Origin of the sequence: Vibrio sp. sp1, assembly GCF_016920955.1 — a bacterium.
GTDB lineage: Bacteria > Pseudomonadota > Gammaproteobacteria > Enterobacterales > Vibrionaceae > Vibrio > Vibrio alginolyticus.
This window is the reverse complement of the sequence record NZ_CP060590.1, coordinates 459,887-517,557: the sequence shown is the minus strand read 5'-3', so window position 1 is coordinate 517,557 and position 57,671 is coordinate 459,887. Positions and strand designations below refer to the sequence as shown.

The following is a 57,671-nucleotide window of genomic DNA, read 5'->3' as shown; positions in this document are numbered from 1 at the left end:
GTTACAGAACTTCAACCAGCGACGTGGCGTAATACCGTTCGTTACGTTGTGTAGACGTGTCGGGTACATTTCGTGGAACTCTGGGAATAGGTCTTTCTTAACCAATTCAGAGTGAAGTGCTGCTACACCGTTTACTGCGTAAGAGCCGATTACACATAGGTTTGCCATGCGAACCATGCGGTGGAAACCTTCTTCGATGATAGAAAGCTTCTGTTGCTTCGCGACATCACCCGGCCACATTGCACGTACGTCTTGTAGGAAGCGGTGGTTGATCTCGTAAATGATCTCCATGTGACGTGGTAGCAGGTGCTGGATTAGCGACTCTGGCCATGTCTCTAGTGCTTCTGGAAGTAGCGTGTGGTTGGTGTACGCAAATGTCTTAGAGCTGATTTCCCAAGCCGCTTCCCAAGTTAAACCTTTTTCATCCATCAGGATGCGCATTAGTTCAGGAATCGCAATCGTTGGGTGTGTATCGTTAAGCTGGATAGTCTCTTGCTTAGGTAGATCCGCTAGCGAGTAGCCCGCAGCTTCGTGGCGACGTAGGATGTCACGTACAGACGCTGCTGAGTGGAAGTACTGCTGCATTAGACGCAGTGTTTTACCTTTCTCGTGGTTGTCGTTCGGGTAAAGCACTTTAGTGATGTTACCTGCGTCGATCAGTGCGTGCTGAGCTTCGAAGTAATCACCATTGTTAAAGCTTGCTAGTGAGAATGGTGCAATCGCCTGACATTCCCAAAGACGTAGCGGGTAAACCGTGTCTGATTCGTAACCCACAATTGGAAGATCCCAAGGCATTGCTCTTACTGTCATGCCTGGTACCCATTTGCGAACTTCTTTACCGTTCTCGTTAATCACTTCAACGTGACCGTAGAAACCGATCTCTTGCGCAAGTTCTGGACGCGCAATTTCCCAAGGGTAGCCTTCTACACCGCGCCAAGCGTCAGGTGCTTCTTGCTGGCGACCATCTTTGAATGACTGTTTAAATAGACCGTATTCGTAATGTAAACCATAGCCGACAGTTGGGAATTCTTGTGCCGCACATGAATCCATGAAACACGCAGCCAGACGACCAAGGCCACCGTTACCCAATGATGGGTCGCGCTCTTCTTCTAGCAGATCAGTTAGGTTGTAACCCAGTTCAGCCATTGCTTCTGTTACTTGTTCATACAGACCCATGCTGATTAGGTTGTTACCCGTCAAACGACCGATAAGGAATTCTAGCGAAAGGTAGTTAACGCTCTTCGCACTTTTAATGCGTGGATCTTCTTCTGTCGCAAGCAAATCTAGAGTAGTAAATTCAGCCAGAGCATGCCCCATTGCTAGGTACCATGCGCGGCTGTCTGCGTTTTCAATCGTATGAGCGTAAGTTACAGATAGGTGTTTCTTTACGCTTTCTTGGAACGACTTCTTGTCAAATTGTTTTTGTTGAGTAGGTTTCATTACGAAATTCTCACGTCTTTTGGTAATTCATCTGCCATACATCGTGCATTTACCTCTGTGAATAAACATCCTCCTAATTCTCATCCTTTGAAGGAGGAGAGCTGAGGGCGTAGAGGGGGTACCATTGCTAGGTTAGTGATCCAAATCTCAACAAAGTGAACTTTGCGCCAGTTCTTAGTGATTTTGATCACAATGGAATGTGAGAAAGGTTAAAACCCGTTCATGACGCTTTTTATAGTCCACTCATCTGATGATGTGAAAATTGTAATATCGGTCACATTAACTCGGTCAGCGTAGAAGAACTTTTCGTAATCTATGTGCAACGCGATCTTAACGCTAACGAAACAAACGATATTTAAGTGACGACAATCACAAATAAAGGGCGTAGTTGATGGTAAATCCATCAACCCTTGAGAATTAGGAAGTGGATCAAAGTAACGAACATTTCTGATGTCGTAACATCCCACTCAGCTCACAGGATTGTACGCTTTTTATACAAACTAGAATTAGGCGATGTGAGTTATTTCTAGTTTTCGCTAGCTTTTATATCTAAGTGACCGTATGGAATGGTTTTTCAGACGGACGCAAGCCCCAACAGTAGCGACATTATCCGGCATTCAAACAGTGTTTTTGATGCTGATGACATCATTCAGTAAGACGGCTTTCAAGGGGGCTTTACTAGAATGATCACGTTGCTGTCATTTGGGTATACATAAATAAGGACATAACTACTAATGTGGATTCCATCTAAGCTTACTCGACCAGGACGCCTGCACAATGCCATCGTGCGCCCACGAGTGTTGGACTTACTACAGCAAGCGCCTTACTACAAATTGGTTTTATTCCGATCCCCAGCAGGTTACGGAAAAACAACAATGGCAGCGCAGTGGCTATCCGATAAGCCAAACGTCGGTTGGTACAGCATTGATGACAGCGATAACGACGGCTTTCGCTTTGTAAACTATCTGCTTCAAGCATTAAACAAAGCCACCAACTTCAGTTGCGCTAACGCACAAAAACTGGCGGAAAAACGTCAGATCTCGTCTTTACGCTCCCTATTTAGCGAAGTATTCGCAGAAATGGCTGACTTTCATCAAGAATGCTACGTGGTGCTTGATGACTACCATTTAATCACGAATGATGAAATCCATGAATCCATGCGTTTCTTTTTAAAGCACATGCCAGACAACCTCACCGTTGTGGTAACCAGTCGTGCAGCGCCGCCTCTAGGCACTGCAAACTTACGTGTTCGTGATTTAATGATCGAAATTGGCAACGAGATGTTGGCGTTTGATACCGAAGAAACCACTCGCTTCTTTAACCAGCGTATCGCCGATGGTATTGATGAAGACATGGCGAACAGCCTAAGAACCTATGTTGAAGGTTGGCCATCGGCGATGCAGTTGATCGCATTACAAGCCCAACATCAAAACCGCACATTGGCGCAAACTGTAGAGTCGGTATCGCAGTTCAATCACGCGCATTTGTGGGATTACTTGGTCGAAGAAGTGTTTGACTTACTCGATCACGAAACTCGTCACTTTTTAATGCAAGTATCCGTGCTTGACCACTTCAATGATGAGCTAGTGTTTGCCCTTACCCAACGCGAAGATGCACTGGGAATGATTGAATCGCTTAACCGTTACGGCTTATTCATTTATCCGCTCGAAGGGGAACAGAACTGGTTCCGGTTCCATAACTTATTTGGCGAGTTTTTATCGCATGAGCGCCAAGCTCGTATTCCTCAGCAAGAAAAAGATCTCCACCGCAATGCTGCTATCGCTTGGTTACAACAAAAAGCACCACACCAAGCGATTCATCATGCACAAAAATCGAATGATAAGGACTTAGTGGTAGAGATCCTAAACGAATTCGGCTGGAAGATGTTTAACCAAGGCGAACTCAGCACACTGGAAAGCTCAATTAACAAGTTGGACGATGATCTGTTGTTCAGCCACCCAAAACTTACGATGCTCCGAGCATGGTTGGCTCAAAGTCAGCATCGTTATAACCAAGTGGGCCACCTGCTTGAAGAAGCGGAAGAGGAACACAAAAAGCGTAACATTGCGTTAGATATTCATTATCAAGGTCAAGCAAACGCGTTGCTTGCTCAAGTGGCTATCAACAGTAACCAACCAGAAAAAGCTCTCGAATTAGCGGAGCTAGCGCTTAGCCAACTTGATAACACAATTTACCGTAGCCGAATTGTGGCGACTTCGGTTGTTGGTGAAGTTAACCACGTGCTAGGTAAACTAGACCGTGCTTTGCCGATGATGCAACAAACTGAAAAGCTAGCTCGTCAGTATCAGGTATATCACCAAGCGTTATGGGCAATATTGCAGCAAAGCGAGATTTTAATTGCACAAGGTTACGTGCAAGCTGCCTTTGAACTACAAGATTCCGCATTTCGTCTGATTGAAGATCAGCAGCTTCAGCATGTTCCTCTTCATGAATTTTTGCTGCGTATTCGCGCGCAAGTACTTTGGTGCTGGAACCGACTTGATGAAGCGGAAGAATGCGCGTACAAAGGTCTGCAAATTCTCGAAAACCATTCACCAAGCAAGCACTTACATAGCTATTCGATGTTGGCGCGTATTGCGATTGGACGCGGTGAATTAGACAAAGCAGGTAAATTCATTGAGCATATACAGCACTTGATGAAACAGTCGACTTATCACGTAGATTGGACTGCAAACGCTTCACTATCGTTGATTCTATTTTGGCAAGCGCGCGGGAATACCGATGCAATGCAAGAATGGCTCAACACTGCGGTTCGTCCTGAATCGGCATGCAACCACTTTTCTCAATTGCAATGGCGTAACATTGCTCGCGCCCACATTAATTTAGGCCAATATACCGACGCTCGTGCTGCGTTAGATTTTCTCCAAGGTGAAGCTCGTCGCACTAACCTAATCACAGATACTAATCGCAACTTAGTGGTTGAAGCGGTCCTTTCTGCTCGCCAAAAAGATGAGGAGCAAGCCAAGGCTCTGTTAAAAGAAGCATTAGTAATGACGAACCAAACTGGCATGGTCGGAAACTTCCTGATTGATGGTGCAACCATTGGCGGTCTGCTGGAGAAGTTGAGCCTCCGCCATGAACTGGGCGATCTTGAGCGTCACCGTGCTCAACAGTTAATGAAGGACATTTCATCGAATCAACGTAGCCGGTCGATTCACTTTGATGAAGACTTTATTGAAAAGTTGGTGAATCACCCTAATGTGCCAGAGCTAGTACGTACCAGCCCATTAACACAACGCGAATGGCAGGTTCTGGGACTGATTTATTCAGGCTTTAGTAACGAGCAAATCGCACAAGAGCTGGATGTGGCAGGTACGACAATTAAAACCCACATTCGCAACCTGTACCAAAAGCTTAATATTGCTAATCGTAAAGAAGCCATTGTGACAGCTGAAAATTTGCTACAGTTAATGGGATACTGAACTGCTAGATAAACGGGTTAAAACGTAAAGTAAAACACAAGGGTTGGCGTAACACGTCAGCCCTTTTTTATGACTGACAGTAAGAGAGGTGCAATTTGCAAAGCACGTAAGTAACGTTGTTCATATAAAAAAATAGCCAACCGCAATAATCGCGATTGGCTTATATTTAGTGTGAACAAATTGTATTCACTAACAACGTCAGTTGGCTAGGTGACCCTCGGCTTAAGAAGGGTCGAGCAGTATTATGCATTAATCATGCCAAAATGCAAAGACTTATTTTTGGGCACAAGATCTCATATAAGCTGGATTTATTCACGCGCGAATTATCAAAATGCAACTTTGCAATGCAAATTGCAATTGCATAATGCAACCAAGACTGATAATTGATAGTAGAGTTAATCATCTCAAAAATGTAAACCAAGCATTAAAAGCTCGTTACGGCGACATTGTCTCTTGGCGGGTAATAAAGATAGGCAATAGATTGGATATAAAACCAAGTAGTTACAGCACTATTTCATACTTTTTTCATCGCAATGTTTGTATACTCTCTGCCATCGAAACGACTTAGCATTAGAGCAATGAACTACTTAATTACTTTCTTCAAGGGAATCGCCATGGGTGCAGCAGATGTTGTACCTGGTGTATCTGGCGGCACCATCGCGTTTATCACTGGTATTTACGATACGCTGCTTGAAAGCATTCGACGCATTAACCCCTCACTTTTCTCTATCTGGCGAAAAGAAGGGGTTAAAGCCGCGTTTAATCACATCAACGGATTCTTCCTTATCGCTCTGTTTGCCGGCATTTTCACCAGTATTGCAACGCTAGCAAAGTTGATTACTTGGCTTCTTGACACACACCCGATCCCACTTTGGTCATTTTTCTTTGGTCTGATTTTGGTCTCTGTGTATCACATTATTCGTCAGGTTGAGCAACGCGATCTTGTCCGCTTTGTCATTCTGCTCGTTGGTGTCGGGTTTGCTTATAGTATTACTGTGCTCAAACCTTTACACATGGAACCAACGGCCATTAATACCTTATTCGCTGGAGCTATCGCGATTTGTGCGATGATCTTGCCGGGTATCTCTGGCAGTTTTATTTTGCTGCTGATTGGCATGTATGCTCCTGTATTAGCCGCAGTGAAAGGTTTTCAAGTCGATACATTAGCGCTATTTTTGTCTGGCTGCGTGATCGGTTTACTGTCCTTCTCTCACTTATTGTCGTGGTTACTACGCAAGTTCCGTGATTTCACCCTGATGTTTTTGACTGGATTAATGATTGGTACGTTGCCAAAGATTTGGCCATGGAAAGAAACCATCACTTGGCGCACCAATTCGAAGGGCGAACAAGTGCCATTGCTACAGCACAACCTATCACCATTTGAATTTGAACACGTGACATCACAACCTTCTCAGTTAGTACTTGCTGTCGTGATGATGCTTGCAGCCATTGCTCTGGTTTTAGGTCTAGAGAAATTCGCAGACTCAGATAAATGACTTTGGTATCAAACACATACTGAACCAAATAAAAACGGAGCCAATTGGCTCCGTTTTTATTTATTGGCTAAGGGCAAAACATCTCAATTGAAAACTCTGCTGTATTTGATGCAATAAAGTCCGTCGCGTTATAAGGAAGCTGGTCACCGAGGTATAACGCACAATTTACCGAGGTCACGAGTTGGCGAGCGGCGCATCTGTGCTACGATGCTCGTAATGTTAAGTGATAAATGCTGAACCTTAATGAAACTGTTACAAATCGCCGCTGTTTCAGCCGCATTAGTTGCGGGATTTTATGCCCCGACTCTAATAAAAAGCTTTTCTTCTTCCACTCAAAGCAAGTCAATAGATGAATACTGCTTTCTCTCTACAACCTCTTGCGTCCAAGAAAATGTTACGATGACGCTAAACTCAGAAACTGCTCAACCCTTGGTTCCTACCACTCTAAATGTTGAGTGGCATACAAGCGATGCTAAGCAACTCATCCTAAGTCTTTCAGGAAGAGAAATGGAGATGGGTGAGCCTAAGTTTTTGCTGAAGCAAATCGCTCCTGGCCAATATCAAGGTGACATCATTCTCCCGGTTTGCACGGAGGATGCAATGACTTGGGTTGGTGAACTCAGTGATGGAGAGAATACCGTTTACCCTGCTATAAAAATGCAAAGATAAGGAATCGTTATGAGCCACAATTGGTCCCTATTTCTCGTAGCTGCTTTCGCACTCGGGTTTGGCGTAAAGAGCTATTTAGATAATCAGAAAACGAAGCCAGAGCAAGTGGACAGTTCCACCTCTCAACAAACGGTATTGTTTGGGGAAAATAACCAAGCCGTCAATATCTTCGATGTGAATGACCCTCGCATCCGAGTCGTCTATTTTGGCTTTACTCGCTGCCCAGACGTTTGCCCAACTTCTCTTGCAATGCTGGCAGGAGCACTGAATCAAATTGACGACGCGCAAAAAGCACAACTACGCCCGATGTTCATTTCTTTAGACCCAGAGCGTGATGAGGCCGATGCATCAGCAAAATATGCCCATTACTTCCATCCAATGATTGAAGGCCTATCGGCACCACTTGATGTAACGACACCTTTGGCACACAACTATGGTGTCATTTTCCGCAAGACAGAATTGGAAGGCTCGGAACTAAAATACACGCTGGATCATAGCTCTTACTTTTACTTCTTGAAGCCGGATGGCACGTTAATCACTAAAGTACCGCATACGCTCTCACCGGCACCGATTGTTGAAGCCATTTCAAAACTAACGACCGAAGACTCTTCAAATGACGGTTAAGTCAGTGCTGAAGCAATTTTTCAATTTCCTAACTCATACCAACCCCAATGTCGAACAAGACGTCGATACGATCATTGACGCCATTGGGGGCATAGAGAACCTGCTAGAAACTGGTGCATGTGCGACTCGGCTGCGTCTTACCCTCAGAGCGACGTCCGTCATCGATAAGAACGCACTCAAAAATCATGGCGCGCATGGCGTCGTGATATTGGATGATCGTCATGTCCAAATCATATACGGCTTAAAAGCCAACACGTATTCGCAGATTATGGAAGAGCGCATCACAAAACAAAGTTAATATTTTTGCAGTATAGCTACCCTCTTTAAAAAAGGGCGGCTATACTCCTTTGGCTTAATTAACTCACTTATTTATTAACCAACGAAGAGGACACAAGATGATTGTATTGAATAACACTAACTGGGCATCGCAAGGGTAACCCTAACAGCACCAACTCTGTGGCATAGCCACAACTCCCCTTCTCTGCCCGGTCTTCACCGGGGTCAACTCTATCCGAATTAGACCCTAATGCGATTTGTATTAAGGCGCTTTGTTGCGTCTGGGATAATTCAATAATGAATCAAACACATACTTTTTGTGACACATTAGTTTCAACTTCAAACCCTCTAAAACAATTGGGTTGGAAACCATTTTTTCAGCAACAACTGACATTAGACGATTACGACAACACTATCTTTGCTCGTGTAATTGCGCATCACCGAAGTGGTTATTTATTGGCAACAGAAACTGGGCAAGTTCATCTTAATGCCCACCATTCTTTACCCAATATGACCGTCGGAGACTGGGTAATCTTAAATGAAGATCAGCAATTTGTTCGCTTACTGGATCGCTTGAGCCTCTTTAGCCGCAAAGCCGCTGGCAGCAAAGTGGTAGAGCAACTTATCGCAGCCAATGTGGATACAGTGTTTATCGTCTGTTCCCTTAACGACGACTTCAATTTAAGTCGTATTGAACGCTATCTTGCCTTGGCTCATGAAGCCGAAGTCGAACCCGTCATCGTGCTTTCCAAAGCCGATTTGTGTGACAATACTGATGAACTAAAAAGCCAAGTACAGAAGCTCGACCCTCTATTAGCTATAGAGACAGTCAACGGCTTAGAAATAGAGAGTGCTTCTAAACTCATGACCTGGTGCAAAGAAGGACAAACCCTCGCTTTTATCGGTTCTTCAGGCGTTGGCAAATCAACTCTTGTTAATGCATTACTCGGGCAACAAGAACAGGCAACTGGGCATATTCGTGAAGACGATAGCAAAGGGCGACATACAACTACATCGCGCTCTATCCATCTATTACCTGATGGCGGCATCTTGATTGATACTCCGGGAATGCGCGAGCTTCAACTAGCAGATTGTGAATCGGGGGTCAGTGAGGCATTTTCTGACATTGAGGCGCTCGCTCAGCGTTGTCGCTTTGGCAATTGTAAGCACCAAACTGAGCCAGGCTGCGCAGTTCAAACTGCGATTGCAAATGGCAAACTGGAGGTTCGTCGTTTCAATAACTATCAAAAACTATTGCGAGAACAAGCCTTTAACGGCGCGACTTTGGCAGAGCAACGAGCACAAAGTCGACGATTCGGTAAACTTGCTCGCAATGCCATGAGTGATAAGCGCAGGCGCCAACAAAGTTATTAATTTGTTGCGTTTGAGTTGTCAATAAAATCAAAGGAGACGAAAGTCTCCTTTTTAACAACTTTATTAAAAACCATTACTCATAACTAATGATAATTTTCAACATAAAAATCTTATTTAAATAACATTGAGCAAACATTTAATCCAAAAACAAACTAAAACTAGACACAAAATATTACCAAGCTAAGATATGTGATATTCAGCAAGAAAATGGCTGAATTTATAAAAACAGGATAATTGATAATCATGTGTCTTAGTGACCAGAAGCAATGCTCACCCCTTGTAATATAAGGGCATTATCGCCGTGTAATGATGGACTATTGCCCTGCCACTCTGGCATAAAATTGCAGGAATGATGTATGCAACACAACAGCCTCGTTGCCCGATATGCTCGTGGTAACCTCGTCGTCCAGATCCTTGTCGGTATCGTCTTTGGTATTTTGCTCGCGACAATTTCTCCAAGCCATGCCGAAAGCGCGGGATTAATTGGTAGCCTTTTTGTCGGCGCGCTTAAAGCGATCGCGCCAATTCTTGTGTTTATTTTGGTTGCCGCTTCAATTGCAAACCAAAAGAAAAACCAACACACTTACATGCGCCCAATCGTTGTACTGTACCTGATGGGTACATTCTTCGCGGCGCTATCAGCAGTGGTTCTAAGCTTCCTTTTCCCGACCAATTTAACGCTTGTCACCGGTGCTGAAGGTGCAACGCCTCCTCAAGGTATTGCTGAAATTCTACGCACATTGTTGTTTAAACTGGTCGACAACCCAGTAAATGCACTAGTAGAAGCAAACTACATCGGCATTCTTGCTTGGGGTGTGGGTCTGGGTCTTGCACTACACCACGCATCGGCAACAACGAAGGCCGTATTTGAAGATCTAAGCCACAGCGTGTCTCACATTGTGCGCTTTATCATTCGTCTTGCACCATTTGGTATCTTTGGCTTGGTTGCTTCAACGTTTGCGACAACGGGCTTTAGCGCGCTAGCAAGCTACGCACACCTTCTGGCGGTTCTTCTTGGCGCAATGATGATCATCGCACTCGTTGTAAACCCGGCGATCGTGTTCGTTAAAACCAAACAAAACCCTTACCCACTTGTATTCCGTTGTCTACGTGAAAGTGGTGTAACAGCGTTCTTCACTCGTTCAAGTGCAGCGAATATTCCAGTAAACATGGCACTATGTGAGAAGCTAAAACTGGACGAGGATACATACTCAGTATCTATTCCTCTAGGTGCGACCATCAACATGGCTGGTGCTGCAATCACTATCACAACACTAACGCTTGCAGCTGTGCACACTATGGGTATCGAAGTTGATCTACTGACTGCGCTACTTCTAAGTATTGTAGCTGCGGTTTCTGCATGCGGCGCATCAGGTGTTGCAGGTGGCTCTCTACTACTTATCCCTCTAGCGTGTGGCCTGTTTGGTATCTCAAACGACGTAGCCATGCAGGTTGTAGCGGTTGGCTTCATTATCGGTGTGATTCAAGACTCTGCAGAAACTGCGCTAAACAGCTCAACAGACGTTGTCTTTACGGCAGCAGTTTGTAAATCAGAGCAGCAAAAAGCTCAGTAAGACCGACAGAACAAAGAGAAAGGGGAGCCGATGATGGCTCCCCTTTTTTGTTTAATTGCGCTCAATTACGCGGTGACCAAAGCCACCTCTTCAATTGAGAAATGCTTACTTGGCTCAACAAACTCTTGCTGCGCAGCAATAGTTTGCAGCTCCCATTCGCCTGCATGGTACGTTGCACTTAACACCCCGTAGCATGCGTCATGACAATGTTGGAAAGCTTGCTTGGGAGACCAGCCTTTTAAGAGTCCCGCGGTAAAGATAGCTGAAATAAGATCGCCCACGCCAACAGGTTGTTTAGCAAACTCAAATTGAGGACGCTTCGTAAGGTAAATGCCTTCTTGCGTAGCCAATAGCATGTTGAAGCTGCCATTTTCTAGGCAGTAAAGGTGCTTAACTAGCACCACTTTTGGACCTTTTTCTAGCGCACGTTGGCATGCGGTGATCGCATCGTCTAGTGAGTGGATTTCCATCTCAGAAAATTGACTTAGCTCGAATTGGTTCGGAACGATCACGTCCGCCATTGGCATCAAACGCGTTAGAAGATTTTCAGCAATGCCCGGAGCCACAATGCAGCCTTTGTCTGGCGCGCCCATCACAGGGTCGCAAACATAAAGTGCGTTCGGGTTCGCTTGCTTCACTTTCGTCACGGTATCTTCAACAGCAAGGCACTGCTCTGCGCTACCTTGGTAGCCCGTCAATATCGCTTGGCACTTTTCCAGTGCGCCGATGTTACCAAGGCCACGAACTAACTCGCTGATGTCTTCAGCCGCAAACGCTCGCCCAGTCCAGCCTTCTTGATACTGCGTGTGGTTAGAAAATTGAACGGTATGAATCGGCCATACTTCGAAACCCATGCGTTGCATTGGGAAAACGGCACTGCTGTTACCAGCATGACCAAAAGAAACATGAGATTGTATAGAGAGGATACCTTGCATAGTACCTTACCTCTTATTGTAGTTATCGATAGTTCAAAGACAGCGGCAAGCGCCAGTTTTGCGAAACCAGTAGTGTATCCGACAAACCAAGATTCTCTAACTCAATTCTCCTCAATATCTTCAGAGTAAGTTGGAGCGCTGGTTTTCAACACCATCTTCTTAATTTCCATTTTGTCTTTATTCAGTGCGATTTCTAGGGTATCTCCTTCCCTTATCCCGAGCTGAGCCAGGATTACGCTTGGAATGACTACGGCGGTGTCGTCACCGATTTTAACAGGTTGACTTATCATCTTTCGTCCTCCAAATGTCGAAAATGAGTTTTCACGTCATTGGATGTCTAGCCTCAAATACATTAAGCTGACTTGGATTTGGCGTAAATGCCTAAAAGCAAAGAGCCTTCCACACCGCGTTTGGGAAGGCTCTTTCTGTATTATTTTTTAATTTTCTAAAGGCTCATGCTTCGCAGCAATCAGACCGTAAGCACTCCAGCCTAGGAAGGTTACGATAGAGCCCCACATCATCGCTTCGTAGCCGGAGCCGTAAAGCGCATAGAAGCTGTACAGAGAGCCAATCAGAGCGATAACGTTGGTGGTTTTCATCTCGCGCTCTGGCACGTGCGCCACTTGCTGCATAATAAAGATTGCGCCCATACATAAGATGTAAGGAATAACGTTTGTTACTACCGCTAGGTTAACCAGTGCTTCGAACTGCTCGTTCAGCGTTGGAGAAATCGTCATTAGAGACAATACTGATTGGATGATAGTAATCGCGATCATACCTTTGATCGGTGTGCCGCGTTTGTCCACTTGAGAGAACAATTTAGGGAAGAAGCCCGCGTCAGAAGACGATTTGAACACTGACGCGATAGTGAATTGCCAACCCAATAGAGAGCCCGCACAAGCCAATACCGCCAGACCCGCAACCACTTTACCAGCAGCAGAACCTAGCATCACTGTCCATACGGTTGAGAATGGCGCTGTAGAAGCGGCAAGCTCAGAGTTTGCAACGATACCAGAACAGATGTTTGTCGATACAATGTAAACCACAGCCGCGATTAGCGTACCGCCTAGCACTGCGATTGGTACGTTCTTCTCTGGGTTTTCTACCGCTTCAGAGTTCGCACAAGCTGATTCAAGACCAAGGAATGCCCATAGAGTCATCGCAATAGAAGCACTCACCGCTTCACCAAATGGCAAGCTGTGTGGGTTCCAAGCTTCAATGTACATGGTTGGGTTAAACCAGAACCAACCAACAATACCCAATGAACACACTGGTAGGATTACGCCCCACACGGTGAATGTACCAATTTGACCTGTGATTTTCGCACCACCGAAGTTAGCGAAAGTACAAATCCAAAGAATGGCGATGGTGTACAAACAGGTTTCGACCGGAGATAGGGTCACTTCAAAGAATGCGGAGCCGTAACCCACACAGGTAATCGCGATCGCAATATTCGCAATAAGGAGCGACAAACCGTAAGTCCAGCCCGCCATAAACGCACCCGATTTACCGAATGCGTAAGACGCGTAACCGTTCATACCGCCGTCTCGTTTACTAAAGCGACCACATTTTGCAAACACATAAGCCAACGCCAAAGAGCCCGCAGCCGTGATCAGCCAAGACAACACTGAAATGGTACCCACTTGCGCCAGTTTACTTGGCAGCATGATAATACCGGAGCCAGCCATATTGATGAACGTCAGAATGGTTAACTGCACCACCGACATTTTTTTAGTTTCAGTACTCATAAATTATTCTCCACGAATAAGCGGTTCGCACCGAGGCCGGAGCGTGGTGCGAACGGGTAGATTAATCTTTTAGGACATAACAATGTGCGGTAGTGCGACCGTTAACATCTTCAAGGTACACACCTTGAATTTCTGGCGCGAAGCCTGGGAAGCGGTTAATGCCTTCTTCTAGAGATAGGAAGTAATCCACCACCTGTTGAGTCCAGACTTCACCAGTGATCACACAGATAATGCCTGGAGGGTAAGGAAGTGCACCTTCAGCGGCTACGCGGCCCACGGCCTCTTTAAGTGGTAGGTAATTGCATTCACCACGGAAGTATTTGCGTGTTGCTACGTCAGGTTTGTGAACCATTTGTGGGAAGTACTCGCTGCGGAACATCGCTTTTTGTAACTGTTTCACGTTCAGCTCTTTGTACATGTCATGCATTTCCTGACATAGCTGACGGATGGTGTAGCCACGGTAGCGTTCTTTATTCGCTTCGTAGACGCTTGGAAGTACGATACTTAAAGGGGCATCATCACGGATGAATTTTTCGAATCGGTTAATTTGAGCCACAAGGTGACGGATCTTACCCATATCTTCCGCAGGAGTGAGTAGGAACAAGATAGAGTTCAAGTCGCACTTTTCAGGGATGATGCCATTTTCACGAAGGAAGTTCGCTAAAAGCGTTGCAGGAATACCAAAGTCTGCGTAGCTGCCATCTTCAGCAATACCTGCTGTGGTTAGTAGCAATTTACATGGGTCAACGAAGTATTGACCTTCACCGTACCCCTCGAATTTGTGCCAGCTTGCGTTTGGCTCAAACATGAAGAATTTCTTGTTCGTTGCGATCACGTCAGTGTCGTAGCTGCCCCAAGGTTGGCCTTCGACTTCATCTGGAATGAACGGACGAATCAATTCACAACTCTTAAGGATTTCTTTACGCGCTTCGATACCTGTCTTAACCGCATCGCGCCATAAACGCAGACCTGCTTCGCCGTCGTGGATCTTCGCGTTCACATCAAGCGCAGAGAACAGTGCGTAGAATGGTGAAGTCGATGCGTGCATCATAAACGCGTTGTTAAAGCGTTTGTGGTTACAGTAACGAGCTTGACCTTTGATATGGCGGTCTTTTTTGTGGATTTGCGATGTTTGAGAGAAGCCAGCTTGTTGTTTGTGAACAGACTGAGTCACGATCACACCTGCGTCTTCTGGTTTCAAATCCAGCAGCAGTGGTGAACAGTCTTTCATCATCGGGATGAACTGCTCGTAACCAACCCATGCAGAGTCAAACAGGATGTAGTCACAAAGGTGACCTATCTTATCCATTACGTAGCGAGCGTTGTAGATAGTACCGTCATAAGTACCAAGTTGGATAATAGCAAGACGGAAAGGACGTTCATCGCGTGCACGTTCTGGATCCACTTTCGCGATTTGAGCACGAATGTACTCTTCATCGAAACAGTGCTCATCCATACCACCGATGAAGCCCCAAGGGTTACGCGCCGTTTCTAGGTAAACTGGCATACCACCCGCTTGGATTAACGCACCGTGGTGGTTCGATTTGTGGTTGTTACGGTCGAACAGTACCAAATCACCTTCAGTTACCAGCGCGTTACACACCACTTTGTTTGAAGCAGAAGTACCGTTGAGTACGAAGTAAGTTTTGTCCGCGTTAAATACTTTTGCAGCGTGCGCTTGCGCTTGGTGTGCAGAACCTTCGTGGATCAGCAAGTCACCTAAATCCACGTCCGCATTACACAAGTCACTACGGAACAGGTTTTCACCGAAGAAATCGTAGAACTGTTTACCAGCTGGGTGTTTTTTGAAGAACTGACCACCTTGGTGTCCCGGACAGTCAAACGCTGAGTTACCCATCTCAACATAGTGCGTTAATTGCTTGAAGAAAGGAGGAAGCAGACGACATTCGTACTTGGTTACTGCTTCGTTGATTTGACGACAGTAGTACTCAATTGACTGTCTTTCCAAATCGATAACGCCAGTTAGCCAAACGTAATCTTCTGCCGAAACTGGGTTTTCATCCGTTACTAAGAAAACTGGAATACCGTAACCCGTTTCGGAAATCATTTTATGCAGACCTGCTTTAATGTCTGCTGAAGTAATAATAGCCGCACCAACGTCGGTTAATTCAACTTGCTCTAAAGGTTGTAAATGACGATTAAATTGTTCATCTAAAGATTCAGCTAATAAACTGAAGTCTTCTGGCATGTAATTACTAACACCTATAATTAAACGTTTCATTTGGAATATCTCTTTTTTGTTCTTTAAAATTGACAGGTACAGATATTACAAACGAAAACGATATTTAAAATTCAAAAAACAAATTTCGTGATTAAATTTTCATATTTAAAAGTCTTATTTTCTCGAATTAAAATTTCGCGATCTTTATCACTTTCCAATTGATAGCCCAATGATATTGAAACCAGGCTTAAAAGGAAAAGTAATTAAAAATTGTGTGACCACAGCCATTGTTGTTAGAAATAAAATATCAAGAAAATAATTTTTTGAGATTTCCATCACTATATAATTATTAGGACTATATTATTAGGAATGATAAATATTTTAATTTTAACTAAATTTAAACACATAATAAAAAAGCCATCAACACATGTATTGATGGCTTTTTACTTTAGGTGCAAAGGAAACACAATTCAATTAAATAAATGACTATCTAGTTTGACTCCATCATTCGACCATTGCTGATAACGTTTTACAGACATGCCTGACGAGTACATAGTGTGTTTACAATCCATGCACTCGACAAAATACAAGCCACTCATGCCAGCCATAACGTGCAGTCTACGGCTATCGCAACGCTTACAGGACAAGCGTTTTACTTTGGTATTGACGTCAATACGACGAGCAAAGTTTAACGTTTCATGAGAACATAAAGCCTCAACAGCACTATCTTTAAATGGATGTTCACTCAACAAGTAATTAATGGCGTAATCATACACCGGGGGGATTGAAGATTTTCCACTTTCAATATTACTTATTTTAGCGACGGAAACACCTAATAAAGAAGCGAACTCAGCCTTACTGTACTCTAAGATAAACCTTGAAGAGATAAATTTATCTGCACTAATGATTCTCAACATACACAAATCTCTAATATAAATAAAAACAGAGATAAAAAATTATCTCTATTTATTATGAAACATGTAATGAAAAAGTTACTTCCTAGTGTAATTCTGCATATTAACTATGCTATTTTATTTTTACGTTATCTTGCGCCTAATTAATCATAAAATCAATAATCGACACCTAAATATAAAAGAACAATTTAAGATTTATAATAAATTTTTTAATTTACATTATTAGATAAAGTAATGAATACTATTCACCTATAAATCGGGGCATCAAGTATTGCTCTTCAATCATTATTACTATCAATTGAAAAGGCTTGATCTAAGCCCAATAGCGGAAGTAAATAAAGAGGGAAAAACCTCTTTTTTAAGGTAAACAGATCCCATCTTAGTTAAGTACTAAAAATATGTTGAAAAATCGCATAAATAGTATGCACATCAGTAAAATGACTGCTTAAGTAAGCTTACATTCTGTTGTCGTGACTGATAGAGATACTGGCAAAAGAGCAAAAGAAAAGCCTCAATCTTGAGGCTTCTGGATAAGATAGGTTATGGCTGAAGGAAGTTTTGAGTGAAATCGAGCGCATCTTTAGAGAGTTTTTTTTCGTTGGGCGATGTGCTTGCCTGGTCTTCTGCTGTTACCGTTGTCATCTTAGGCTGAAAATCTAGTGTTGATGTCTCCTCCCAAGCTTCGGAGGCGTCTTTATTCTCATCATTCAACACCGCATTGAGCTCCTCTTCCGCAGGAAAATACGCTTCGCGTTTGTACACTTTGTTAAGGGCTCGAATAATAGAGTGCTTTCTCACCATTCCTGAGGCCAGTTTTCTTTGCAACGGCTTCGCTATGGACTGCAATCCAACGACAACATCAACACCAATATTGGTTGCCACTTCATCACGTAACGTACGCGCAGGTTGGTAGCCCATATTGGCAGCAAGAAACAGCCAAACGTAAGCAATTGCATTACCCGTTTTACCTTTATCCTTCCACGCTTCGCCAGCATGATACATCGCTTTAGCACTGCCACCTTCCGCGGCCCGTTCTAGCCAGTAGCAACCTTTAACCATGCTTTTTTCTGTACCAATGCCATTTAGGTAACATAAGCCGACTTGGATCTTGCCATCCGCACTGTCTTTTTCCGCCGCTTTCATAAACCAGTAAAGCGCATCTGCACTGCGTCCTGCACTATTGTCTGGTGAAAGCTGCCATTCCCCCATATAAATCATGGCATCAATGCAGCCTTCTTCGGCGGCAGTTTCAATCAGTTGGTTACCTTTTGGGATATTTTTTTCAGTTCCTCGACCAAAGACCAAGGCCTTGCCCGTCGAAAATTTCGCTTCGGTATCCCCTTCCATTCCCGCAATTGCGGTACGCCAGAAGTTTGCCTGCTCTTTTAAAATCACATCTTCGCGCATGCGTTCACTTAAGCGAACAATGCCATACATCCCCGTCACATTGTCCAGTTTAGCGGCTTTATCATACCAATACAGCGCTTGACGAATGTTGTCCTTTTCGGCTTCTTTCGCTAGAAATAAAATGGTGGGGATATGCCCGGTTTCTGCTTTGAACTCTCGCTCTTTACGCTCTTGCTCTCGCGCTTTATGCATCGCCTTTCGATAAGCGGCTTCGCGAGCTTTCCTCTCTGCCTCGAGTCTCTGTTTCCGCATCGACAACGAGATCATCCACACAAATATCAGGACGAGTGAAAGGCCAGTTGCCGCAATGGCAATGCCCATACTACTCATAAATAGCCTCTTTTGGTTTCAGGGCCCAATTCAACTCCCTTTCAGGGAAATCTTATGATTACGCGCCGACGTAATGCCGACTACCTTCATTATATAACGACCACTTAGCGAAAATCTGAAGCTTGCGAATACTTAATGGCGGTATTTTACTCAACATCACTGCAACTTATTTTTAAAAGAAAAATATGGCCCTCATTTTTATAGAACTTAATCACGGTTTTGGGGCTGAGATATTCTCATCCCCTATCATCCCCCCTTACTCCTCCCATAAAAATTCACATTTTAATGATGTGCAGAATCTCTCACTATGCGCCTGTTTTATTATTTAATTTGTGAACAAAATCGACTGTGACAGAAAATTTGCACCTGTAAAAAACTTAACAGCCTGCTCTCACATTTTGCTGATGATTCAGTGTATTAGCATCTAATTGAACATTTCCTTTTTTGGCATCTGCCTTTCTAGCGTGTGCAAAACCTTCTTGATGATTGAGTCAGCGAAGGCAGCGCGCAGCTCAATATCAATTCAATAACAATGGATTTGTAAACGTGGACAATAAGACATTTAAATTATCAACAATTGCCAAAACCGTACTGCCTTTGATTTCCGTCGCGGTAATCAGCGGTTGTGGTAGTGATAGCACGAACGAAGATACGACGAACCCTGGCTCAGGCTTGTACCCTGCGGGAGAGAACGAAGTCGTCATTTATTACAAACGTGACGTAGCATCAGCTTCAACAGCAAGCGACTACGAAGGTTGGGGCTTGCACCTATGGAACGGTGAGGGCTGTACCAGCACAGATTTAGACGCAATGGGCATTCCGGGAACAGGAACGGATTGGTCTGCGCCACACCCATTCGATGGCATCAACGACACCTACGGTGCTTACTACGTACTGAAAATAAACCCTGACGCCTCTGACCCACACGAATGCATGAACTTCATTCTGCACAAAGGTGATGAGAAAGCGTTCGGCAGCGCAAACTCAAAAGTAGAGTTGACGAAAATCGGCGAATCGAAAGGTTTGTTTGGCTTCCACGGCAGCAGTGAACTTTACTACGAGCCAATAGAAGAGCGCCCTGTTGATATTGATGGTCAAAAAGCCCATTGGTTAGACGCCAACACCATTGCATGGGAAGCGGCGACCAGTGCGGATTCCATGAAGCTGTTCTACAGCCTTAGCAATGACATCAAAATGGATGAAGATAAGCAAATCTCTGGCGGTACAGCGGTTGAGCTGACAAAAGCTGGTGAGTTGTCTGATGGTCTGAAATCACGCTTCCGTCACCTTGCTAGCCTTCAAGCTGCGGGTATCGATGTCGATGACGCGACCTTGCGTACGATCCTGAAGTCACAAATCGTTATGGTGGCTTACAACGCAAATGGTGACGTCATTTCTGCAACTGAAGTGCAAAAACCGGGTGTTTTGGATGCGGTGTTTGCCGATTCCAAGGCAGGTAACGCGATCGGTCAAGAACTCGGTGCGATTGTGGAAGGCGGTGCCGCAACCTTCAAACTATGGGCACCAACTGCCCAAGATGTTGATCTGATAATCTACGATGAAAACTTAGCAGAAGAAGCGACCGTTGCCATGACGGAAGACCCAGCAACAGGTATCTGGGTTTCTGAGGCACAAAGCAACGTTGTCAACAAATACTATCGCTACCAAGTTAAGGTGTACCACCCTACAACAGGGGTCGTTGAAACGCGTTTGGTAACAGACCCATATTCAATGAGCTTGTCTAAAAACTCGCGATACTCGCAAGTGGTTGATTTAGATGATCCAAGCTTAATGCCTCAAGATTGGAAAAACTACGCACGCCCAACGGTTAAAAAAGACGAAGACCACGTCCTTTACGAGTCACACATTCGTGATTTCAGTTTTAACGACAGTAAAGGCACACCAAGTCTTGATGGCAAATATCTGGCGCTTACAGAACCTGAGCGTGAGTCTGTTTCTCACTTAAAAGCCCTGAAAGATGCTGGCCTAACAACGCTACATATCCTGCCAGCATTTGATATTGCAACCGTGGATGAAGACGCTGACAAGCGAGTCGATATCACCGACACCGTGGGTAAACTTTGTGGCATCAAGCCAGAAGCCTCCATTTGTGAGACCGAAGATGACGGCAAAGTGATTGAAGAGGTATTAAATAGCTACGACCCAACAACGGGCAAAGCACAAGCGTTGATGAACGATCTTCGCATGCTAGACAGCTTCAACTGGGGTTATGACCCTTACCACTACACCGTGCCAGAAGGCAGTTATGCGACCGATCCTAACGGATCTAAGCGTATTCTTGAGTTCCGCGAAATGGTTCAAGCGACGCATAAAATGGATCTGAAACTGGTCATGGACGTCGTGTACAACCACACAAATGCATCTGGTGTGAACGAAAAATCAGTACTGGATAAGATTGTCCCTGGGTACTACCACCGCCTAAACGTCAACACTGGCGGCGTCGAAAACTCAACCTGTTGTGATAACACCGCAACCGAGAACTTGATGATGGGTAAACTAATGGTTGACTCATTGATGGTATGGGCGGATGACTATAAAGTCGATGGTTTCCGTTTTGACCTTATGGGCCACCAGCCGAAAGATGTGATGGTTTACGCACTTGAAAAAGTCCGTGAAATTGACCCGAATACCTTGTTCTACGGCGAAGGTTGGGACTTTGGTGAAGTCGCGCAAAACGCTCGCTTCGATCAGGCGACACAAGTCAACATGGCGGGGACAGAAATCGGTACTTTCTCTGATCGTCTGCGTGACGCAGTTCGTGGCGGAAGCCCGTTTGATGGCGGTGTAGATTCTGAAGGTAAGCACCCACTTCGCTTTAACCAAGGCTTTGGTAACGCCGCTTACCCTAACGAAGAAACCAAAACTGACGCAGAGTCGGTGAATGGTCGTTTACACAACCAAGATCTGGTTCGTCTAGGTATGGCTGGTAACTTGGCTGACTACATCCTTCTTGATTACAAAGGCGAAACCAAGCTGGGTAAGAACGTTGATTACAATGGTGCGCCTGCAGGCTACACAAAAGTGCCATCAGAGAACATCTCTTACGTGTCTAAGCACGACAACCAAACATTGTGGGATAACAACGCCTACAAGATTGCGACAGGCACTTCATCTGCCGAGCGTGCACGTATGCAGTCTGTGTCCCTATCAACGGTGATGCTTGGTCAAGGCATTCCATTCATCCACATGGGTTCTGAGCTATTGCGCTCTAAATCTATGCAGCGCGACTCGTACGATTCTGGTGACTGGTTCAACCGTGTATTCTTCGACGGAAGCGACAATAACTGGAACGTTGGTCTACCACGTGAAGACAAAGACGGTGCAAACTGGGAGTTGATCAAAACCATCGTTGGTGACAGCACGGCGAAACCAGATTCAACCGACATCGAGCTGACTAAGCAACAATTCCTAGAGCTACTAAAAATCCGTAGCACAAGCGAACTGTTCCGCCTAGATACCGCGCAAGAAGTGATGAACCGTGTGGACTTCCGCAACGTAGGGAAAGACCAAGTGGAAGGCTTGATTGTGATGTCTATCGACGATGGTACATCAGCGGGTGCCGATTTGGATTCGAACTACGATGCTGTCGTGGCCGTTGTGAACTCAACATCAACTGAGAAATCTTTCAAAGTTGCTGGCGCAACTGGTTTCGAACTGCATGAAGTTCAACAAAACTCTGCGGATGACATCGTCAAAGGTGCAAGCTTCACCAATGAAACGTTCACAGTACCAGCACTGACAACAGCGGTATTCGTGCAGCCACAAAACGGCGCGCAAGGTGCTGGCCTACCAGTAAACACGGATAACAAAGACGTATCGAGTATTCCTCCTTACGGCGAAACTGTTGTTTACGTGAAAGGCACGATGAACGAGTGGTCTGATAGCAGTGATTGGGCGATGACCTTTATTGGCAACGGTATGTACTCTGTAACTGGCGTTCTTGAAGTTGGTGAACACGAGTTCAAATTCGCGGACTCTGGTTGGGCAAATCCAAACATCGGTTGTGATGCTGCGAATATAGCTTCTGGTTCACTAGAATTAGGTTCAGAAGGTAACTGTAAGCTGTCTGTTGCTGAAACAGGTAAGTACAACTTCACTCTGAACGCGCTGCATGTTCAAGATGAAAGCGTAGAAAAACCGGTCGTGTCAGTGACCAAGTCAGCAGATGCACCAACATTCGGTGAAACAGCACTTTACTTACGTGGCACTATCACTACATGGGATGCTCCAGCACAAGACTCAACAGCGAAGTTCAGCTATGTTGCAAATGACGTTTATTCGCTAGACATTGACCTAGCGGCGGGCAACTACGAGATGAAAGTTGCGAGCGCAGACTGGGCAGCAGACACCAACTTCGGTGGCGAAGGCAGTGTTGAGCTTGGTAAAGCGCTAACGATGGAAGTCGGTGGCGGTAGTGCAAACCTGAAAATTGCGATTGCAGAAGCAGGAAATTACAACTTCCACTTCAACGCGGCTGACAAGTCGGCGCCAATCGTGACGGTAACGAAAAACTAGTTTCATTTAAAAACATCCGTAATGAAAAAGGGGAAGCATCACGCTTCCCCTTTGTTTTGTTGGCGTCACTAAATGGTGGATACCAAAATCAAAAAGGTGTTAGTTTCCCCAAATCTGTTCAACAAACTCAGGATGATCAATGAATGGATTACGATTGCCCTGAAAATCAAACACTTGTTGATTGCGGTTTCGTTCTTTTTCACTAACGGGATCATTTTTGTGCCAACGTTTCAGCATGTTTAACATCCAAGGTTCAAAAACCGTCGAACTTGAACCATCAAGGACAGCATCCGCATTGCTTGAATTGCCTTCCCAGTTACCTACAATATTTTCATAGCGGGTTGCCATGTAGAAATAGGCACGAGCAAAATCGCCTTTAAACTCATCGATCGGCTCAAACACCGTACCGGAGTAGCCCAGACTAGTGCTTGCTTGGCCAAGTTTAGAGCCATTACTAGACACGTAGGTCGCGGTGCCCACTTCACCAAATGGCCAATTACTGCGCTTCGCGTTTACATAACCATCAGTTGCAAACAAGTGATGACCGTCTGAGTTCATCGGCTCAACCTTACCGCCAAACCAGCTTTTCGGAAAAGAGTGCTCACGGTTGTAGCAATCCCCTTCCGTTTTGTATTGGCCACATTGGTCTGTGACTTTGGTAAAGCTTACTGTATCGCTAGCAGATGGCTTTTCAGAGTACATATCGAGAATAGAGCCATCATTTTCATAGTAACGATCAATATCGGCATCTTTTACCAAGGTCCAGACCGCAGAATAACCTCGGCTGGAGTGATTATTGATAATGTTAAACAACGCTGTTTTTAGAGCGTATCCCGTCTTACCAGATGCCGCTTGATAGTAACCATCAACCACTGGTGGGGTCGTCGTTGTGTCACCTAAGTTAAAATCGGTGGTTTCACTTTTCGAGAATTCAGCGCCAGAAGCAAGAGTCTTATCTCCCACCTTCAACGCGTAAGACCCCGAACCATTGCCACAGCAAATGCCGTCGCCATAGCTGTCTTGAATCGTAAATTGGTAGTTACCATCGGCCAAACACATGGTCTTTTCAACAGAGGTTGACGACTCATACCCCTGACCAGAGAAAAGCACTTGCGCTTGGCTATTTTTCAACTCCCAGCTAGTTTCTGAGCCATAGTTGTCCGTCGTGAGTGTAAGAACCACCTCATGATCACTACAATTTTCTACAGGAGGTTGTGTACTTGCCTCGGTCGGTTGAAAATTATCGACGTAGACAACTTCTGAGCCATCAAAACTGGCTTCATCGTAAAAACGCAAACCGACGTTGATGGTCTTGTTCGAGCTCGCTGTGTAATTGTGCACGAGCTCTTGCCACTGGTTTATCTGTTGTGGGTTCGAGTAATTGTGATAACCATCAACCACCAGACGTGCTTTTACATTTCCTTCGGTATGATAAACCGAGACAGAAAACGGATAGGTTTTCCCTTGCTCCACATTAATGGTTTGCAAAAAGTCGGTGTTGCTTTGGGTACCTGTATTCACGACGACCTGGGCAGCCAGACCACCCGATTTGATTTGCTCGCTGCTTGGCGACACTGTAATGCCCGCGTCAATCTCTGACCACTGCGTAGGTACATTGCCATTCCACTGTTCAAAGTCACCGTTGATAATTTGGCTATATGCAAACGGAGAGCTAGCAGCAACAAGGAGACAGAGGGAGTTCGTTATGGATTTCATTATACTTTTCCATTAGTTATATAAATCCCAAACACGATAAACATATTAGCGGGGCATAAGTAATCCTTCAGTCACATTTCTACGTTGCACAAGTGTTAATTTACTTTTTAATGTGCAGCTTATCTCACAAATATCCATCTGCTGAAAACAAATGCCAATACAAAAAGCGAAGCAACTTGTTGGCTACATCGTCGTAAAACCATTAAGGGAAAAGTAAAACAGACAGAAAAAAGCCAAGTGTGAGCCTATGGGGGTCAGCAACAACACTTGGCTTGTTTATAAGAAAGCTTGTGGTCAGCTCAACTGGTGAGCATCAATTCTGGATAATTCCTTAAGGTTTTACCGCAAAGAATCGTCCTTGTAGTGGCGACATCAGAATCTGATATTGACCATTACTCGGAGTAATTTTTTCATTCGTGAGCAAATCCACCAACTCACCAGTACCAACACTCTCCTGAGTAAGAGTGACGCTTCTAGCGCTCTGTAAGGTATTTAGCGCAAACAAGACTTTGTCCGAACCAGATTGTTTCAAGTCCACATAACTGCCGTTACTCGCAACTAAATTCGTGCGTGACCCTTGATAAAGTGCAGGATGCGCATCGCGCATTGTCATCAGCGATGTCACATAAGATTTGAGATCGGCTTGGTTTGCATCAAGCGTCGCCGTCACGCCTTCAATTTTCGCACTGCTGCGCGCAACGTGATCATCGCACAAACCTTGAATGGCGCAGGTGCTGTTGTCTTCTTTTGCGGCAAAACCATCCACTTGATCCCCGATTTCATCACCGTAGTACAACGTGATTGGCCCGGTGTACGCCGCTTGGAAAGCAAACGCGGCTTTATGGCGTAACCAATATTCTGCATCATTCACATCCGCCAAGTTTCCGCGCTGTAACAAGTCACCAAAGCGCACTAAATCATGGTTGCCGATCATCAAATTCGGCTGCGCATGTGTTGGATATTGGTTGTGTGTGCTGTAGCCGTTGTCTAACCAATCCGCACCGCGACCACCCACGCCGCTCTCATTCACGGCCAAAGTTTCAACGATGCGATATCGCATAGGGAAGTCAAACGCAGAGCACAATGCTGGATCGCTGTTCGATCCATACGCCTCATTCGCGATTTCAGACTCCCCTTTCCAAATCTCTGCCACCATATAGCCCAACGGATTCACTTGTTCGCCTTTGCTATTGGTGTACGTCACACTTTGTGAGGCTTCATCGACGGCTTTACGAAGTTGTGTCCAAGCGTCTGTCGGAACTTGATAGGCTTGATCTAAACGCCAGCCGTCAATCTTCAGTTCTTTGATCCAATAGGTTGCCACTTCTTTGTAGAAATCGAGACTGGCCGGGTAATCAACGGGATTGCTCGATCCCGATGGCAACAAACCGGAGGGAGATGGTTTGATCAAACCATCTTTGTGATGACCAAATACACCATCAAAAAACACGTATAAGCCGCGTTTGTGTGCTTCCTCGACCAAGGTTCTCGCCGTTTCTAAATCACCAAAACGTGGATCAATGGTGAAGTAATCCGTTGCAAAGTAGCCCGTGGCATCCAGACGATCGGCCCAGTGTTCTTGGCCCACTATCGCTTCCGATTCAAAAACTGGCGTCAACCAAATCGCGTTCATCCCTAAATCTTGGATGTAATCGAGTGAATCAATCACTCCTTGCAAATCGCCGTTATGATGGCTGGTGCCATAACCTGTACCGTGACCAATGCTCGCATCACCATCCACAAAACTCTCTACCATGATTTGATAAGTACGAAGTTGGTTACTTTGCGCCATGACATTGGCTTGGCAAGCATAACTGGTATCCGGTAGCGGAGTGCTGCTATTAGTGTCGCCACCACCAGAAGAATTACACGCAGATAAAGCACCAATCACACTTAACGCAAGCAACGATCGAGACAGGCGATGGTTACGTAGGATATTACGCATTTTATTCTCCCTAACTTACTCAAATAAACTACGGAAATTTGAGTAATAAAATTAACCCCGACATGTGTTTCATGCAGGGGTTAATAAATAAAAATAGATTTTAAATAACTGAATGGAATATTATTGGCACTTATTTACCATGACATGAACAGGTTTGCCTTTTCCTTCAAACTGAAGACTCCATACATATTTACCATCTTCTTTAATATCAACCGAAGTATCCGTACCGTAACCACCAAATGTTAATGGTGTTAATTCACCAACGTTCATTCTATTACCTTTTGCGGTAAATTGTGGGAACCACAACTCGGTCGCGTACTGCATTTTGTAGGAGCCTACTTTTTCTTGAACCACGGCTTGGTAGAAATTATTCCCTTTGTAGGTGTATTGACGCTGAGGCACGTGTTTCCAATCGGAATCCGCAAACGTACCCACCACAAATAGTGGTTTAGAAATAGGTCCTTTCGCTGTGCTATCTGGGTTGTCACACGCTTTCATGAAAGCAACCACTTCGTCTTGAGACATATTAACAACAGGCTCTGCGGCCGCTTCTGGTTCTGCAGTCGATTGACAACCCACTAAGGCAGCAAGTAGAGCAGCAGCAAGAGAGGTCTTCATCATGTTCATTTCACGTAATTCCTTTTTAGTATATCCAAAGTAAAATAAACTCAACGGTTAAAAGAAATATTAATCGTTATTAAAATGGAAATATCAAACGACAAATAAATATCGTCAGATTGTGAATTTAAATCACTTCGAGAAGTTTGTTTATTTCCTAAGTACAAAAAATAAATTAGGAACTGCCATTAATTATTGATCCAACCTATATAAAAAACAAAGTAATAAAAATAATTATGTGAATAAGGTAACTCTATGTAGGGGTATTTTTATTAGTTTATTTTCTATGAAAAAGGTCAGCATTTCGCTGACCTTTTTTTATCTGATTATTTTCTATTTACGGCTTTCACAAACACTTGTTGTGCACCTTCAATACCTAGCTCTTTTGCTTCATCAAGCAAAGTGAGCGCTTTCGGAATATCATTCGCTGCGACTGCCGCTTCAATTGAGCTGTAGTAGTAGCTAGTAAGGTCCGTACCTTGGGGAATGTTGTCGTTTTTCGCAACAATCTTAGTATTCACAATATCATTCGCGGATACCGAAAAGCGGAACTGACCGAGTGGGCTATGTTTCGCTAGAGGGTCTGCAATATCTGGCGGCTGAGTGTGACGCGCCATGGCGAAGGCTTTTGCAGGGTGTAAAACTTGTGTACTTCCTTTTAGATCGGCGGAAGTCGTGTAAACCAACACATGCAGATCGTTACCTGTCATGTCTGGAATCACATTGAGATCAAGTACGAATTTATCGTTGTCCAACAGTTTTGCTGGTTCGTACTTAAACTTTGAAAAATCTGCTTGGTAAATGGTTTCTCCTGCCGAGTTCATCACTGCGACATTAGGAGCATAAAATTGAAGTTCTTTACTTACGAATGTCTCTAATTTGATATCGAGACTGCCACGGTTACCTGGAAGAGCAAACGCTGCAATAGCGCCAGCACTGTTACCATCCAACAACATTTGGCTTTTATCAGTCAAAGCGAATTCAGTAACCACAGGCACGTTAAGCGGTACCCATTGAATATCACCCGATTGCGTGATCACTTGTTGCTGACCTTTTGGACTCATCTCTACTTGTTCTACAGACGCACAACCAGTAGCCAACATGCCCAGCAGTACGGGAGCAAGCCATTTTTTCATTACTGTCTACCTCGACTCTTTATTGTTTTTTAAATAAATACAGCCAGATAAGTTCTGGCTGTATCATTCTAGGACAATTTAGGACTTAGTGGTTAGATGATTACCACCAAGCTTCAGCTTGTACACCGAACTGGAACGTATCATCTGAACGACCGTTGTCAAATGTGTTAGTGTTGTCTTCTTTGTCAGCCGTTAGGTAAGAAGCGTAAACACGGATTTCAGGACGAGCCCAGAAGCTAGAACCAGCAGACCATGCTTGAGCAACAGTTAGCTTACCGTATTTGTTTTCTTCGCCGTCGTTATCGTCGATAGCGTAACCAGCTTCGAAAATAGTTTTGTGGTTGTCATCCCATTTGTACATTGGACGAACAACAACAGACATTGTTTCCCACTTGTCTTGGCCAGCCCACATGTCTTCACCAACACCGTACACTAACTGGTGACCCATTTCCCAGCTGTCGCCCATGCCGATTACACCCCAGTTGATTAGGCGGTAACCAGATGCACCGTTGTCAGCTTCTGCGCCGTACCAGCTGCCGTCGCCGTAGAATGCCATTGTTTTAGAGTAACCTTCAGTACCGTACTGAAGCACTGTTTTGTTGAAACCAGCGTCTAGACCTTGAGTCAATTCTGCTGTGAACATTACGCCGTTTTTCGCATCTTTAGTGCCGTTTGGCGCAGCGTCAGTTTCGTTAAGAATTGCGTAGTTCAAGCCCATTTCTAGAGAGCCATTGTCCCATAGAGGAAGACCTGCGTAACGTACGTCTAGAGTGTTTACGTTTGTTGCGCCGCCATCGTTGCCTGGGTCTGCGATATCGCCGCGGTCGTTACGAACCCAAGCGAAAGAAACTTTACCAGGACCAGCTTCGATACCTTCAACACCAGCGCCCGCGCCAGAGATGTTCCAGTAGTAGAAGTCAGAGATATGAATGTCGTGACGTTGGTAGTAGCGTTTACCTGCCCAAAGCGTTGCTTCAGGAGCAAAGTTTAGTAGGCCTTTAGCTTGAACGTTGAACTGACGTAGTGCGAATTGTGCATCGTCTACACATTTCACTTCGCCGTTATCCAAACCACAGTTAGCAGAAGTGCTTTCCCAGTCGTTTGAACCGTTAGAAGTCATTGCAACCATAGAGTCTACGTAGAACGTTTTGCCGTTGTTGTTGTAAACTTCTTTACCTAGTTGAATCTCGCCGTAGATATCGCTTTCATTACCTAGACGACCGATCTTGTTCTTTTCGAATGTTAATTGTTGACCACCGTCAGCGTTCACGCCAACGCCAGCACGCATGTAACCGTGGAAATCCACTGCGAATGCAGAACCAGCAGCTAAAGTTGCAGCTACAGCAGCAGCAATTGCACTTACTTTTTTCATTCTTAACTCCATTAAGGGTATTTATAATTCTGTCTTCCCTGCTCACTCTTTTAGGTGAATATAGGCAGTAAAAACACACCTAAAGAAAGAGAGGTAAGATGGGAACGAATCCCCGTTTGTTTCAACAGTTGTGAGATTACCCGAGGCGTACAAGGATGACTTCCTCCGCCCCAAACTAATTTAAGGGGGATGAGAAGGGAGTAGAAAATTTACCGAATGGTGTTTTTTCGAGTCAGATCACCAATCTAGGGAGGAATTAGTAAGTTTGTTCGGTTTTGAGCCGCTACAAAGTGATAGCCATTTCATATTTTTGACTCTAAGCCGTCACATAAAGTAATTAAATTACACGAACATTTTTATATTTAGGGTGGTTGACCTTAGTAAGACAAAGTTTTTAACTTATAGTTTCCTAAAGGTAGCAATAAATATTAAATAAAGTATCTCCGATGACACGACTTCTCTCTCGCCCCTACCCCCTGGGCGCAACATTGAATAAAGAAGGCTGTAACTTCTCTATTCATGCTCCGGGCGTAAAAGACATTCAACTGGCATTGTTTGCAAACGATGGCAGCTACGAGCTTCACGGTTTACCGAATGAATACGCTGGCATACGTCATACTTTTATTCCAGATATTAAGCCGGGGCAAAAATACGGTTACCTTGTCTCCCACAAGGACGAGCCACTGTTAATTTCTGATCCGTACGCAAAATCAATAGATAAAGCCCTCCACTATCACCCTCCCTACTCTCCAGCCAAAAGTTTCGATATGCCGAAGTGCGTCGTTATCGAAGATGATTTTGACTGGCAAAACACGGATCACCCGCGTATACCCAGAGAAGAGATGGTGTTGTTTGAGACGCACGTCAAAGGGATTACCCAACGCCACCCAGAGGTTGAGGACAAGCTGAGGGGGCGCTATTTAGGTCTTGCATCACCTGAAATGCTGGCCTTTTACGAACAACAAAACATCAACACGCTGCAATTGCTACCTGTCGCAGCATGCATGCATGAGCCTCACCTACTAGAGTTGGAAAAGGTCAATTATTGGGGATACAACCCTTATCTCTTTATGGTGCCCGATCCGCGCTACGCAGAACAAGACGCCGTTACGGAATTAAAAACAACAATTCGCGAATTGCATAAAAACGGCATCGAAGTGATTCTCGACGTGGTTTACAACCACACTGCTGAAGGTGGTGAAGGGCCTACAATTTTCAACCTGAAAGCCCTCGACTCCTGTTTTTACATCAAACATGGCAACCACTTCGCCAATTACACTGGCTGCGGAAATACAGTGGATCTCACCTACCAACCAGCCTTAAACCTTGTGATGGATACATTGCGCTACTGGGTTAGCGAATTTAAAGTCGATGGCTTCCGTTTTGACTTGGCTGCAACGTTAGGTCGACAGGGCGATGATTACAACCCAGAAGCAGCTTTCTTTAAAGCCGTTGCGCAAGACCCAATTTTGCGTGAAACCAAATTGATTGCCGAACCTTGGGATATTGGTCCAAATGGCTACCAAGTGGGTAACTTTCCATTTGGTTGGAACGAATGTAATGACAAACTGCGTGATATTTCCCGCAGTTTTTGGCGCGGTGATCAAGGCTATTTAAAAGAGTTTGCCACTCGATTAATGGGCTCTCGTGACATTTATAGTGCAGCGAACTGGCCATACAAACTCACCGTAAATTACATCACGTATCACGATGGCTTCACACTGCAAGATTTAGTGTCTTACAAACACAAACATAACGAAGCCAATGGCGAAGAAAATCGCGACGGTCACGGTGACAATCGTTCAGAAAACTACGGTGTTGAGGGCGAGACGGAAAATCTGATGATCATCGCCACGCGTGAGAAGCAAAAACGCAACCTTATTGCTAGCTTGCTGTTTGCCTTCGGTATCCCACACATTCTCACTGCTGATGTTCTGTCTCACACCCAAGGCGGTAACAATAATGCCTATTGCCAAGACAACGAAACCAGTTGGCTGAACTGGGAAGAGACAGAACGTAAGCAACATTTCAAAGCATGGATGTCACAAATGGTCGCCAACCGAAATCAATACATGGTGCCATTTATCCGAGCTTTCAGTGGCGAAAACCGCAATAACAACCGTATTTTCTGGCGCCGTACAGACGGTCGCTTAATGGAGCACGATGATTGGAACCGTTTAAGCTCCGTCGCACTTCACCTTGGTATCGGTAAAGAAGGGCAAGAGCTGGTCTACCTCATCAACCAAACTAACGCCACAGCGCGCTTTAAGCTCCCCAATGAGCGAAAGCAAGAATGGGTGACGATCTGTGATACAAACGTACGTAATCTCAACCCAGGACATGCTGAAGGCGAAGTCTTGCTGTCACCCACCTCGATGGTGATTTTGCACTATCAACCAAACCAAAGCACACCAAAAGGTGAACAAACGCATAGCTAAGTTATAAACGCTCCAAAAAAGGAAAGCCGATGCATCTCAGTGCTTCGGCTTTTTTGTTGGTTAGATGTGCCTAACTCATTATTCGCAAGGCGGCGCTAGGTGAATCAAAGCTAACCCACCCAGTGACGTCTCGCGGTATTTCTTGTTCATGTCTTTGCCCGTTTGATACATGGTTTCAATCACCTTATCCAACGAGATCAAACATTTACTATTACGCTTTAATGCCATGCGAGAAGCATTGATCGCTTTCATTGCACCCATCGCATTACGCTCAATACACGGAACTTGCACTAAGCCCCCAATTGGGTCACAAGTCATGCCTAGTGAGTGCTCCATGGCAATCTCAGCCGCAATACAAATTTGCTCATTGCTGCCACCACGCAGCGCGGTCAAGCCAGCTGCCGCCATGGAAGAAGACACGCCAACTTCGCCCTGACAACCCACTTCGGCACCCGAGATAGACGCATTAGTTTTGTACAAAATGCCAATCGCACCGGATACAGCAAGGAAGTCTTTAAGCTGTTTAGTATCGAGCTCTTTGATGAAGCGATGGTAGTACATCAATACCGCTGGAATCACACCCGCCGCACCATTGGTTGGCGACGTTACGACTTGTCCACCAGCCGCGTTTTCTTCACTCACAGCAAAAGCAAACAGGTTAATCCAATCCATGATTTCCATTGGATCGTTTTCAATTGCTGCATTTGCTTCAAGCTTCTTCAGCAAGTTAGGCGCACGGCGGGTCACGTTCAAGCCGCCGTCCAAGATACCTTCTGTCTCGAAACCACGCTCCATGCAACGCGTCATCACACGCCAGATCTGTTCTGCGCGTTGATTAATGGCTTCCATATCCTGAAATGCTTGTTCGTTTTTCAGAATCATGCCGCCGAGGCTCATGCCATTCTTCTCAGCCTGTGCCAACATTTCGTCTGCACTGGAGAATGGGAACTCAACTTCTACGGGTGCAGTCGCACTGCCATTTTGCAGTTCATCCGCCGTTGCGATGAAACCACCACCGATAGAGTAGTAAGTTTCAAACCCAACCTGATTGCCGTGCGCATCTAACGCAGTAATCGTCATTCCATTCTCATGCAGAGGAAGGTTCTCTTCATGGAACAACATGTCCGTTTTGTAGTTGAATTCGATTTCATGACGGCCATCGACAGACATCATGCCCTCTTCAATCGCCTTGCGCATCGCTTTATTCGCAGAAGCGATTTTGATGGTATCTGGTTTGTTACCCAACAGACCCAAAATGGTTGCACGGTCAGTATGGTGACCAATCCCCGTTAACGAGAGTGAGCCGTATAAATCGACCTGAATACGAACCACTTTTGCCAAGTTCGATTCAATCAAACGAGTGAAGTGGTAACCCGCGATCATTGGACCATTGGTGTGAGAGCTAGAAGGACCCACACCAATCTTGTAAATATCAAAGATGGACAGCATAAACTTACCTATTACGACAATGCAGCATAAAGCCAATCAGGGAGAACCATACAAGCAGCGATGGTCGCCACAGCGAACACTAACAGCCCGTAATGGCTTGCGGTTGGCTTTGCAAAAAGATGTTTTTGATTATTGATAAAAATTTGTTGCTCGGCAGTCACCGCGCCCCAACGACGGCTCACTAACACACCAAACAACAGGAAGACAAAAGTACCAATTGGCGCAAACCACGGCCAAGCTACGTCGAGATACATGGCAGTAAACACCGCAATCACACTCATGATACTGCCAACGATCACGCCTTTCTCATTGGCTTTCGCCCAGAATAAACCAAGCACGAATGAACCCAAACGGATACCAACAAAGATAGAAGTCAGACTAGCGATGGTTTTGAGTACCGATTCATTCGATACCGCTAGAAGAGCTGGCACTACCACCATGGCCGCAGCAAGCAAACTCATCTTTCTTGCGACTTTTTCGTAGTGCTCATCATCGGCACTCTTGCGAACGAAACGCTTGTAGATATCGAACGTCGCGACGGTCGCCATCGAGTTGTAGGTCGAATCCAAGGTCGACATTGCGGCCGCTGCCAATGCGGAAATGATCAAACCAACGACGATTGGGTTAGTGTGGTTGAAGACGAAATCCAAAATCACTTCGTTGCTGTTTTCAAACGATTGATCTTGATAGAAAACACTCAAAAGAACACCGAGTACTGCGAAGAACAAGTACACGAAAAACGCACCGTAACCACACAACAGCATCGACTTCTGCGCCGTCTTTTCACATCTCGTCGCTAACGTGCGTTGGATGATCAATTGGTTGGTGCCGTACACACTCAAATGCAAAAAGCTCACGGCAACCACGCCAGCCCAGAGTGTGGTATCTACGCCTAAATCAAAGTCTAAATTGATGATATTCAGGTGATCACGAGAAAGGTAATCTGCCGCATTAATCTCTGTCATTAGAATGGCAAAGATAGCGATGCTGCCTGCCACCAACACTGCCGATTGCAACATATCGGTCCAGATAACCGTGGAAATCCCGCCCGCATAGGTATAGCAAGCGGTGAAAATACTGATGTAGATGATGGCTTCAGAAATACTGATAGGCAGAACTTGCACTAAGATCAGCGCCACAGCATACAAAATCACACCCGCAGAGATACATTGAACCACAATGAACACAATCGAGTTGATGGTTCTTGCATACACCCCAAAGCGGTGCTCAAGGTATTCATAAATCGAAGTCAAGCCCAGCTTATAAAAGACTGGCACAAAGAAAATGACGGTGAAAAAGATAACGATGGGATAGTTAAGGTGAATACTCATCGCTTCCATGCCAGAGCTATAAACCCAACCTGGCATCCCTACAAACGTCATCGCACTAATGTAAGTCGCAAGTATCGAAACACCTGCCGTAAACCAGCCAAATTGCTTTCCACCCGTAGAAAAGTCGCCACCATTGCTGTAGCGCTTATTCACTAAATAGCTGATTAATATGGTGATTAACACGTATAACGCAATCACCACAAAACTTGAGTACGTAACCATTTCAGGGTTTCCATAATTCTGGGTGCTAATTATTTGTGCTTGGATATTACTTTAAAAAAGCATATCTAAACGATAATCCCGCCATAACTGTGACTATAATCACCAATATAGACGGTTATATATTCAAAAATGCCAAAAAGACCGATTAAATGAGACTCCCATCACTAAAAACCACTAACTGGGTACGCATTCATTTTAAAATTGATGTTGATCACGGATCTAATAACCTTAAAAAAACTATGATTCACCCCGACACGAAATCGAAGATGATCCAAATAAGATCGTGTTCATTAAGTTTGAATAGCAACAAATCCTAAGTGAAATAGAGGTTTATCGGTCATGAATGCCAAAAGACACATGAGCGAAGTTCCTATGATTCAAAGGGTAGCGGCCTATCTAGCGATACTGGTTGGTTACTTTTTCTATTGTTATAACTTTGTAATTATTGACTACGTACGCCCATACATCGTTGAAGCGTATGATGGTATTAGCCTGTCAGACACTGCCCAGTTCTATACATGGCAGTCGGTTGGTGCACTTATCGGTGCATTGAGCTGTGCTTGGTTCGCAACAAAATTTGGTAAGAAATCCACTCTTATTACCATCACAGCCCTAAACGGTGGCGCAACGATCATCAATATGATGTTCACCGACTACACAACATGGGCAGCAATGCGTTTCATCATTGGTTTGTCACTGGGTGGTTACTTCACCGTGGCAGTAAGCTTGATGATCGGCCTATTTACGCCAACGGTACGTGGTAAGTTGACGGCATTCGCGTCTTCTATGTTCTCTGTAGCACTGATGGTAATGGGTGCGTATGCAGCATTTATTGCAAGCATTGATGCACCATGGGAAAGCCTAATGCTTGTTGGTGGTATCCCACCATTGGCAGCCGCTGTGGTCATGATCTTTGTGCTACCTAGCGACAGCAAAGTGATCGCTTACGGTGAAGAAGAACAAGCAAAAGCGGAAGAATCAGACGCACCAGCGAAAACAGGCTCTTGGGGCGAAATGCTAAGCAAGCCTTACCGTAAGATCACTCTAACGTGTCTATTACTGGCTGGCCTTAATTTCTACGGTTTCCAATTCTTTGGTGGCTTCGTAACCACTTACCTACGTGATGTACGTATGTTCGACGGTGCAACCATCGGTCTCATCTTCTCTATCTCAGCATTTGGTTCACTGTTTGGTGCGTGGTTCTGGGGTTGGGTAGCTGACAAATTCGGTCGTAAGGTGAACGCATTTGGCTTCATCCTAGCGGGCATCATGGTTTCAATCTTCTTTGTTGCACCTGGCGACATGGTGATTGGCGGCCTAAACATGCTGGCTCTACTTGGTCTGATTTACAACTTCGGTCTGTCTTCTTCAGCGGTATGGGGTGGTTACTTCTCAGAACTGTTCCCAGCACACCTACGTAGCTACGGCGCGGCGCTATTCCACGGCGGTCGTATCCTCGGTATGTGGGCACCAATGGTACTTATCTTCATCCAAGAACGTACCGACCTACAAACCGCAATGTGGGGTTCACCAATCGTATGGATCCTTGCTGGTCTTCTATGGCTATCACTGCCAGAGACACTAAAAGGCGGCGTGTTCGATAAGAGCAAAAAAGCCGAAGCAGCAAAAGCGTAACTGAATTTCAAAAACTCCGGCTGGCTCCCCGGCCGGATGAAAAAACTTAATTTCGAGTCCTGTTCCCAAAGCCGACTCGACAGCAAATAAGAGAGTTTATTATGTCTAAATATCAAAAAGCGAAACGCGTTGTACGTGAATACTTCAGCGCAATGGAAAACGCAACTCACGAGAACGTGGCAGAAGTACTAAAAGCACACACTTCAGAAGATTACCTATGGCGTGGTGTTTACCCATTCCGTGAGCAACAAGGCGCTCAAGCAGCGGCTGACGTTTTCTGGGCTCCTTTGATGAAATCAATGACTCGCATGCAGCGTCGTCAAGACATCTTCATCGGTGGTGAGAACGAAGTAACATCAGGTGAAATCTGGGTAATGAGCATGGGTCACTTCATGGGTCTATTCGACGCTGAATACCTAGGCATGCGCCCAACTGGCAAAATCATGAACATCCGTTACGCAGAATTTAACTGTGTTGAAAACGGCAAGATCACTAAGACTGGCCTATTCCTAGACCTTCTAGGTGCAATGGACCAAGCGGGTTGTTACCCACTGCCACCATCAACAGGTAAGCACTTCGTATACCCTGGTCCTCGTAACCACGATGGTCTACTGTTCGAAGACGCAGCACCAGAAGAAGGCGTAGCAACACTAGCACTAGTGAACAAGATGGTTGATGACCTATCTGCACTAAACGACAGCGGCGCTATGGGTTGCCCACCAGAAGTTCTTGAGAAGAGCTGGTCTAAAGACATGATCTGGTACGGTCCATGTGGTATCGGTGCGTCTTATACAATCCCTCGTTACCAACAGCAGCACCAATTGCCGTTCCGTAACAACCTAAAAGACAAGAAGTTTAACGGCCACGTATGTCGTTTCGCAGAAGGTAACTTCTCTTGTTTCTTCGGCTGGCCAAACCTATCTAACACGCCTATCGGTGGTTTCCTAGGTATGACAGGTGGTGAAGTACGTGCAGACATGCAAGTGGTTGACGTTTACTACCGTGACGGCGACAAGCTATCTGAGAACTGGGTACTGATCGACCTTCCTTACTGGCTAAAACAGCAAGGTCTAGACGTGTTCGAGCGTACTCAACAGATCCTAAACCCTTCTCTCTAAGAAGTCCTAGGGGCGGATTGTCAACCCGCCTTTATGTTGCCTGAATCCCCTCTCGGTTCAGGCGACATGCTCCCAACTCGTGCCTCAAGGATGGGGCACAACCTCAAGATAGAACCCTTATTCAAAACGGGCATGAACGCACGGTGGCTTTCTGCGCCCTGAATAATGAGATTGATGATGAAAAAGTCGACCCTTTCTGCAGTGATTTTAGCAGCGCTTACTTCTAGCTCAGCCTTTGCTGCACACACTTTTGTTAATGACGCTGGCGACAGCCTAACCATCGATGGCCGTTTCGATCTTCGCTACCAAGACCGTGGCGGTGATGACAACGGCGAATGGAACAGCGGCAGCTCACGTTTCGGTTTGAAAGGCCAAATGGGTCTGGATAACGGCTGGACTGGTTTCGGTCACGCGGAATGGGGCTACAACTCTGGCGCGAACGGCGACAACATTTACGACCGCTTGCTATACGCAGGTGTTGATCACGAAAAATACGGCAAGATTGCTGCGGGTACTAAACAGTGGTCTACCTTCTACGACGTAGCATGGTACACCGATTTAGGTCGTGTATTCGGTACTCGTGGCTCAGGTGTTTACAACCTAGCTGACTGGGGTATCGCATCCGGTGCTGGTCGTGCGGAAAACTCAATTACGTACCGTAATTCAATTAATGAAAAAGTGAGCTACGGCTTTACTTACCAGACCACGCGTGAAGATGTTGCTCTAGCAAGCAATGCGACAGCCTCACTGAAAAACGGCATGGGTGCTTCGATCACTTACAAACCCGTTGATGGCGTAACACTGGGTGCGGCTTACCATCAAAATGAAGTTGCGGATCTAGACGCAAGCGTGGTTGGCGTAGAAAACGGCGACAACATGCGCATCATGCTATTGGGCGCAAACTACAGCAACGGTGGCTTCTACGCAGGTGCGACTTTCCACGTTGGCGAAAACTGGGAAGCAGTGAGCCAAGGCGGTACGGACGTAATGTTCGATACCCTAGGTGGCGAAATCTACACTTACTACCACTTCGACAACGGCTTGCGCCCAACGTTGAACTACAACTACATGGAGGATAGTGGTGACGAGACACAAGGTTACGAGCGTAACTTGCTGATCCCTGGTCTTGAATACCACTTCCAGAAGAACAAATTCCTAGTTTGGACTGAATACCAGTTCGACCTAGGTAAAGATCAGTACGATGGCAGCAAATTCGAAAACCGTGATGATCAATTCGCGGCAGGTATTCGCTACTACTTCTGATAATACTCATCGCTCACCACCTATACCCAAGTAGCCTTAAGGTGGTGAGTGATGAAGTTCTTATCAACACTAAGCAAAGTTATCTTGAAGCCAAGTAGTCATCACTTCACTAATAATTAAAGGCTGCTCAAGCGTAGATAGATGCCCACACTCAGGGATAACATGAAGCGTGACGTTTGGGATGCATCTCTCCATGAGCAGATGATTGTCTAGCGGACAAAGCTTATCTTCTTTACCTGTTATCACCAACGTAGGAGCTTGAATGTCCGCCAATAAAGGTCGAGCATCCGGGCGAGTTGCTAACGCTTTAGCATGTGCTTCAAATGCCTCCAAACCTACATTGACCGCCATGCCTTCTATACGCTCACTTAACGCTTTGTCTTGCAAACGGCTTGGATGAATCAGCACAGGCATCAGAGTGTCAGGCGTAATGCGTTCAAACTCACCACTTAACGCACGGCTAACCAGTGCATCACGCTTTTGTGTCACCTCTGGCTTTTCATCTGCTGCATTGGTATCCATGAGGATCAAGCCTTTGACTCTGTTTGGCGCTTGACGGTACACCTCAAAGGCAAGAATCCCACCCATTGATAAGCCACCCAAGACAAACTCCTGCGGTGCGTCTTGCAACACTTTCTGCGCCAGCTGTTCCATTGACGGCAATGAGGCCAGCGTCGGGCATGAAGGCTCAACCCAACTTGGCAACGCTCGGTTGACTTCCTCAAACAATGTGCCATCACAAAGTAGTCCGGGTAGCCAAACTAACGAGGTGGGTTGCGTCATTTTATTCTCCTGCAAGCGGCTTTGGTTGATCAGACCCAAGAATGCAATACGTCAAACTATTACCACGCAAGTTCGTCAGTGAATAAGACGCACCTTCTGGAACATTCAGCACATCACCGCGCGTTAAAACAACACTCGCTTGTTCGCCTTGATGCGTGAGGACGACTTCAGTATCGCCATCAAAGTTGATAAGCACTTGTTTTTCTTCTCGGCAGTGTTGAGGAATCGAGCCACCTTCAGAAAGCTCATAAGCCATGATGCTCACTTCATCGTCACTCTTTACTTGGAAGTCATAACTCGCCAAAGGATGACCCGTTAAGGCGTATTGTTTCACGTTGCTTCCGCCGAAATCGCCTTTGATTTCACGATAATCTTTTTGCAGAGCGACAAATGGCATCATCTCTTCTGCGGTGTAGGTATCGAAGGTCGCGAGTTCTTCTTCGGTAAGCAGCGGCATCAATTCTGATTCTTGTGGCACCGGGTCGCCATTAATAGTGTCCACAAGTGTGCCATCGGCTTTGAGGTATAAACCATAACCTTGACTGTCTTTGATAACGTTTGGATGCCAAATAACGCCGCCACCTGAATCGTCGCCGCCAAGTACCGAGAACATAAAGCCGTAATCGCGGCCAACCACTTCAAATCCACGGAAGAGATTGGTTGGAATCGAGATGACGTCACCGTGAGACAACACCGCCTCGTGTTCACCATCGTTCCCCCAATAAAAGCGGAACTGACCTTTGAACACCAAGAAAAGCTCAGCGGTGCGATGAGAATGTAACGAATTTTTGATGCCCGGCGGTTGGCCTGCGGCACCAATATTAAAGCCCGCCGTATCGCGAATATGAACATGCTGACGACTGCTCTCTGCCACCCCGGCACCGATAATACAAAAGTTATCTTTGAGATCACTGCCTGGCGTGCGCGCATCAATAAACGCACTCGTACCCGGAATCAGCTCCATGTAGCGGACCAGATTATTATTCATTTTAGATTGTAGAGTCATTGTAAATCCTTGTTGTCCTTGTTTGGACCTAGCCTTTGAATTGTTAGTTACAAGCCTAAAGTTAGTTACAGACCGAAAGTGTGTTACAGACCTAAAGGTCGCCCACCATCAACCGCGATGGTATTGCCTGTCGAGAAGGTCAAAACTTCTGCTGCGGCGTACACGGCTTGAGCGACTTCTTCATCATTGGCTAAACGCTTAAGCGGTGTGGATTGTTCTTGTTGATTACGCCATGCGTCATCCAAGCCTTTGACAAACTCAGTGTCGACAAGCCCTGGAGCAACAGCCAGAACTCGAACCTCGGGAGACAGAGCGCGAGCTAAAGAACGGGTCATGTTCTCCGCGGCAGATTTACTTGCACAGTAAGCAATGTTGCTCCCCATCGCAGTCTGTGCCGCGATAGAAGTAATGTTCACCACACAACCATTGGCTTGCTTAAGCCAAGGCTCAAACGCTCGAACCATGGCAAAAGGCGCACGGACGTTCACTTGGAAAATTTGGTCAAACAGCTGGTCATCTAAACTTTGCAAATCAGAGTGCGCGACGAATTTCGTCATCCCCGCACAGTTGACCAACAAATCCAGCTTGTCGCTTATTTCACTGACTTGATGTTTAAGCTGTTCAATCGCACTAGAATCTGCCACGTTCAATTTGAATGCTAGATGCTCGTTACGTGGCAGCGAGGAAAGCACATCCTCGGCCGCTTTCTGATTACTGTTGTAAGTCAAAATTACGCGATATCCCGATTCAGCTAGCTTGCGACAAATGGCGGCACCCAGTCCGCCACTGCCGCCTGTGACTAAGGCAAGTTTCGACATATTACGCCTCTTCCACTTTGCCTTTGTAACGGCGCACACGAATATCCGCTTGCTCTTTGTGGCCAGCAAAACCTTCGAGTGCACACAAGCGAGAGCAGTACTCACCGACTTTTAGCGACGCAGCTTCCGTTACACGCTGGTAAGTACAGGTCTTGATAAATTTACCTACCCAAAGACCACCGGTGTATCGCGCCGCTTTCTTCGTTGGCAGTGTATGGTTGGTACCAATACATTTATCGCCGTAAGAAACGTTGGTTTCACGACCTAGGAACAAGGCACCGTAGTTGGTCATGTTATCTAGGAAGTATTTAGGATCTTCCGTCATCACTTGCACGTGTTCAGAAGCGATATCGTCTGCCACTTCCACCATTTCTTCGTAGCTATCACACACAATCACTTGTCCGTAATCTGCCCACGCTTTACCCGCAACTTCAGCCGTTGGGAGAATGGTTAACTGACGTTCGATCTCTTTGATGGTTTCTTGCGCAAATGTTTCGCTATTGGTCAACAATACAGCGGGAGAGTTGTAACCATGCTCAGCCTGACCAAGCAAGTCTGCCGCTGCCAATTCCGGGTCACAGCCTTTCTCATCGGCAATGACTAGGGTTTCCGTTGGGCCTGCAAACAAATCGATACCGACGCGACCAAACAACTGACGTTTTGCCTCTGCTACAAATGCGTTACCCGGCCCTACAATCATATCGACCGGTGCAATAGTCTCCGTCCCCAGAGCCATTGCACCTACCGCCTGAACACCACCGAAGCAATAGATTTCATCCGCACCCGCCATTGCCATCGCAGCGACAATCGCCACATTCGGCTGGCCATTAAACGGTGGCGCACAAGCAATAACACGTTTTACGCCCGCGACTTTCGCCGTCAGTACACTCATGTGAGCGGATGCAACCAATGGGTATTTACCGCCAGGGATGTAACAACCCACGCTGTTGACTGGAATATTTTTATGCCCCAGTACCACACCAGGCATGGTTTCTACTTCGACGTCTTTCATTGAGTCACGTTGAATTTGAGCAAAGTTTCGAACTTGTTGCTGAGCGAACTCGATATCATGACGAGTCGATTCATCAAGCGCATCCACACAGGCTTGGATTTGCTCTTCTGACAGGCGGAATTGCTCCGGCGACCAGTTATCAAACTTTTCAGACAACTCACGTACAGCGCTATCACCTTTCGATTCAATATCAGCAAGAATGTTTTCAACAATCTGACGCACTTTTGCGTCGTTTGATGCTGATGCTTCTTCAGTGATTCCGTTTTTTAAAATGCGTGCCATTGGGTTTCTCCTTGAACATTGAGGCTGACGAACGGTTATTTTTATGCTTTTGGATACGAATGCAAAATCAGATTAAACACTTAATTAACATTTGACAAGTTAAGTCAACAAACCAAAAAAACCACCCTTAAGCCTTTGTATTGATTAATTTAAACAAATAAAAGTAAGTAATAAGGACCTTGATTGAGTTTAATTTTTAATCAAAAATGAGTTTTAGATCACATCATTTTTACTCATCATTTACATTTCACCGTGTTAGTTTTTGCATACCTTTGCAAAGGAGAGAATTATGAGCAATTTTAAGCAACGTCTGACTAAAGAAACGCTATTAGGTACATTTGTTAAAACCCCTCATCCTCACATTATCGAGGTATTGGCACTGGCAGAGTTGCCTTTTGTGGTACTGGATGCAGAGCACGCACCTTTCGATCGTTCCTCGCTTGATCTGTGCATCATGGCGGCCAGAGCGAATGACCTCGCGTGCGTGGTACGAGTACAAGACAGCGCTCCTTCAACCATTTTGAACGCGCTTGACTGTGGCGCGGCGGGTGTACAAATTCCCCATGTTTGTACTGCTGAGCAAGCGACGCAACTGGCGAAAATCTGCCATTACGGCGAAGGTGGCCGAGGGTATGCTGGTTCCAGTCGAGCAGCGCAATACGCCACTAAGCCCATGGTTGAACACTTAAAAGACAGCCGTGCGAATACGATTGTCATTGCACAAATTGAAGACCCTCAAGGGGTTGAAAATGTTGAAGCGATTGCCAATGTTGAAGGAATTGATGCGCTCTTCATTGGCCAAGTTGATCTCACTGTCGCTTATGGTGCTGATAGCGTTCATGATGAGAAAGTCGCACAAGCAAGTATGCGAGTAATCGAAGCGGCCAGAGCCGCCAATAAACCTGTTGGCATGTTTGTCTCGACGGCTCAACAAGCTCGGGAATGGCGTGAACTCGGCGTTAGCTTCTTTTGTGTTGGGTCTGAACACAAAATGATCATTGATGGCTTCAAGCAAGAGAGAAATGTGATGAATTCTTGAGTTTTCTCTGATATTTACGCCTTATCAATGTAATGCTCTAGACACAGAAATCCCCTAGCCCATACACTCAGCACGTATGAGAAGGTTCAATGGCCTTAAATAAGGAGTATCACCATTAAAGCGAAAGTAACTTCGATCGACGTCGCGAAGATGCTCGGCGTCTCTCAATCGACGGTATCTAGAGCATTCAGCCCGACTGCGAGTATTAGCGAGAAGAAACGCAAAATGGTGATGGATGCCGCAGCTAAGCTCGGATACACACCGAATGCCATCGCCCGAGGTCTGATTTCGAATCGTTCAGGCTTAGTGGCGATTGCGTTAGATAGCGAATCAAACCCAATGTACGACATGCAATCTCGTGCTTTGGCTGTCGAAATTCAAAAGCGAGGCGGACAAGTTGTGCTTTGCCCTATCGACAAGGACGACCTCGATCTCGCCATTTCACGCGCCATTGAATACCAAGTGGACGGACTCGTTATCGCCACCAGCCGTTTAACCTCACGCGCGTTTGCCCAATGCGAAAAGTTTGGCGTTCATTTAAGCTTGATTAACCGCTACGCCGAGGGTATTAATGCCAATAGCTCTGGTATTGATAACCGATTGGCGGGCCAACAAGCAGCCGAGTATTTAACGCAGAAAGGCGCAAAACAGTGTGCTTATATCAGTGGCGATGCTGGCTCCATGACCAGTGAAGAGCGTTGGCTGGGTTTCTCTTCAAAATTGCAAGAACTCGGCTCCCCGTCACCAACCTTTATCCAAGCCAAGTACAGCTTTGAAGCAGGCTTAGAAGCGGCGAAAGCGATCTTGTCGCACACTAGCAAACCCGATGCAATTTTTTGTGCAAACGACATCCTCGCCATGGGTGTGATGGATGGCTTGCGACAAGCCGGAGCAAAGATCCCCCAAGACTTCTCTGTGATGGGTGTAGATAACATTCCGATGTCTGCATGGCCGAGCTATGATTTGACCACCATTGCTCAACCAGTCGACAAAATTGTTAAACGAGCGGTTGAAGATTTGATGAATCGAATCAACGGCAACCTGGATGCAACTGGCGAATACCTTTTCGAGCAAGGCACCTTGATCGAACGTAGTAGCACCATTTAATAAATCCATTTTTATTCATTCTTCATAAACAAAATGCCTTGCTTTCGAGTAAGGCATTTTCTGTGATCACGATTAAATTTTCACCAATCGTTATTTAATTCCTCATCAATTTATCAATCTTGTTATTGACTTGTTACTTTAATGTTTTATTTTGGATTCGTATGCAAAATGGATATGAATTGCTCAACTAATTTATAAAAACATAAAAAGTTGTGTGACTTGCCGACGAATACCAATGGCAGGTCATACCAGAAACAAGGAAGAACGATGAAGAAAGTAATCCTTACTTCACTTACCGCACTGGGGCTTGCATTTAGCAGTATGAATACGTTTGCAACCAGTGTTATTCGTCTTGCTCATGACAGTCAAGAAACCTCTCCCGTACACAAAGCAATGCTCTATTTCGAACAAGAAGTGGAAGCTCGCTCAAACGGTGAGATAGAAGTTGAAATCTATCCGGCGAGACAACTAGGCGATGTGCGTGAGACGACTGAACTCGTACAGCAAGGCAACTTACAAATGACGTTTGGTGCGTCAGTTTTACTCTCTCCCTACGTCCCAGAGTTTAACGTGCTCGACGTGTTCTACCTTTTTGATAGCGAAGAGCAAGCACACAAAGCGCTCGACAGTGAGAAGATCGGACAACCATTGTTGAATGCTATGGAATCAAAAGGCTTTCATGGACTTGGCTTTATGGAGGTCGGCTTTCGTAGCGTGACCAACAACAAACAGCCAATTGATAGTATTGAGGACCTGAAAGGGCTAAAGATTCGCTCGGCATCTAACCCCACTCAAATAAGCGCGTGGAAATCTATTGGTACTGCGCCAACATCTCTGTCTTGGGGAGAAATTTTCACCTCGTTACAACAAGGCCTGATTAACGCTCAAGAAAGTGCTATCTACTCTATTTATGCCGAACGTTTTTACGAGGCACAAAAGTACCTCTCTTTAACTAACCATATATACACCAACTACGTGTTGTTCATGAACAAATCGTTTTGGGATTCACTGCCGGCCGCACAACAAGCGCTGATCAGTGAAGTAAGCAAAGAAACCATCGCAAAACAGCGTGAGCTCGCCGCGCAGCAAAACCAAGAAGTAATCAAAGAGCTCGAAGCAAAAGGCATGACGGTTAACATCGTCCCAGACGAGGTACGCAGCATCATGAAAGAGAAAATGAATGCGGCCGTGTACCAGGACTTGCGCAGTAAAACGGGTAAAGACTTGTTTGACAACGTGATGGCCGAGATAGAACGCCTATAACTCCCACTCTTTTGCACGATCTGGCAACAGGTCGTGCTTTCTCGTTTTGGAGGTGAACATGAAGTGGTTTCGCTTACTAGACAAATACCTAGAACCTACCCTTATCGTTATCGCGATCTCGACGATGACAACTTTACTGTGCTTGCAAATCGCACTACGCCTATTTGACGCAACGATCGCGTGGTCTGAAGAGCTGGCACGTTATTTATTCGTATGGGCGATGTACCTGAGCATCAGCTATTGTATCCGAGATGATCGACACATCCGCATTCGTGTGTTCATAGATAAACTTCCGGGCAATTGGACGCAATTCAGTTTGATTGTCTCTGATCTTATCTACCTTGCCTTTAGTGCCACTGTCGCCTGGTTTGGATTTAAGGTTATAAACCGCAGCCTGCAACTCGGTCAGATTGCACCCGCAATGGAAATTCCTATTGCGTGTTTGTATACCTCTGTTTTAGTTTGCGCACTATTAAGCTGCGCGCGCCTAGTGACAAGCATTTATCAACGTGTGAACGCGTGCTCCACCAGCAATGAACGAGTTCGCTTTTCTCGCCAACGCTATCGCCATATCAAAGCAAAGTATCGTACTTCTAACCGACTATTGGAGTTTAACGCATGACGTCTGCACTTTTGTTTGGCAGCTTTGGTCTGCTTCTGCTCATTGGCGTTCCGGTCGGTATTGCTCTGGCGGCAGCCAGTATGGTCGCGATACTCAGTCTGCCATTTCTTAACATCGAGTTTTTAGTCCAAGGGATGGTAACAGGGCTCGACTCTTTCCCTCTCCTCGCCGTCGTTCTTTTTACCTTGGCAGGTAACCTTATGAGCCAAGGAGGGATCTCAAAACGATTATTGCATGTGGCGGAGGTCTTCTTTGGCCACTTTACTGGCGGGCTTGGCATCGTGGCCATTGTGGCGTGTATGTTCTTCGCTTCCATCTCTGGTACAGGGTCTGCCACTGTTGCCGCTATCGGCCTGACGATGATTCCCTCGATGGTGAAGAAAGGCTACGACCGCAGCTTTGCAGGTGCCTTGATAGCCTCTTCCGGCGGGATTGGTGTCATTATTCCGCCTTCTGTGGTGATGATCGTCTACGCGATCACTGCTGAGGTCTCGGTCACCAAGATGTTCATGGCGGGCATCATTCCTGGCTTGGTCGTTGGTATGGTATTGATCGGCTACTGTCTGATTGTCTCCAAAATACGGGGCTACACAGGTAACGAGCACAAAGCGACTTGGGCAGAGCGTCTTGATGCGCTAAAAGAAGCCAGTTGGGCAATGCTACTACCCGTTATCATTCTCGGTGGCATCTATTCCGGCATTTTCACGCCTACCGAATCAGCCGCCATCGGAGTTCTCTATGGCTTATTCTTTGGCATGTTTGTTTATAAAGAACTCAAACCAACGCAAGTGGTGAAAATCATTCTAGAGTCGTCACTGTTAGTTGGCGCTGTGCTCGTCATTGTGGGTGCGTCCGTGACGTTTGGCCGCATATTGACCCTAGAACGTCTACCGACCGAGATTGCTCAGTTCATTCTATCGATTACTGAAAACAAACTTCTGATACTGCTTTGCATCAATGTCCTGTTGTTGCTTGTCGGTACCTTTATGGAAACGCTGGCAGCCATTGTTATTCTCACGCCAATTCTGTTACCCATTACGTCAGCACTCGGCATGGACCCCGTTCATTTTGGGATCGTGATGATCGTGAACTTGGCCATTGGCTTTGTTACGCCTCCTCTGGGTGCCAACCTGTTTATGGCAAGTCAGGTAGGCAAAGTACCGATAGAGTCGCTCTCTAAAGCCATCATGGGCTGGATTGGTGCAATGATAGTGGCCTTGATGTTGATTACCTTCATCCCTGCCATCTCGCTATCATTACCTGCGCTTTTATCCTGATCGTTGCACTCATAGAGCGCTTATGACTGTTATAGCCACTAGATAAACACCTTTCTAGTGGCTTATTCGTTATTTACTTCCGATTTAATAAAAAGCCTTAAAGCATTCGTATGCAAAAGGAAAATTTGAAAGATATAAGGATAATTGACACCAAAATAGCTGAATGTTAGCGATAAAGTCTATTTGGGTGCCTTGATCTGCATGATTATCAGTTTTGGCTTAATCATTTGTTTCCATTCAAACAGATAAAAATAAATTAAGCGATTAAAAACAATAAGATATTAGGAAATTCATACAAAAAACTTTGACTTCCTTTCTTATTAACACGTCTAGATAAGAGATAGCTTCCATCTCTCCTGTACTTTTTTAGTTTATTTTCCGCTCAATTGTTAAAAATCTGATCATCAGCACGCTATTTAAACAATTGAAAAACAATCCGTTGACAAAATGGCAACATGATATATTTTGAATACGTAATCAAAACATAATTATTCAATTACGGAGGTGATTTATGGCCATGGTTGGCTTCGATGAAAAGTGGCGTGATTTTCCCGACTACATTCTTGGTATCACAAAAGAGATTTGGGAAGACCGAGGTTTAAACACCTTAGAACACTACTACTCTCCCGACATTGTTGTGCGTACTCCACTCTCTATCGTTCAAGGAAACGAAGGGGTGATCAGTGCAACAATGGCGACACTGGCCGAGTTTCCCGATCGCACGCTATATGGCGAAGACGTCATTTGGTCAGGCACCCCGGAACAAGGCATGCTTTCTTCTCATCGAATCATCTCTACTGCAACACACAGTGGCAACGGCTTCTACGGGCAAGCCTCGAACCGCAAACTTCGTTTCCGTATTATCGCAGATTGCCACGCTATCAATAACCAAATCAATGACGAATGGTTGGTTCGCGATCAAGCCGATATCGCGAAACAACTGGGTATGACGTCAGAAGAGTTTGCACGCCAACAAATCGAATTTGAAGGTGGCGTGGAATCAAGCCCATTTCCGTTCACACCTGAAGTCGACATTCCTGGACCTTATTTGGGCGTAGGCAACGACAACGAATATGGTCAGCGCTATGAAGCAATTCTCAGAAGCCTTATGAATGCCGAGTTCTCTATAGTACCGAAAGAGTACGACCGCGCTTGCATCGGCGAATACACTGGCGGTCAAAATGCCCTATCACACTCGGAAGTCGATCATTTTTGGATGGCACTTCGTGCGTCTTTCCCAAATGCTCAATTTACCGTTCACCATCGTATTGGCCGGGATGACGACATGATGTCACCACGCGCGGCAATTCGATGGTCTTTGCACGGTAAGCATGAGGGATATGGGATGTTTGGTAAGCCTTCAGGAAAAGAGGTTTACATCATGGGGATCAGCCACGCTGAGTTTGGCCCTTGGGGTCTTCGTCGCGAATTCACTTTGTTTGACGAGACCGCAATCTGGAAGCAAATCCTGCTACAGCAAGGCTAACGGCTGACTAAACACTATTTATTAAAATCACAGACAGTAAGGAAGCAACATGTCACTCAACATCATCGAACAGTTCTACCAGAACTACTTCAAAGCCGCAGACATCGAGCAAAAACAGGCCGCTCTGCAAGCTTTGAACCCTGACGTAAAATGGTGCGTGGCGCACCCTGTGAACGATCTTAATGGCCCAAATGCAACCCACGAATCTTTCCTCTCACCACTTGTTAATGCTTTGCCTGACGCCGAGCGCCGACCAATAATTGTGATGCACGGCGAATACGAAGGCCGCACTTGGTACAACTCTACCGGCTACTTTATCGGTACATTTGAACAACCACTATTTGGCATACCAGCAACAGGGAAAACACTCTACTTGCGTTACACCGAAATGGTGTGTGTGGAGAACGACCAAATCACCGAATCTTACATGATCCCAGACTTCATCGACGCGATGAATCAAGCAGGCTGCAACCCTCTTCGTAAAAGCTTAGGTCACGATGGCTTGGTTCCTTCTCCTGCAACTTCTAACGGTATTCAACAATCTGTTGTGTCTTTGGAAGAAAGTGAAAAGAGCGCCCAGCTGGTTGAAGATATGCTGTCTTGCTTGGGTCGTTTTGATGGTCAAGATCTTTTCTCGATGGATTTAGAAAACTACTGGCACAATGACTTCATGTGGTACGGCCCAGCAGGTATTGGCACGACGCGCGGTATCAAAGGTTTCCGTAACCAGCACCAAGCGCCATTTGTGTTTGCGTTCCCAGATCGAAGTGTCGATATTGAGGTCAATTTTTTGGCCAAAAATGACTACGTATCCACAGGTGGTTGGCCACATATGCATGGTACTCACACTGGTCACAGTGGCTGGCTCGGTCTTGCCCCAACCGGAAAACACATCGAACTTCGCGTTATGGACATTTGGCGACGCGAAGGAGATTTACTGAAAGAAAACTGGGTGGCGATCGACATCGTTCATATCCTGCTGCAACTTGGCTATGACGTGTTTGCACAAATGAAAGAACAGTTAGAAGGACCTAATTATGCATGAGTTTGGCGCACTTAACTGGAGCATCCTTGGGGGATACATCGCCCTCACGCTAGTACTGGGTGCAGTAATCGGAAAGCGAGTCACTTCGGCTAGCCAATTCGCCTTGGGTGATAAGAGCATCCCTTGGTGGGCGATCGGTATTTCTGTCGTTTGTACTTACGTGAGTGCCATGTCTTTCCTTGGCGGGCCAGCTTGGTCTTACAAAGAAGGTCTGTCGGTTATCGCGATTCACCTCAATTACCCGCTCGTTATCTTCTTCATCGTGGCTGTGTTTATGCCGTTTTTCTACAACAGCGGTTTAACCTCCATCTACGAGTATCAAGAACGACGCTTCGGTAAGGCTTCACGACTGACTTTGTCGTTTATCTTCCTTATCAAACAAGCATTGAGCTCGGCAGCGGTACTCTATGCGACAGCAATGATTTTAGAGTTCATTACTGGTATCGACGTCATGTACTGCATCATGATCGTCACTGCAATTGCCCTTATCTACACCGTAATGGGCGGTATCGCGGCTGTCATTTGGACCGATGTGATTCAAGCCGTAATCTTATTTATTGGCGCATTCATCATCATTGAAGCCGTTTGGAATGGCATGCCTTCTCCAATGACGGAGGTCATGGCAGAGCTCAAAGCGAAAGGAATGACCGATGCCCTACAAACAAGTTTTGACCTAAGCCAAGTAACGACGGTATGGGCTGGCGTTATCGCAATGACGATGTTCCACACCACCGTGTATGGCGGTAACCAGATGATGGTACAACGTTGTATGGCCGCGAAAAACATGGGCGATGCGAAAAAGGCAATGTTGATGATGGGCTACGTGGCCTTCTTTATTTACTTTGTCTTTATCTTGCTTGGTGTCCTATTCAACGCTTATTACGACGGTAAAGAGTTTGAAAACGGCAACACCATCATTCTTCATTATGCGAGTGAATATGGAATGCCAGGCTTGATGGGCATCATTGCCGCTGCGATTCTGGCGGCAAGTATGTCAAGTCTCGACTCTGCGTTCAACTCAATGGCGACCGTTTCTGTGGCTGACTTTTACAAACGCTTCTACAAGCAAAACGAGTCGGAAGAGCATTACTTGAAGGTATCGCGTTTCTTCACGGTGGCGTGGGCGATTTTGGTCATCATTCCAGCGATCATGTTTGCCACCAGCACAGGCTCGGTACTGGAAGTGCTGAGTAAGGCAGGCTCTTACTTTGTCGGTGCAAGCTTCTGTATGTTTGTCCTTGGGTTCTACTCAAAACACATTACGGAAAAAGGCTTGTTGATTGGCGTTGCTGCTAGCTTCTTGGTGATTTGGTATGTAGCCGTTGCGACCGATATTGCGTGGCCTTGGTATTGCGTGATTGGCGTCCTTGTGAATGCCGTTGTCGCTTACATTGCTAGCCTTCTCCTGACGGGTAAACAAGATGAAATGCATCTTTACACAGTGAAAGGCCAGCAAGCGGAATATGCTCGTCTAAATAAACCAATCAAGGAAGATGGTTGGTATGTCGTTCCCGGCAAAATCGATGCTCCATGTTATGGCTTACTAGTGATGTTTGTATTCTCTCTCGTGATGCTTTGGGGGATCAACGCGTTTACCGACAACGCTCCTATGCTGATTAACTTTATGCGTGGCTGCTCTATTCTTGTCGCTACCGCTTGCATCGGATACATGGGGTATTCACTCCTCTCCCCAAAACGTAAAGTTGCAGTCAAACAAGCAAATTAATGTTCTTTACGTAGATACTGTACGTCCAACAAACGGACAGTATCTACGCTCTAGATCTAGTGCTAGCTCAAAGCAAACCAAATGGGTTAACCCACATTTTGCTTTTTAACACTCCAAAGCCATTATTCTACTTAGGATACCCTGTCAGAACATTTATGAATACGTACCTATTTATGCTAGTCTTATGACCTCAATTACTGGCAACTAAGTTTTATTCATGAAATCAATTAAACACGTAGTCACATCAAAAGATGTGGCAAAGATGGCAGGCGTCTCTCAATCTACTGTATCGCGCGTGTTTGTTCCGGGTAGCTCAGTATCCGAAAAGACCAAGCAAAAAGTCTTTGAAGCGGCTAAAGCCCTTAACTACCGCCCTAACGCCTTTGCACGTAGCCTGACCACAAACGAATCGAAATTGATAGGTTTGGTGTTTCCTGATGCGGATTACCCTATCCATATGAAAACACTGCAATTAATTTCCAGTGAGTTACAGAAAAAAGGTTATTCTGCCGTATTGATTCCATGGCAAGTGGATGAAGAAGAGGGCCACTCAATCCCAAATATCTTCCAGTATCGCGTCGATGGTGTCATTGCTGCTTCCGCAACCTTCAATAAGTCCCTTTATGAAGAATGTGAAGAGTTTAATATCCCAATTGTTCAATACGCACGAGTTGTTGAAGGTACTAGGAGTAGCTACGTTATCAGTGACAACTACGAAGCAGGCCAACAAGCTGCGCAACTTCTGCACAAAAGTGGCGTGAAGAACGCGGTTTATTTGACGGGAGAAGTGCCAACCTTTACGAATGACGAACGTCAAAGCGGCTTCTGCTCTGAATTTGAAGACCTAACCGGCAAGACGCCACGCATCATTGAAGCCAGCTATGACTACGCGAGCTCACTTGATAAAGTCCGTGCCATACTGGCAGACAAAAATCGGCCTGAATCGGTGTTCTGTGCAACCGATAACCTTGCGATGGCGGTCATGGATATCGCCCGTATAGAATGCGGGTTGAGGATTCCTCAGGACTTACAAGTCATTGGTTTTGATAATATTCCTCAGACAGAATGGTTAAGCTATCAATTAACCACGTTCCGCCAGGATTTCCGTCGCCTCGCTCGCGAGTGCGTGAAGATCATTGTTGATCAAATTAATACGAAAAACGGCAGCCTAGTAAAAATGATGGTGCCAGTGAAGTTAATCGAGCGCCAGACAACAAAAGCTTAAATAGCTATAGCCAGCCATTCGGTTGGCTTTTTTATTTGCCTCTGACTCCCAAACGGCTCATTTAGTGTTGTAAGCATTAATGAACCCATGTATATTTATGAGCCATTACACTATATGAACCAAACAAAAAGAGGCTCATAATCCTTATGACCACGTATCTTTACACTCGTTATTCGCCAAAAAATCGAGCTTACCAAGAGCACCTTAATACTCTAAAAGCTTTTGCGCCCGAAGCTCAGCATTTTGAGGATAAGGTTCGTGGTTGCATGCCTCCAACCGAGAGAGAGGCATTCTTACGACTGCTCGATTCCGTCAGAACTGGGGATACGATTGTGCTCTGGTGGCTGACCGCATTTGGTCGCGACTTTAGTCAAGCATTGAACACAATAAAAATGCTACTCGATAAAGGGGTAACATTGAAAACCGTATGTGAATCACTAACTTTTGAGCCAGGTTCTGTTCAAACTCAAACACTACTCACAGTGTTATCTGGATATGGGAAAGTGCAGACTGAACATCGCCTGTTTGCCGCAGAGCAAGGGCGACAGGCCATTAAAGAGCAGCCAGAATTATGGAAACAGAAGTTTCGCGGCCGCCCCGCAAACAAAACCAAACACCAACAGATCGCAACGTTACTGCTAGAAGGCTACACATTGCAAAACGTGGCAGAGCAATGCGAAGTCAGTCTATCGACTGTGAAGCGGGTCAAAGCAAAGCTAAATGAAGTGGATGACGAAGGCGGCTTAAGATCACGACGCCAAAAAGGTTGTTTGAATGGAGACCAGTCATGAGTCGCCCAATCAACTTTCATACTATACTACTCGCCTGTCTTATTATTAGCGTTGGCCAGTTGAGCATGGGGCTAGTCATGCCCTCTTTGCCATGGATAGCAAAAGACTTTTCCATCTCCCTCGACCAAGCTCAACTACTTGTGAGTATTTATTTGCTCGGCTTTGGCCCCTCTCAATTTATCTACGGGCCAGTGTCAGATGCTTTAGGACGAAAAAGAGTATTACTTACCGGTTTACTCATCGCGATGTCTGGTCTGCTGATGATTATTTTCTTCAGTGACACATTTACAGGGATGGTAATGGGGCGCTTTTTACAAGGGTTAGGTACAGGATGCTGCGCGGTACTCGCGAGGGCGTCGACTCGAGATAGATTTAGCGGGGATGAACTCCCAGTGGCAATGTCTTACATCGCCATGGCGGCTTCAATCACGCCACTTATTGCACCTGTGATTGGCGGCTTTATCAACTTCCACTTCGGTTGGAGTATGGTGTTTATTTCTCTATTGGGCTATGTCTCGCTGGCCTGGGTAATCATCGCCTTTAAGTTCACAGAAACCATCACAAAACGTTCTGTCATTCCGTCACCCCGAAAAATGTTACTCCAATACAAGAGCTTACTTACGTCTCGTTACTTTATGAGTTTCGCCAGTATCAGTTGGTTAAACTTCAGCTTAATGATTACGACAGTCTCTGTGATGCCATTTATCATGCAAGATCAAATTGGCATGACCTCCGCTCAATACGCGATGTGGGCGCTCATTCCCGCTTTGGGTATGTTATGTGGTACCACGATTTGTAACCGAGTAAGGCCAATTATTGGCAATAAAAAAATGCTGCTTTGCACCCCATTTCTTCACCTCGCTGCCGCAATATGGTTATTTTTCTGCCCTGTTGAGCCTCTATTTCTGATGCTAGGACAGCTATTAATGATCTTGGGTAATGGTATTGCCCTACCTTGTGCACAAGCGATGGTAATGCAACCTTATAAAAAGCAAGCAGGTGCCGCAGCGGCAATGTCTGGTGGTGGACAAATGGTCGTCTCCTCATTGGTCAGCTTAACTCTGGTGCAGCTTGGATTGAGTCAAGCATGGCATCTAGCGATCGTTATCGTAATATTTGCATCGCTTACCTTCACCAACATTCAACGTGGCTTTAGTGCAGAGCAACCTTCAGAACAATAACAACAAACATACTATTGTCCTTATAGCTACAACAAATCGTATAAATTTAAATTTAGGAAAAGTTGGCGGATACTAACATGATGTTGCATTTAAGAATGGGCGCCGTAACACTCGCCACATTGATATCCGCTGGTACTGATGCGAGCGCCAACGAGAACTGGCAGTTCGAGAGTGACAAGAATGGAATCACAATTTACTCCCGAGAACATAGTGACGGTTTAGTTGAGATCCGTGCCCGGATGTTCACACCCACCAGCTATGGTGCATTTTTAACGCTACTGGAAGACAGTGACAACATCCCGAACTGGATTGACAATGCCAGTCATAGCCGGGTTTTAAATCAGATATCGGCCACCGAGAACATCGTTTACACCCAGTTTAAAGCACCATGGCCTGCCAAAAATCGGGATATGGTCACCTACTCAAAGTACTGGGTCGATGAGCTGGGATTCACCATAGAAATCAAAAGCGCACCTGACTCATATCTTGCTGAACAAAATGGTTATGTTCGAATTCGCTCGGTTGATGCGACTTGGGAGTTACAAAAACTCACAAACGATACAACACTCGTGGAATACAAGGCGTTTGCTGATCCCGGAGGTCTATTGCCAAACTGGCTGATCAACAAACTTTCAAAAGAAAGTGCATGGGCGACATTTGGTAACTTAAGAAAAGAGTTACCTGAATATCAGCAATACTCTCATCCTCAAATAGATGAGTAAGCGTCGCTCTTCCCACTCGCTTTTTAATGCGGTACATAATAACAAAAGGCGGCATATGCCGCCTTTTTCTACTCAATGTGTTACTGTTGTGCAACCGTTACAGGTTTAGTTGCACCACGGTAATCAAACTCAAAACCAATACCTTGGTCTGTCACGTCCATCGTCATACCACCAACAAGCTCGCCTTGTAAGCTTTTGACAACATCATCCGGAACCGGCTCCCCAGTGATTGACGACGCACTCTCTAACACTTCCAAAATACGCTCTGAATCAAAATCAAAGCTGAACAAGCCATTTGGAGAAAGTGATTGCGCCATCACTTCTTTGCTTGCTTCCGCAGCACTATCACCACTGTAAAGGGTGAAATGGTTTTCGTTTAGACGAGCAAACACGTCCACCTTCATGCCAGTATGCATTTCTAATAGGTCACTGACATTAACAGGTTGGTTATCCGGTTGAATTTGCAATTGAGCAAGTTCAGGAACGAACATTTGCGCAGTTTGAATAAGCATCATTGGATCATTGGCAGAAAGAGACAACATACCATCTAGCTGGCTAAATACTTCACCATGCTGAGCATTAGTATCTACTTTGATATCAAACATTTGCAGGCTTAAGCCTTTGAGGCCGTTAACCATGCCTGACCCCATGCTTACAGCGGCTGCTGGATTCTGGCCGCCCATCTCTTGCTGCATTTGTGTCAATAAAGAGCATTGATATTGAGGCTGGGTCAAGTCAGCCCAAATCTGACCAATCGATGGCGCTAGCGTATTAATGTCTAAACCAAGCGCCATACTAAAGAAACTCTTATCACTTTTAGACTCTGCCAATACACCACGAATTGACTTGAGCGCATCTAGAATCACTTTATTGTTGGACTCAACAACAAAAGAACCTTTAATGAACGCCTGATCGCCTTTCATCTTGTATTCTGCAAACGCGACGGACTGAGGCCAGTTTTCTGCAACTTGAGTAAGCTCAGTATGGCAGGCTGGTGAACGCATTTCCTCAATAGTTGGTTCAGGATCTATTGCATCCAACGTGCTGATTTGACGAGCAAACATATTGCCATCTTTCGTCGTCAAACCTTTAATC

At 45.5% G+C, this 57,671-nt stretch carries 43 protein-coding genes (2 of these 43 running past the window's edge); 24 read left to right on the top strand and 19 right to left on the bottom strand.

Translation table 11 applies throughout. The features are described 5' to 3' along the window. Positions 1–1,440 carry the 5' portion of a glycogen/starch/alpha-glucan phosphorylase gene (locus H9L11_RS17805; RefSeq protein ID WP_053307964.1) on the bottom strand. It extends 1,014 nt beyond the left edge of the window, so only the first 1,440 of its 2,454 coding nucleotides appear in the window; the start codon lies at positions 1,438–1,440; its stop codon lies off the left edge, out of view. A 734-nt stretch (positions 1,441–2,174) separates the two neighbouring features. Here H9L11_RS17805 and malT point away from each other — a divergent pair. From malT to sstT, 7 genes are all read left to right on the top strand, one after another. After that, positions 2,175–4,883, top strand: coding sequence for an HTH-type transcriptional regulator MalT (gene malT, locus H9L11_RS17800; protein WP_005374834.1), 2,709 nt, complete (start codon positions 2,175–2,177; stop codon positions 4,881–4,883). Between the two features lie 578 nt (positions 4,884–5,461). Further along, complete coding sequence (locus H9L11_RS17795) at positions 5,462–6,379, top strand: DUF368 domain-containing protein (protein ID WP_031778872.1); 918 nt, start codon at positions 5,462–5,464, stop codon at positions 6,377–6,379. 243 nt (positions 6,380–6,622) lie between these two features. Then, on the top strand, positions 6,623–7,048 hold the full coding sequence (locus H9L11_RS17790; RefSeq protein ID WP_025768641.1) for a hypothetical protein: 426 nt from the start codon (positions 6,623–6,625) through the stop codon (positions 7,046–7,048). 9 nt (positions 7,049–7,057) lie between these two features. Then, positions 7,058–7,672: an SCO family protein gene (locus H9L11_RS17785; RefSeq protein ID WP_005384635.1), complete on the top strand. Its 615-nt coding sequence runs from the start codon at positions 7,058–7,060 to the stop codon at positions 7,670–7,672. Further along, complete coding sequence (locus H9L11_RS17780; RefSeq protein ID WP_005384641.1) at positions 7,662–7,970, top strand: PTS transporter subunit EIIB; 309 nt, start codon at positions 7,662–7,664, stop codon at positions 7,968–7,970. The genes H9L11_RS17785 and H9L11_RS17780 overlap by 11 nt, the downstream gene beginning before the upstream one ends. Positions 7,971–8,245: 275 nt before the next feature. Continuing rightward, the gene (rsgA, locus tag H9L11_RS17775) at positions 8,246–9,322 is read left to right on the top strand and encodes a ribosome small subunit-dependent GTPase A (RefSeq protein ID WP_005384642.1); all 1,077 of its coding nucleotides are present in this window, start codon (positions 8,246–8,248) and stop codon (positions 9,320–9,322) included. A gap of 356 nt (positions 9,323–9,678) precedes the next feature. After that, a complete protein-coding gene (gene sstT, locus H9L11_RS17770; RefSeq protein ID WP_005374821.1) occupies positions 9,679–10,896 on the top strand; it encodes a serine/threonine transporter SstT in 1,218 nt (405 codons plus the stop codon). A 65-nt stretch (positions 10,897–10,961) separates the two neighbouring features. On the opposite strand, the gene pdxY is transcribed toward sstT, so the two are convergent. The 6 genes from pdxY to H9L11_RS17740 all read right to left on the bottom strand — a co-directional run bounded on the left by pdxY (position 10,962) and on the right by H9L11_RS17740 (position 18,412). Further along, on the bottom strand, positions 10,962–11,831 hold the full coding sequence (pdxY, locus tag H9L11_RS17765) for a pyridoxal kinase PdxY (protein ID WP_205391340.1): 870 nt from the start codon (positions 11,829–11,831) through the stop codon (positions 10,962–10,964). Between the two features lie 101 nt (positions 11,832–11,932). Beyond that, complete coding sequence (locus tag H9L11_RS17760) at positions 11,933–12,121, bottom strand: AbrB/MazE/SpoVT family DNA-binding domain-containing protein (protein WP_017634469.1); 189 nt, start codon at positions 12,119–12,121, stop codon at positions 11,933–11,935. A gap of 147 nt (positions 12,122–12,268) precedes the next feature. Next, positions 12,269–13,579: a putrescine-ornithine antiporter gene (potE, locus tag H9L11_RS17755; RefSeq protein ID WP_205391339.1), complete on the bottom strand. Its 1,311-nt coding sequence runs from the start codon at positions 13,577–13,579 to the stop codon at positions 12,269–12,271. 61 nt (positions 13,580–13,640) lie between these two features. Further along, positions 13,641–15,821 (bottom strand): ornithine decarboxylase SpeF, encoded by a 2,181-nt coding sequence (gene speF, locus H9L11_RS17750; RefSeq protein WP_033906657.1) that lies wholly within the window; start codon positions 15,819–15,821, stop codon positions 13,641–13,643. Positions 15,822–16,231: 410 nt separating this feature from the next. Further along, complete coding sequence (locus tag H9L11_RS17745) at positions 16,232–16,678, bottom strand: helix-turn-helix transcriptional regulator (RefSeq protein ID WP_025768646.1); 447 nt, start codon at positions 16,676–16,678, stop codon at positions 16,232–16,234. Positions 16,679–17,215: 537 nt separating this feature from the next. Further along, the gene (locus tag H9L11_RS17740) at positions 17,216–18,412 is read right to left on the bottom strand and encodes an SEL1-like repeat protein (protein ID WP_033906656.1); all 1,197 of its coding nucleotides are present in this window, start codon (positions 18,410–18,412) and stop codon (positions 17,216–17,218) included. 546 nt (positions 18,413–18,958) lie between these two features. Between H9L11_RS17740 and pulA the strand changes: the two genes are divergently transcribed. Then, a complete protein-coding gene (gene pulA / locus H9L11_RS17735) occupies positions 18,959–22,948 on the top strand; it encodes a pullulanase-type alpha-1,6-glucosidase (RefSeq protein WP_205391338.1) in 3,990 nt (1,329 codons plus the stop codon). Between the two features lie 99 nt (positions 22,949–23,047). Here the strand turns inward: pulA and H9L11_RS17730 are convergent, their stop codons facing one another. The 5 genes from H9L11_RS17730 to H9L11_RS17710 form a co-directional block, all read right to left on the bottom strand. Next, positions 23,048–24,664, bottom strand: coding sequence for an endonuclease (locus H9L11_RS17730; protein ID WP_205391337.1), 1,617 nt, complete (start codon positions 24,662–24,664; stop codon positions 23,048–23,050). Between the two features lie 331 nt (positions 24,665–24,995). Beyond that, on the bottom strand, positions 24,996–26,609 hold the full coding sequence (locus H9L11_RS17725) for an alpha-amylase family glycosyl hydrolase (protein WP_205391336.1): 1,614 nt from the start codon (positions 26,607–26,609) through the stop codon (positions 24,996–24,998). Between the two features lie 120 nt (positions 26,610–26,729). Then, the gene (locus H9L11_RS17720) at positions 26,730–27,236 is read right to left on the bottom strand and encodes a hypothetical protein (protein WP_054578620.1); all 507 of its coding nucleotides are present in this window, start codon (positions 27,234–27,236) and stop codon (positions 26,730–26,732) included. A gap of 317 nt (positions 27,237–27,553) precedes the next feature. Further along, positions 27,554–28,363: a MalM family protein gene (locus H9L11_RS17715; protein ID WP_005374786.1), complete on the bottom strand. Its 810-nt coding sequence runs from the start codon at positions 28,361–28,363 to the stop codon at positions 27,554–27,556. Positions 28,364–28,463: 100 nt separating this feature from the next. Continuing rightward, positions 28,464–29,735 (bottom strand): maltoporin, encoded by a 1,272-nt coding sequence (locus tag H9L11_RS17710; RefSeq protein ID WP_205391335.1) that lies wholly within the window; start codon positions 29,733–29,735, stop codon positions 28,464–28,466. A 446-nt stretch (positions 29,736–30,181) separates the two neighbouring features. Between H9L11_RS17710 and glgX the strand changes: the two genes are divergently transcribed. Beyond that, positions 30,182–32,173, top strand: coding sequence for a glycogen debranching protein GlgX (gene glgX, locus H9L11_RS17705; protein ID WP_205391334.1), 1,992 nt, complete (start codon positions 30,182–30,184; stop codon positions 32,171–32,173). A 78-nt stretch (positions 32,174–32,251) separates the two neighbouring features. On the opposite strand, the gene H9L11_RS17700 is transcribed toward glgX, so the two are convergent. Next, positions 32,252–33,622: an L-serine ammonia-lyase gene (locus tag H9L11_RS17700; protein ID WP_005383410.1), complete on the bottom strand. Its 1,371-nt coding sequence runs from the start codon at positions 33,620–33,622 to the stop codon at positions 32,252–32,254. 11 nt (positions 33,623–33,633) lie between these two features. Then, a complete protein-coding gene (locus tag H9L11_RS17695; RefSeq protein ID WP_005374777.1) occupies positions 33,634–35,175 on the bottom strand; it encodes a sodium:solute symporter in 1,542 nt (513 codons plus the stop codon). Between the two features lie 339 nt (positions 35,176–35,514). On the opposite strand from H9L11_RS17695, the gene H9L11_RS17690 reads away from it, so the two are divergent. The 3 genes from H9L11_RS17690 to H9L11_RS17680 all read left to right on the top strand — a co-directional run bounded on the left by H9L11_RS17690 (position 35,515) and on the right by H9L11_RS17680 (position 39,191). Then, the gene (locus H9L11_RS17690) at positions 35,515–36,810 is read left to right on the top strand and encodes an MFS transporter (protein ID WP_025768655.1); all 1,296 of its coding nucleotides are present in this window, start codon (positions 35,515–35,517) and stop codon (positions 36,808–36,810) included. 101 nt (positions 36,811–36,911) lie between these two features. After that, positions 36,912–37,928 carry a nuclear transport factor 2 family protein gene (locus tag H9L11_RS17685; protein WP_205391333.1) on the top strand — a complete coding sequence of 339 codons (1,017 nt, stop codon included), beginning with the start codon at positions 36,912–36,914 and terminating at the stop codon, positions 37,926–37,928. A 177-nt stretch (positions 37,929–38,105) separates the two neighbouring features. Beyond that, entirely contained in the window at positions 38,106–39,191 is a 1,086-nt protein-coding gene (locus H9L11_RS17680) for a porin (protein ID WP_017820111.1), read from the top strand. 69 nt (positions 39,192–39,260) lie between these two features. Here the strand turns inward: H9L11_RS17680 and H9L11_RS17675 are convergent, their stop codons facing one another. The 4 genes from H9L11_RS17675 to hisD all read right to left on the bottom strand — a co-directional run bounded on the left by H9L11_RS17675 (position 39,261) and on the right by hisD (position 43,092). Beyond that, on the bottom strand, positions 39,261–39,974 hold the full coding sequence (locus tag H9L11_RS17675; protein WP_205391332.1) for an alpha/beta hydrolase: 714 nt from the start codon (positions 39,972–39,974) through the stop codon (positions 39,261–39,263). Between the two features lies 1 nt (position 39,975). Beyond that, positions 39,976–40,980 (bottom strand): cupin domain-containing protein, encoded by a 1,005-nt coding sequence (locus H9L11_RS17670; RefSeq protein WP_205391331.1) that lies wholly within the window; start codon positions 40,978–40,980, stop codon positions 39,976–39,978. 83 nt (positions 40,981–41,063) lie between these two features. Then, positions 41,064–41,798, bottom strand: coding sequence for an SDR family oxidoreductase (locus H9L11_RS17665; protein WP_047102420.1), 735 nt, complete (start codon positions 41,796–41,798; stop codon positions 41,064–41,066). A 1-nt stretch (position 41,799) separates the two neighbouring features. Then, positions 41,800–43,092, bottom strand: a complete 1,293-nt coding sequence (hisD, locus tag H9L11_RS17660; RefSeq protein ID WP_005374756.1) for a histidinol dehydrogenase — start codon at positions 43,090–43,092, stop codon at positions 41,800–41,802. A 289-nt stretch (positions 43,093–43,381) separates the two neighbouring features. On the opposite strand from hisD, the gene H9L11_RS17655 reads away from it, so the two are divergent. The 12 genes from H9L11_RS17655 to H9L11_RS17600 all read left to right on the top strand — a co-directional run bounded on the left by H9L11_RS17655 (position 43,382) and on the right by H9L11_RS17600 (position 56,576). Beyond that, positions 43,382–44,131, top strand: a complete 750-nt coding sequence (locus H9L11_RS17655; protein ID WP_025768660.1) for an aldolase/citrate lyase family protein — start codon at positions 43,382–43,384, stop codon at positions 44,129–44,131. Between the two features lie 150 nt (positions 44,132–44,281). Then, on the top strand, positions 44,282–45,238 hold the full coding sequence (locus tag H9L11_RS17650; RefSeq protein WP_025768661.1) for a substrate-binding domain-containing protein: 957 nt from the start codon (positions 44,282–44,284) through the stop codon (positions 45,236–45,238). Between the two features lie 267 nt (positions 45,239–45,505). Beyond that, a complete protein-coding gene (locus tag H9L11_RS17645; RefSeq protein ID WP_205391330.1) occupies positions 45,506–46,501 on the top strand; it encodes a TRAP transporter substrate-binding protein in 996 nt (331 codons plus the stop codon). Between the two features lie 58 nt (positions 46,502–46,559). After that, the gene (locus tag H9L11_RS17640; protein ID WP_205391329.1) at positions 46,560–47,123 is read left to right on the top strand and encodes a TRAP transporter small permease; all 564 of its coding nucleotides are present in this window, start codon (positions 46,560–46,562) and stop codon (positions 47,121–47,123) included. Beyond that, the gene (locus H9L11_RS17635; protein WP_205391328.1) at positions 47,120–48,400 is read left to right on the top strand and encodes a TRAP transporter large permease; all 1,281 of its coding nucleotides are present in this window, start codon (positions 47,120–47,122) and stop codon (positions 48,398–48,400) included. Before H9L11_RS17640 ends, H9L11_RS17635 begins: the two co-directional genes overlap by 4 nt. 511 nt (positions 48,401–48,911) lie before the next feature. Then, positions 48,912–49,886: an ester cyclase gene (locus tag H9L11_RS17630; protein WP_054574863.1), complete on the top strand. Its 975-nt coding sequence runs from the start codon at positions 48,912–48,914 to the stop codon at positions 49,884–49,886. Between the two features lie 49 nt (positions 49,887–49,935). Continuing rightward, positions 49,936–50,931, top strand: coding sequence for an ester cyclase (locus H9L11_RS17625; RefSeq protein ID WP_205391327.1), 996 nt, complete (start codon positions 49,936–49,938; stop codon positions 50,929–50,931). Next, the gene (locus tag H9L11_RS17620) at positions 50,924–52,657 is read left to right on the top strand and encodes a sodium/solute symporter (RefSeq protein ID WP_203345554.1); all 1,734 of its coding nucleotides are present in this window, start codon (positions 50,924–50,926) and stop codon (positions 52,655–52,657) included. Before H9L11_RS17625 ends, H9L11_RS17620 begins: the two co-directional genes overlap by 8 nt. 217 nt (positions 52,658–52,874) lie before the next feature. Further along, on the top strand, positions 52,875–53,882 hold the full coding sequence (locus H9L11_RS17615) for a LacI family DNA-binding transcriptional regulator (RefSeq protein ID WP_205391326.1): 1,008 nt from the start codon (positions 52,875–52,877) through the stop codon (positions 53,880–53,882). 146 nt (positions 53,883–54,028) lie between these two features. Then, positions 54,029–54,673 carry a recombinase family protein gene (locus tag H9L11_RS17610; RefSeq protein WP_132936235.1) on the top strand — a complete coding sequence of 215 codons (645 nt, stop codon included), beginning with the start codon at positions 54,029–54,031 and terminating at the stop codon, positions 54,671–54,673. Continuing rightward, positions 54,670–55,854: a multidrug effflux MFS transporter gene (locus tag H9L11_RS17605; protein ID WP_064376320.1), complete on the top strand. Its 1,185-nt coding sequence runs from the start codon at positions 54,670–54,672 to the stop codon at positions 55,852–55,854. The genes H9L11_RS17610 and H9L11_RS17605 overlap by 4 nt, the downstream gene beginning before the upstream one ends. A gap of 77 nt (positions 55,855–55,931) precedes the next feature. Further along, positions 55,932–56,576, top strand: coding sequence for an START domain-containing protein (locus tag H9L11_RS17600; protein WP_149191699.1), 645 nt, complete (start codon positions 55,932–55,934; stop codon positions 56,574–56,576). Between the two features lie 80 nt (positions 56,577–56,656). On the opposite strand, the gene H9L11_RS17595 is transcribed toward H9L11_RS17600, so the two are convergent. Then, positions 56,657–57,671 carry the 3' portion of a hypothetical protein gene (locus H9L11_RS17595; protein WP_017634495.1) on the bottom strand. The gene runs 740 nt beyond the window's last position, so the window shows 1,015 of its 1,755 coding nt (coding positions 741–1,755); the start codon falls outside the window, past its right edge — the gene reads right to left on this strand; it ends in the stop codon at positions 56,657–56,659.

Coding starts and splice junctions, on each gene's coding strand:
- H9L11_RS17790 (WP_025768641.1), top strand. CDS start 6,623: ATGAAACTGTTACAAATCGCCGCTGTTTCAGCCGCATTAGTTGCGGGA.
- H9L11_RS17655 (WP_025768660.1), top strand. CDS start 43,382: ATGAGCAATTTTAAGCAACGTCTGACTAAAGAAACGCTATTAGGTACA.
- potE (WP_205391339.1), bottom strand. CDS start 13,579: ATGAGTACTGAAACTAAAAAAATGTCGGTGGTGCAGTTAACCATTCTG.
- H9L11_RS17795 (WP_031778872.1), top strand. CDS start 5,462: ATGAACTACTTAATTACTTTCTTCAAGGGAATCGCCATGGGTGCAGCA.
- H9L11_RS17695 (WP_005374777.1), bottom strand. CDS start 35,175: ATGGTTACGTACTCAAGTTTTGTGGTGATTGCGTTATACGTGTTAATC.
- H9L11_RS17690 (WP_025768655.1), top strand. CDS start 35,515: ATGAATGCCAAAAGACACATGAGCGAAGTTCCTATGATTCAAAGGGTA.
- H9L11_RS17665 (WP_047102420.1), bottom strand. CDS start 41,798: ATGTCGAAACTTGCCTTAGTCACAGGCGGCAGTGGCGGACTGGGTGCC.
- malT (WP_005374834.1), top strand. CDS start 2,175: ATGTGGATTCCATCTAAGCTTACTCGACCAGGACGCCTGCACAATGCC.
- H9L11_RS17680 (WP_017820111.1), top strand. CDS start 38,106: ATGAAAAAGTCGACCCTTTCTGCAGTGATTTTAGCAGCGCTTACTTCT.
- hisD (WP_005374756.1), bottom strand. CDS start 43,092: ATGGCACGCATTTTAAAAAACGGAATCACTGAAGAAGCATCAGCATCA.
- H9L11_RS17675 (WP_205391332.1), bottom strand. CDS start 39,974: ATGACGCAACCCACCTCGTTAGTTTGGCTACCCGGACTACTTTGTGAT.
- H9L11_RS17760 (WP_017634469.1), bottom strand. CDS start 12,121: ATGATAAGTCAACCTGTTAAAATCGGTGACGACACCGCCGTAGTCATT.
- H9L11_RS17610 (WP_132936235.1), top strand. CDS start 54,029: ATGACCACGTATCTTTACACTCGTTATTCGCCAAAAAATCGAGCTTAC.
- H9L11_RS17745 (WP_025768646.1), bottom strand. CDS start 16,678: ATGTTGAGAATCATTAGTGCAGATAAATTTATCTCTTCAAGGTTTATC.
- glgX (WP_205391334.1), top strand. CDS start 30,182: ATGACACGACTTCTCTCTCGCCCCTACCCCCTGGGCGCAACATTGAAT.
- H9L11_RS17785 (WP_005384635.1), top strand. CDS start 7,058: ATGAGCCACAATTGGTCCCTATTTCTCGTAGCTGCTTTCGCACTCGGG.
- H9L11_RS17730 (WP_205391337.1), bottom strand. CDS start 24,664: ATGAAATCCATAACGAACTCCCTCTGTCTCCTTGTTGCTGCTAGCTCT.
- H9L11_RS17630 (WP_054574863.1), top strand. CDS start 48,912: ATGGCCATGGTTGGCTTCGATGAAAAGTGGCGTGATTTTCCCGACTAC.
- pdxY (WP_205391340.1), bottom strand. CDS start 11,831: ATGCAAGGTATCCTCTCTATACAATCTCATGTTTCTTTTGGTCATGCT.
- speF (WP_033906657.1), bottom strand. CDS start 15,821: ATGAAACGTTTAATTATAGGTGTTAGTAATTACATGCCAGAAGACTTC.
- H9L11_RS17700 (WP_005383410.1), bottom strand. CDS start 33,622: ATGCTGTCCATCTTTGATATTTACAAGATTGGTGTGGGTCCTTCTAGC.
- H9L11_RS17780 (WP_005384641.1), top strand. CDS start 7,662: ATGACGGTTAAGTCAGTGCTGAAGCAATTTTTCAATTTCCTAACTCAT.
- H9L11_RS17670 (WP_205391331.1), bottom strand. CDS start 40,980: ATGACTCTACAATCTAAAATGAATAATAATCTGGTCCGCTACATGGAG.
- H9L11_RS17615 (WP_205391326.1), top strand. CDS start 52,875: ATGAAATCAATTAAACACGTAGTCACATCAAAAGATGTGGCAAAGATG.
- H9L11_RS17685 (WP_205391333.1), top strand. CDS start 36,912: ATGTCTAAATATCAAAAAGCGAAACGCGTTGTACGTGAATACTTCAGC.
- H9L11_RS17650 (WP_025768661.1), top strand. CDS start 44,282: ATGCTCGGCGTCTCTCAATCGACGGTATCTAGAGCATTCAGCCCGACT.
- H9L11_RS17620 (WP_203345554.1), top strand. CDS start 50,924: ATGCATGAGTTTGGCGCACTTAACTGGAGCATCCTTGGGGGATACATC.
- H9L11_RS17725 (WP_205391336.1), bottom strand. CDS start 26,609: ATGCGTAATATCCTACGTAACCATCGCCTGTCTCGATCGTTGCTTGCG.
- H9L11_RS17740 (WP_033906656.1), bottom strand. CDS start 18,412: ATGAGTAGTATGGGCATTGCCATTGCGGCAACTGGCCTTTCACTCGTC.
- H9L11_RS17710 (WP_205391335.1), bottom strand. CDS start 29,735: ATGAAAAAAGTAAGTGCAATTGCTGCTGCTGTAGCTGCAACTTTAGCT.
- H9L11_RS17715 (WP_005374786.1), bottom strand. CDS start 28,363: ATGAAAAAATGGCTTGCTCCCGTACTGCTGGGCATGTTGGCTACTGGT.
- H9L11_RS17640 (WP_205391329.1), top strand. CDS start 46,560: ATGAAGTGGTTTCGCTTACTAGACAAATACCTAGAACCTACCCTTATC.
- H9L11_RS17605 (WP_064376320.1), top strand. CDS start 54,670: ATGAGTCGCCCAATCAACTTTCATACTATACTACTCGCCTGTCTTATT.
- H9L11_RS17600 (WP_149191699.1), top strand. CDS start 55,932: ATGATGTTGCATTTAAGAATGGGCGCCGTAACACTCGCCACATTGATA.
- H9L11_RS17720 (WP_054578620.1), bottom strand. CDS start 27,236: ATGAACATGATGAAGACCTCTCTTGCTGCTGCTCTACTTGCTGCCTTA.
- H9L11_RS17625 (WP_205391327.1), top strand. CDS start 49,936: ATGTCACTCAACATCATCGAACAGTTCTACCAGAACTACTTCAAAGCC.
- H9L11_RS17645 (WP_205391330.1), top strand. CDS start 45,506: ATGAAGAAAGTAATCCTTACTTCACTTACCGCACTGGGGCTTGCATTT.
- sstT (WP_005374821.1), top strand. CDS start 9,679: ATGCAACACAACAGCCTCGTTGCCCGATATGCTCGTGGTAACCTCGTC.
- H9L11_RS17635 (WP_205391328.1), top strand. CDS start 47,120: ATGACGTCTGCACTTTTGTTTGGCAGCTTTGGTCTGCTTCTGCTCATT.
- rsgA (WP_005384642.1), top strand. CDS start 8,246: ATGAATCAAACACATACTTTTTGTGACACATTAGTTTCAACTTCAAAC.